The 57,394-nt window shown below is 49.1% G+C and carries 49 protein-coding genes and 2 pseudogenes; 30 read left to right on the top strand and 21 right to left on the bottom strand.

The genetic code is table 11. The features are described from left to right. A pseudogene (locus tag NDI52_RS24505) lies at window positions 1-158 on the top strand (IS256 family transposase); the annotation flags it as partial. Between the two features lie 4 nt (window positions 159-162). On the opposite strand, the gene NDI52_RS24510 reads toward NDI52_RS24505, so the two are convergent. Next, window positions 163-2,550, bottom strand: coding sequence for an NB-ARC domain-containing protein (locus NDI52_RS24510; RefSeq protein ID WP_348256530.1), 2,388 nt, complete (start codon window positions 2,548-2,550; stop codon window positions 163-165). Between the two features lie 176 nt (window positions 2,551-2,726). Between NDI52_RS24510 and NDI52_RS24515 the strand changes: the two genes are divergently transcribed. Beyond that, complete coding sequence (locus NDI52_RS24515; protein ID WP_190773758.1) at window positions 2,727-3,266, top strand: DUF3291 domain-containing protein; 540 nt, start codon at window positions 2,727-2,729, stop codon at window positions 3,264-3,266. On the opposite strand, the gene NDI52_RS24520 is transcribed toward NDI52_RS24515, so the two are convergent. Further along, complete coding sequence (locus NDI52_RS24520) at window positions 3,246-3,839, bottom strand: TetR/AcrR family transcriptional regulator (protein WP_190773757.1); 594 nt, start codon at window positions 3,837-3,839, stop codon at window positions 3,246-3,248. The two genes, NDI52_RS24515 and NDI52_RS24520, sit on opposite strands and share 21 nt — an antisense overlap. A gap of 156 nt (window positions 3,840-3,995) precedes the next feature. Here NDI52_RS24520 and NDI52_RS24525 point away from each other — a divergent pair, with 156 nt between their 5' ends. The 8 genes and pseudogenes from NDI52_RS24525 to NDI52_RS24560 all read left to right on the top strand — a co-directional run. Next, entirely contained in the window at window positions 3,996-4,517 is a 522-nt protein-coding gene (locus NDI52_RS24525; RefSeq protein WP_348256531.1) for an SRPBCC family protein, read from the top strand. Then, on the top strand, window positions 4,486-4,971 hold the full coding sequence (locus NDI52_RS24530; protein WP_348256538.1) for a hypothetical protein: 486 nt from the start codon (window positions 4,486-4,488) through the stop codon (window positions 4,969-4,971). The genes NDI52_RS24525 and NDI52_RS24530 overlap by 32 nt, the downstream gene beginning before the upstream one ends. 52 nt (window positions 4,972-5,023) lie before the next feature. Next, a complete protein-coding gene (locus NDI52_RS24535) occupies window positions 5,024-6,058 on the top strand; it encodes an NAD-dependent epimerase/dehydratase family protein (protein ID WP_348256532.1) in 1,035 nt (344 codons plus the stop codon). Further along, window positions 6,055-6,828, top strand: coding sequence for an NAD(P)H-binding protein (locus tag NDI52_RS24540; protein ID WP_348256533.1), 774 nt, complete (start codon window positions 6,055-6,057; stop codon window positions 6,826-6,828). Before NDI52_RS24535 ends, NDI52_RS24540 begins: the two co-directional genes overlap by 4 nt. 119 nt (window positions 6,829-6,947) lie before the next feature. After that, on the top strand, window positions 6,948-7,385 hold the full coding sequence (locus NDI52_RS24545) for a hypothetical protein (protein ID WP_348256534.1): 438 nt from the start codon (window positions 6,948-6,950) through the stop codon (window positions 7,383-7,385). 577 nt (window positions 7,386-7,962) lie between these two features. Continuing rightward, the gene (locus NDI52_RS24550) at window positions 7,963-8,694 is read left to right on the top strand and encodes a PHB depolymerase family esterase (RefSeq protein ID WP_348256535.1); all 732 of its coding nucleotides are present in this window, start codon (window positions 7,963-7,965) and stop codon (window positions 8,692-8,694) included. Window positions 8,695-8,937: 243 nt separating this feature from the next. Then, window positions 8,938-9,084, top strand: a complete 147-nt coding sequence (locus tag NDI52_RS24555; RefSeq protein ID WP_190775251.1) for a hypothetical protein — start codon at window positions 8,938-8,940, stop codon at window positions 9,082-9,084. 37 nt (window positions 9,085-9,121) lie between these two features. Further along, window positions 9,122-9,434 (top strand): annotated as a pseudogene (locus NDI52_RS24560) (hypothetical protein); the annotation flags it as partial. A 72-nt stretch (window positions 9,435-9,506) separates the two neighbouring features. Here NDI52_RS24560 and NDI52_RS24565 read toward each other — a convergent pair. The 6 genes from NDI52_RS24565 to NDI52_RS24590 all read right to left on the bottom strand — a co-directional run bounded on the left by NDI52_RS24565 (window position 9,507) and on the right by NDI52_RS24590 (window position 20,327). Beyond that, the gene (locus NDI52_RS24565; protein ID WP_348256536.1) at window positions 9,507-10,292 is read right to left on the bottom strand and encodes a hypothetical protein; all 786 of its coding nucleotides are present in this window, start codon (window positions 10,290-10,292) and stop codon (window positions 9,507-9,509) included. Beyond that, window positions 10,289-12,613 carry a CHASE2 domain-containing protein gene (locus NDI52_RS24570; RefSeq protein ID WP_190775253.1) on the bottom strand — a complete coding sequence of 775 codons (2,325 nt, stop codon included), beginning with the start codon at window positions 12,611-12,613 and terminating at the stop codon, window positions 10,289-10,291. Before NDI52_RS24570 ends, NDI52_RS24565 begins: the two co-directional genes overlap by 4 nt. A gap of 7 nt (window positions 12,614-12,620) precedes the next feature. Continuing rightward, window positions 12,621-13,772 (bottom strand): DUF1822 family protein, encoded by a 1,152-nt coding sequence (locus NDI52_RS24575; RefSeq protein ID WP_190775254.1) that lies wholly within the window; start codon window positions 13,770-13,772, stop codon window positions 12,621-12,623. 3 nt (window positions 13,773-13,775) lie between these two features. After that, window positions 13,776-15,278, bottom strand: coding sequence for a hypothetical protein (locus NDI52_RS24580; protein WP_190775255.1), 1,503 nt, complete (start codon window positions 15,276-15,278; stop codon window positions 13,776-13,778). Between the two features lie 157 nt (window positions 15,279-15,435). Continuing rightward, entirely contained in the window at window positions 15,436-18,918 is a 3,483-nt protein-coding gene (locus NDI52_RS24585) for a tetratricopeptide repeat protein (protein WP_190775256.1), read from the bottom strand. Window positions 18,919-19,289: 371 nt separating this feature from the next. Then, window positions 19,290-20,327 (bottom strand): hypothetical protein, encoded by a 1,038-nt coding sequence (locus tag NDI52_RS24590; protein WP_190774006.1) that lies wholly within the window; start codon window positions 20,325-20,327, stop codon window positions 19,290-19,292. Between the two features lie 203 nt (window positions 20,328-20,530). Between NDI52_RS24590 and NDI52_RS24595 the strand changes: the two genes are divergently transcribed. Next, window positions 20,531-20,728, top strand: coding sequence for a hypothetical protein (locus tag NDI52_RS24595; RefSeq protein WP_190774007.1), 198 nt, complete (start codon window positions 20,531-20,533; stop codon window positions 20,726-20,728). On the opposite strand, the gene NDI52_RS24600 is transcribed toward NDI52_RS24595, so the two are convergent. The 10 genes from NDI52_RS24600 to NDI52_RS24645 all read right to left on the bottom strand — a co-directional run bounded on the left by NDI52_RS24600 (window position 20,693) and on the right by NDI52_RS24645 (window position 33,968). Then, the gene (locus NDI52_RS24600) at window positions 20,693-23,068 is read right to left on the bottom strand and encodes an NHLP bacteriocin export ABC transporter permease/ATPase subunit (RefSeq protein ID WP_348256537.1); all 2,376 of its coding nucleotides are present in this window, start codon (window positions 23,066-23,068) and stop codon (window positions 20,693-20,695) included. The genes NDI52_RS24595 and NDI52_RS24600 overlap by 36 nt on opposite strands. Then, on the bottom strand, window positions 23,050-23,616 hold the full coding sequence (locus tag NDI52_RS24605) for a hypothetical protein (RefSeq protein WP_199330875.1): 567 nt from the start codon (window positions 23,614-23,616) through the stop codon (window positions 23,050-23,052). The genes NDI52_RS24600 and NDI52_RS24605 overlap by 19 nt, the downstream gene beginning before the upstream one ends. 2 nt (window positions 23,617-23,618) lie before the next feature. Next, a complete protein-coding gene (locus NDI52_RS24610) occupies window positions 23,619-25,763 on the bottom strand; it encodes an NHLP family bacteriocin export ABC transporter peptidase/permease/ATPase subunit (protein ID WP_347280203.1) in 2,145 nt (714 codons plus the stop codon). Window positions 25,764-25,936: 173 nt separating this feature from the next. After that, window positions 25,937-27,376 carry an NHLP bacteriocin system secretion protein gene (locus tag NDI52_RS24615; protein ID WP_190774008.1) on the bottom strand — a complete coding sequence of 480 codons (1,440 nt, stop codon included), beginning with the start codon at window positions 27,374-27,376 and terminating at the stop codon, window positions 25,937-25,939. Next, window positions 27,367-28,458: a cyclic nucleotide-binding domain-containing protein gene (locus NDI52_RS24620; protein WP_190774009.1), complete on the bottom strand. Its 1,092-nt coding sequence runs from the start codon at window positions 28,456-28,458 to the stop codon at window positions 27,367-27,369. Before NDI52_RS24620 ends, NDI52_RS24615 begins: the two co-directional genes overlap by 10 nt. Window positions 28,459-28,480: 22 nt before the next feature. Then, complete coding sequence (locus NDI52_RS24625) at window positions 28,481-28,780, bottom strand: hypothetical protein (protein ID WP_190774010.1); 300 nt, start codon at window positions 28,778-28,780, stop codon at window positions 28,481-28,483. A gap of 129 nt (window positions 28,781-28,909) precedes the next feature. Continuing rightward, a complete protein-coding gene (locus tag NDI52_RS24630) occupies window positions 28,910-29,197 on the bottom strand; it encodes a CTB family bacteriocin (RefSeq protein ID WP_190774011.1) in 288 nt (95 codons plus the stop codon). 251 nt (window positions 29,198-29,448) lie between these two features. Further along, complete coding sequence (locus NDI52_RS24635; protein ID WP_190774012.1) at window positions 29,449-31,770, bottom strand: caspase family protein; 2,322 nt, start codon at window positions 31,768-31,770, stop codon at window positions 29,449-29,451. 378 nt (window positions 31,771-32,148) lie between these two features. Then, a complete protein-coding gene (locus NDI52_RS24640) occupies window positions 32,149-33,120 on the bottom strand; it encodes a caspase domain-containing protein (RefSeq protein ID WP_190774013.1) in 972 nt (323 codons plus the stop codon). A gap of 14 nt (window positions 33,121-33,134) precedes the next feature. Beyond that, window positions 33,135-33,968 (bottom strand): hypothetical protein, encoded by an 834-nt coding sequence (locus tag NDI52_RS24645; RefSeq protein WP_190774014.1) that lies wholly within the window; start codon window positions 33,966-33,968, stop codon window positions 33,135-33,137. 558 nt (window positions 33,969-34,526) lie between these two features. Here NDI52_RS24645 and NDI52_RS24650 point away from each other — a divergent pair. The 6 genes from NDI52_RS24650 to NDI52_RS24675 all read left to right on the top strand — a co-directional run bounded on the left by NDI52_RS24650 (window position 34,527) and on the right by NDI52_RS24675 (window position 40,696). Then, window positions 34,527-34,682, top strand: a complete 156-nt coding sequence (locus tag NDI52_RS24650; RefSeq protein WP_190774015.1) for a hypothetical protein — start codon at window positions 34,527-34,529, stop codon at window positions 34,680-34,682. Window positions 34,683-34,687: 5 nt separating this feature from the next. Further along, window positions 34,688-34,822 carry a hypothetical protein gene (locus NDI52_RS24655; protein WP_277874364.1) on the top strand — a complete coding sequence of 45 codons (135 nt, stop codon included), beginning with the start codon at window positions 34,688-34,690 and terminating at the stop codon, window positions 34,820-34,822. A gap of 535 nt (window positions 34,823-35,357) precedes the next feature. Then, a complete protein-coding gene (locus NDI52_RS24660; RefSeq protein WP_190774016.1) occupies window positions 35,358-38,750 on the top strand; it encodes a tetratricopeptide repeat protein in 3,393 nt (1,130 codons plus the stop codon). Window positions 38,751-39,468: 718 nt separating this feature from the next. Further along, window positions 39,469-39,993 (top strand): hypothetical protein, encoded by a 525-nt coding sequence (locus NDI52_RS24665; RefSeq protein WP_190774017.1) that lies wholly within the window; start codon window positions 39,469-39,471, stop codon window positions 39,991-39,993. Window positions 39,994-40,229: 236 nt separating this feature from the next. Next, complete coding sequence (locus NDI52_RS24670) at window positions 40,230-40,349, top strand: IS1-like element transposase (RefSeq protein WP_242035648.1); 120 nt, start codon at window positions 40,230-40,232, stop codon at window positions 40,347-40,349. Further along, the gene (locus NDI52_RS24675) at window positions 40,343-40,696 is read left to right on the top strand and encodes an IS1 family transposase (protein WP_242045963.1); all 354 of its coding nucleotides are present in this window, start codon (window positions 40,343-40,345) and stop codon (window positions 40,694-40,696) included. The genes NDI52_RS24670 and NDI52_RS24675 overlap by 7 nt, the downstream gene beginning before the upstream one ends. Window positions 40,697-41,124: 428 nt before the next feature. Here NDI52_RS24675 and NDI52_RS24680 read toward each other — a convergent pair whose 3' ends face one another. Next, window positions 41,125-41,787: a class I SAM-dependent methyltransferase gene (locus NDI52_RS24680; protein WP_190773707.1), complete on the bottom strand. Its 663-nt coding sequence runs from the start codon at window positions 41,785-41,787 to the stop codon at window positions 41,125-41,127. Window positions 41,788-41,936: 149 nt separating this feature from the next. Beyond that, entirely contained in the window at window positions 41,937-42,548 is a 612-nt protein-coding gene (locus NDI52_RS24685) for a thioredoxin family protein (RefSeq protein WP_190773706.1), read from the bottom strand. A gap of 763 nt (window positions 42,549-43,311) precedes the next feature. Between NDI52_RS24685 and NDI52_RS24690 the strand changes: the two genes are divergently transcribed. The 6 genes from NDI52_RS24690 to NDI52_RS24715 all read left to right on the top strand — a co-directional run bounded on the left by NDI52_RS24690 (window position 43,312) and on the right by NDI52_RS24715 (window position 49,506). Beyond that, window positions 43,312-44,115, top strand: coding sequence for an ATP-binding cassette domain-containing protein (locus NDI52_RS24690; protein ID WP_190773705.1), 804 nt, complete (start codon window positions 43,312-43,314; stop codon window positions 44,113-44,115). A gap of 127 nt (window positions 44,116-44,242) precedes the next feature. Continuing rightward, window positions 44,243-45,829 (top strand): FAD-binding protein, encoded by a 1,587-nt coding sequence (locus NDI52_RS24695; RefSeq protein WP_242035646.1) that lies wholly within the window; start codon window positions 44,243-44,245, stop codon window positions 45,827-45,829. Further along, window positions 45,826-46,170 carry a 4Fe-4S binding protein gene (locus NDI52_RS24700; RefSeq protein WP_190773703.1) on the top strand — a complete coding sequence of 115 codons (345 nt, stop codon included), beginning with the start codon at window positions 45,826-45,828 and terminating at the stop codon, window positions 46,168-46,170. Before NDI52_RS24695 ends, NDI52_RS24700 begins: the two co-directional genes overlap by 4 nt. A 153-nt stretch (window positions 46,171-46,323) precedes the next feature. Further along, complete coding sequence (locus tag NDI52_RS24705; protein WP_190773702.1) at window positions 46,324-47,343, top strand: ABC transporter substrate-binding protein; 1,020 nt, start codon at window positions 46,324-46,326, stop codon at window positions 47,341-47,343. 81 nt (window positions 47,344-47,424) lie between these two features. Beyond that, window positions 47,425-48,231, top strand: coding sequence for an ABC transporter permease subunit (locus NDI52_RS24710; protein ID WP_190773701.1), 807 nt, complete (start codon window positions 47,425-47,427; stop codon window positions 48,229-48,231). Between the two features lie 3 nt (window positions 48,232-48,234). Next, window positions 48,235-49,506 (top strand): MFS transporter, encoded by a 1,272-nt coding sequence (locus NDI52_RS24715; protein WP_190773700.1) that lies wholly within the window; start codon window positions 48,235-48,237, stop codon window positions 49,504-49,506. Between the two features lie 214 nt (window positions 49,507-49,720). On the opposite strand, the gene NDI52_RS24720 is transcribed toward NDI52_RS24715, so the two are convergent. Next, window positions 49,721-50,038, bottom strand: coding sequence for a hypothetical protein (locus tag NDI52_RS24720; RefSeq protein WP_190773699.1), 318 nt, complete (start codon window positions 50,036-50,038; stop codon window positions 49,721-49,723). A gap of 167 nt (window positions 50,039-50,205) precedes the next feature. Between NDI52_RS24720 and NDI52_RS24725 the strand changes: the two genes are divergently transcribed. From NDI52_RS24725 to NDI52_RS24755, 7 genes are all read left to right on the top strand, one after another. Beyond that, window positions 50,206-50,739 carry an OsmC family protein gene (locus tag NDI52_RS24725; protein WP_190773698.1) on the top strand — a complete coding sequence of 178 codons (534 nt, stop codon included), beginning with the start codon at window positions 50,206-50,208 and terminating at the stop codon, window positions 50,737-50,739. Between the two features lie 5 nt (window positions 50,740-50,744). Beyond that, complete coding sequence (locus NDI52_RS24730) at window positions 50,745-51,911, top strand: acyl-CoA dehydrogenase family protein (RefSeq protein WP_190773697.1); 1,167 nt, start codon at window positions 50,745-50,747, stop codon at window positions 51,909-51,911. A 90-nt stretch (window positions 51,912-52,001) separates the two neighbouring features. Continuing rightward, window positions 52,002-52,865: an ABC transporter ATP-binding protein gene (locus NDI52_RS24735; RefSeq protein WP_190773696.1), complete on the top strand. Its 864-nt coding sequence runs from the start codon at window positions 52,002-52,004 to the stop codon at window positions 52,863-52,865. A 36-nt stretch (window positions 52,866-52,901) separates the two neighbouring features. Further along, on the top strand, window positions 52,902-54,170 hold the full coding sequence (locus NDI52_RS24740) for an ABC transporter substrate-binding protein (protein ID WP_190773695.1): 1,269 nt from the start codon (window positions 52,902-52,904) through the stop codon (window positions 54,168-54,170). A 6-nt stretch (window positions 54,171-54,176) separates the two neighbouring features. Beyond that, window positions 54,177-54,962 (top strand): ABC transporter permease, encoded by a 786-nt coding sequence (locus tag NDI52_RS24745; RefSeq protein WP_190773694.1) that lies wholly within the window; start codon window positions 54,177-54,179, stop codon window positions 54,960-54,962. Window positions 54,963-55,135: 173 nt separating this feature from the next. Further along, entirely contained in the window at window positions 55,136-55,735 is a 600-nt protein-coding gene (locus NDI52_RS24750; RefSeq protein WP_190773693.1) for a TetR/AcrR family transcriptional regulator, read from the top strand. Between the two features lie 103 nt (window positions 55,736-55,838). Further along, entirely contained in the window at window positions 55,839-56,510 is a 672-nt protein-coding gene (locus NDI52_RS24755) for a methyltransferase domain-containing protein (protein WP_190773692.1), read from the top strand. The last annotated feature ends 884 nt before the right edge of the window (window positions 56,511-57,394 follow it).

The raw sequence follows: 57,394 nt of genomic DNA on the forward strand, positions 1-57,394 counted from the left end.
TTAAAACCAAGGCTGTGTTTCCAGATGAGGAGTCTGTTTTCAAGCTGATGTATTTGGCAATGAACAACATTGCTAAGCGATGGAATCGACCGATAAAAAATTGGAAGGCAGCCTTGTCTCATTTTGCTATCCTATTTCCAGGACGCTTCAACTATTAAAAATCTAAAGGCTTACACAAAAATCTAAACACTCTCCAATTTGCCAGAGTTTTAGGGTGCCATTCGGGCTGCCACTGGTAAACCAGTTACCATCAGGATGGATATTGACGCTAAAAATTTGGTCTTCATGGTTAGCCAGGGTCTGCCGCAGTTCGTTGGTTTTGAGATTCCAAATTTTAATGGTGCGATCGCTACTGCCGCTGATCAGGTAGTCGCCTTTGGGGCTAAAGCAAATAGCTTGCACCTGATTGGTATGTCCGTCTTCGCCTGTAAAGCTGTGCAGACACGTTCCAGTTTCTATGTTCCATAATCGGATGGTCGTGTCGCCACTAGCGGAGGCTAATAGTGGTTGGGTGGGATGAAAGGCGACACAGTAAACCTGATCTTGGTGTCCAATCAGCGATCGGAGATGCTGACCTGTCGTTATATCCCAGAACTCGATCGAGTGGTCGGTTGTTCCGACAGCGATAATTGTGTCATCGGGACTCACTGCGATCGAATGAACTCGGCTATTGTAGGCTTTTATTGCCCAGATTGCCTGCCCGTCGTTAACACGCCAGCAGCGCAAATATCCACCCAATTCGCCGCTCACAAAAGAGCCGCCATCCGAACTGAATGCCACGGCAAGCACTGCTCCAAAGCTATCGGTGAGCTGCGATCGCTGCAAATCGGAATGGGCAAAATTAGCGTAGGGCAAGGGAACATTAGGCAAATAAGCGTGCCGAACCGATAACCCGGAACAGTCACACCCCCTCAAATCAATCCCTAGTGAACGAAGCAGATTAAGGATAGTGCCTGCCGCATAGCTCGGTTCTGGGATGAACTCCGTCCAATTAGTAACGGTTGGACGAAGCATTGCTAAACAATCTTTGAGATGTTGAGCAACGGCAAGTTGAGAGCTTAAATTTGACTGTAGTTCACGGGCGATCGCTTCTACAATTAACCGTTGCTGACTATCCCGGATGTAGTCTTTTACCGTTGTTTTAAGCAGTGGATAGCGATGTAGCAAAACAGGCGATCGTTCGTTCATTGCCAGGAGTTCGGCACTGATTTGTTCAATCAACCGTTCTGTTACATATTCCATGACTACGGGTTGTTGGGTATAGGCTCCTTGCTTCTTTTCGATCAAATTGCGCCAGTACAAACTTTCGAGGGCGTCCAGAATTTTGCTACGGGCTACAGAAGGCAACAGATCCGTATTCAGTTCGTTAATGGCAGTCCAATCACGATTGATGGCTAACCAGAACATGATTGTTTGTTCTAAATCGGACAAACGTTCAAATTGCTGATCGAGCAGCCGACGAATGCCATGAAACACCATCGTCTCTTCTTGTAGGAAGGTTTCGATTTCTCCATCAAATAAGTCCTGAATAGTGGCTGCAATAATTTTGATGGCTAATGGACTGTTACTGTAGCGATCGCACAGTTGCTTTTGTTGTTCGACAGTTCCTTTTAATCCCTTTGCTTGCAGTAGATACTGACTGGCTTCATCAGAACCTTTGAGTGATAAACAGCAAACTGGAAAACGATCTCCTTCTAAAGTGCTGAGTTCAATTGTTTTTTCACGGCTTGTCACAATTAAGCTACTTTGATGGGATGTTTCACCCATTAACTGAAAAAGTTCGCCATAACTTTCATAACCTTGTTGATAGATGCCTGCTTTTTTACTCAAAACCGACTCTAAGTTGTCTAAAACCAGTAAACAACGATGGTGCTGCAAATAGCGTAATAACGTTTGTAAGCTGGGTTGCGTTTCCTTGTGATCCGATAGAATTGCTAACCACTGGGTCAGAATTGTTTCAAGCGTTGGTGCATTTCGTAGCGATCGCCAAATGACATATTCAAACGGTCGCTCTTTAGCATCATCATTGATTACATCATGCAGCAATTTGGTGGCGAGAGCCGTTTTACCGACACCTCCCATCCCAAGAATTGCAATTAAGCGACGGGGTCGTTCATTTCGGATGTCAATCCATTCTCTCAGTTGTGACAATTCCGCCTGGCGACCATAGAACAGCGAGACATCCGGCGCTTCTCCCCAATCGATGTGGAGTTTTTGTTGTAGTGCTGATGGTTGTAGAAGCGCTGGATCTGAATTGAGGACTTGAGCATCTAAGCCATCGTTAGGATAGCGATAATCCTGCCGCTCCAGCATGATCTGAAATGCCTGGAAGAATGCCTCTAGAGTTGGTTTATCAACGGTGTTGTAAGCTTCTAATACTTTAGTGACAGTTTTTAGCGATATTCCAGTGCGTTCACTCAATTCCTCCAGGGTGTAGCGATCGCCGAAGTTATCAGTAAGCTCAGCCTGCCGTCGCGCAGCTTGCAACTTCCGCAGTCCTTGTGCGGTTAAAACAACACCCCGTTTACGAGAACTGTGCTTACGTTCCATATCCGCCCAACCCGCCTCACTCAAAGCTTCCCCGACAGAAAGCCAGCATCCTCCTACATTGTCTTAACTTACCGCTTAAATTACCAGCTAAGTTACTTTATTCTCTCTGGAATCCTCAGCGAGACCTCACGATACTAAAAACATCGCCTTTTTCAGTAATCCTATGGGAGCGAACGATGGCTGCACAAGAACTGAATGTATTGCCTTCACAGAACTACCATCTCGCCCAGATTAATGTTGCACTGATGAAAGCTCCTTTAGATGATCCAGGTATGACTGAGTTTGCAGCAGCACTGAATGAAGTTAATACCATTGCTGATCGCAGCCCTGGTTTTGTTTGGCGCTTACAAAGTTCATCGGGTAATGCAACCGATATCCAAGCCTATTCTGATCCAAAAATGCTGATTAACTTATCGGTTTGGCAAAGCGTCGAGCAGCTAAAGAACTATGTTTATAAGACCTTACACGGTGAATTCTTTATCCGTCGTCGCAACTGGTTTGAACGATATCAGGGTGAGCATCTTGCCCTCTGGTGGATTCCTGTTCATTGTTTGCCTACGATTGAGGAAGGAAAAGCAAAGCTAGAACAACTTGCTTTACACGGAGATTCACCCGAATGTTTCACCTTTGCCAAACCTTACCCGCCGCCTGTAACGGCACAACCCCTGAGCGATATCCGCTCTTTGGAGATGCGGTCAGCGATCGCCAAACAGTAATTCAATTAGAGCTTCTACTAAACGATCGAAGGTCATATCCAGGATATCCTTGCCTTGCAACATCTCCATCATTTGATAATAGTGGCTCAACGTTCCAGAAATAATCCAGGCAACGGCTTGTGGGTCTGAACTGCGGAGTTGGGGAGCCGATTGCAAAAGATTCGCTGAAACTTCCAAACCCGGTTTTTCAAAATGCTCAACATAGAACCGCGCTAGGTCAGGAAACCGCCCCGATTCTCCCACAATCAACCGATAAAAGTTCATTCGCATCGGGTCAAGATTTTCGGGGGTAATGCTCTTCGCCGCTAGCGATCGCAACTGTTCTACTGGATCGGGCGGTAATGAATTTGAGGCAAACACCTGTTGAAGATGCTGCTCAGCCGTGTATTGTACGATCGCTGCAAATAGCTTTTCCTTACTCTCGAAGTAGGTGTAGAGCGTTTCCTTTGACACCCCTGCAGTTGCCGCAATCCGGGCCATGCTGGTAGCCGCATAGCCATCCCGCAAAAATTCTTGTAAGGCTCCTTGCAAGATTTGCTCTGCTTTGGTGGATTGCCTGGTTTCTTTGGGCATGACACAACTGGAAGGAATCTATTCAATCGTACCGTACGGTCTAGTCTAATAACCACCCGGTTGGGGGACTTGCGACCGAACGAATCGGTCTACTATCGAATTAATCGAACCGAACGGTCTAGTTCGTTTTGTTGCTAACCATTGAGGGGATGTTGAATGCGAGTGCAGACCAACGTGCAAATTTCCATTGATGCACCCATTGAGCAAGTGTTTGATTGTTCGATTGATTGCCAAAACTTGCCGAAGTTCTTCACAGGTTATCGAGGTATTCCTGCCATTGTGAGTGCAATCACAACGGATGGCTTACCTCTGCATGAAGGCAGTACACGCATTGTGCAGAACAGTGACGGTTCTGAGATTGAGGAGGCGATTGTTTCACTTCAGCGTCCTACTCTTCAAGCTTATAAATTACTCAATGGATTTAAACCACCGTTTTCCTGGCTCGTACGTTCTGCTTCAGGTCAATGGTTGTATCAGCCGCACAGTACAGGAACGCAGATTACCTGGCAATTTGAATTTGAGATGCAAAATGCAATTGCCTACATTGTCTTTCTAGCGCTAATTAAGCATCCATTTCAAACTTCCCAAAGCATCTGCCTTATAAATCTCAAACAGACTATTGAACACTCTAATTGGAGAAATCATGATGATTCACCACATTTCAATCCCAGCAAATAATCCGCTCCATGTTGCTCAAGTCCTAGCGGAAGTTTTTGATGGAAAAGTGGGAATTTTTCCACCGAATCCCAACAGCTACATGGTGGTAGCAGGTGATGAGTACGGCACTCTGATTGAAATCTATCCGTCTGATAGCTTGGTTGTTCCCGGACAGGGCGATCGCCAAGCCGGGTTTCAGCAAAATGTTCATCCTGCAAGTTACAGTGCTGTTCATGCAGCAATTTCTGTCCCGACTAGCCTGGAACAGATTGAGCGCATTGCTACACGGGAAGGATGGCGAGTGTTGCCCTGTAATCGCGATGGGCTATTTGACGTGATTGAGTTCTGGGTGGAAAACCAACTGATGTTGGAGTTATTGACTCCAGCGATCGCTCACAAGTATCTAAATGCGATGCACCCCAAGAATTTAGAACAACTCATGCTGAATATAGCTCAAGTAGAAGTCAGAGTCTAAATGAACTTGAGGAGGACACTGATGATGACTGTAGAACGGGAAGGAGTATCTTATGACATCAAACGAACTGCATGTTGTCATTGGAGCCAGTGGTGGAACGGGGAGTGCGATCGTGCGAGAACTAGTTGCACGAGGAAAACAGGTTCGTGGTGTGAACCGCAGCGGTTATGCCGATTTTCCCTTCGATATTGAAATTCTCAAAGCCGACGCAACAGATTCAGTTCAAATGCGCGAAGTTTGCCAGGGAGCAACTGTAGTTTACAACTGCGTTAATCCGCCATTTCCTCAATGGAGGGAACTCTTTCCAGCCGTGATGGAGGCGACGATCGCAGGTGCTGCTTCTGCCAATGCCAAATTGGTGTTTGCAGATGACACCTGGATGTATGGCAAAGCGAACCAATCTATGACCGAAGACTTACCTTCCAGACCCGTTAGCAACAAAGGCGTATTGCGTGCCTGGTTAGCAGAAATGCTGCTTGCGGCTCATAACAAAGGCCAGGTGCAAGCCGTGATTGGTCGGGGTGGGGAGTTGTACGGTCCACGGGTTGAGTCAGTGCTGGGGCAAAACTTGTTTGAAGCCGCACTGTCAGGCAAGCGAGCAACGTGGTTTGGCAATCTAGATCTACCATTAACACCGCTATTCATTGATGACTTTGCCAAAGGACTGGTAACCCTGGCTGAGCATGACGGGGCGATCGGCCAGGTCTGGCATATTCCTACTGCAGAACCGATTACAGGCCGAGAGTTTGTTCACCTGATTTTTGAGGAAGTGGGAAGAGTCCCGAAAGTCACTGCCTGTAGCTCTAAAGTCGTGAAAGCACTGGGGCTGTTTTGGTCTTTAGCGCGGGAAGGGGCAGAAATAATTTACCAATTTGAACAACCCTTCATTATCGACAGTAACAAGTACCAAGCTGCCTTTGGAGAAGCTGCGACCACTCCCTACCGAGAAGGGATTCTGCAAACGATTAACTGGTATCGAACCCAATCCCAATCAAGTGAACCGCATCAATCACACTCTAACAAGACAAATTGGGTTAACGCAATCACACTTAGACCCTTACTTCCGCAGCGGGAGGTTTCAAAATGAACGCATCAAACATTTTGGTGACAGGAGGGACAGGTTCCCTTGGTTCTCTGGTGGTCAATCGCCTGCAAGCAAAAGATTGTAATGTTCAGGTTCTTAGCCGCAGTAAACGTCCCGGCACTGTGCAAGGCGATTTACTGACGGGTGAGGGCTTGGAGCAAGCCTTAGAAGGAATTGATGTTATTGTTCATTGTGCTTCAAGCCCCACCAATCCACGCAAAGTCGATGTCGAAGGAACACAACGTTTACTTCAGGCAGCAGAACAGGCAAGTGTTTCTCACATCGTTTATATCTCGATTGTTGGGGTCGATCGCAATCCCTTCTATCCCTACTATGGTATGAAACTTCAGACAGAACAAATCATCGAGCAAGCTGTGATTCCCTGGACAATCCTTAGAGCGACACAGTTCCACGAATTTGTATTAACGCTCATCCAATTGCTCGATCGCCTTCCTGTCATGCTTGTACCCAAAGGCTTTCTGCTCCAGCCTATTGAAGTGAGTGAAGTTGCCGATCGCCTGGTAGAACTGGCTCTTTCAAAGGCTGTTGGACGAGTGAGTGACATTGGTGGTTCTGAAATTTGGACAGCAGCAGATTTGGCTAGAGCGTATTTCAAAGTAACCGGACAGAAACGGAGCGTTGTAGAGGTTCCCATTCCTGGAAAAATCGCCCAAGCTTTTCGTTCAGGAACACAACTCTGTTCTGACCAAAAATACGGCAAAGTCGGCTGGCATGAATTCTTAAACCGGACCCTCTATCTAAAAATAAACTAATTAGAAACATTAGTTCGGACAGTTTTTCTGAAACCCTTGATTTTGCGTGCGCGAAGCGCACGCAAAATCAAGGGTTTCAGAAAAACTGTCCAGAGTATTGTTAGAAAGAAAGAGAGTTTATGAACAATACACTTAATCAACAGTTGGCACGTCAAAACTGGCTCCAGTTCAGCTTATGGCTCTTAGCGATCGTTCCTCTATCCATTGGCGTTTGGGCTTTTTTTGTCCCCTATCACTTCTATGAAATCTTTCCGCTCCCCGGTAGGAACTGGATCTCAATCTTAGGACCTTACAACGAACATTTAGTTCGGGACTATGGTGCAAATAATCTTGGCTTTGGAATACTGCTGGCAGCAGCAGCAGCACTACTTGAACGGCGATTAATTCAGGTTGCGTTGGTCAGTTGGCTTGCCTTCGCAGTACCACACTTGATCTTTCACCTGACGCAAACTCACCACTTCTCGTTATTTGATAATGCGACACAGCTTAGCTCCCTAGGGTTTGTGGTGTTGCTCCCAATCGTGTTGCTTTTCTTCGTGACAAAACAAAAGAGATGAGTTTCTAGAAATTCTTGATAATTTATGACAGTAATCAAACACAAGATGCTGAACAGATTGCACGATTATTTTACGAAATAGTGCGTGAAGGTAATATGCATGACTACTCAAGTAGCCAAGTTAAGAGGATGTTTGAAAAGGCGGTTGGTTGTGCCTCAAAGAAGTGTGGGTTGATAAACTAGTAGTCCACCACAAGGATTATGGGCTCTTCCCAGCTTTTGATGATCCTACGGCATGATGAAGACACCCCCCTTCGGATCTCAGAGACCGTGGAATTGCTTCGCCATTTTCTGGTAGAAATATTGACTTCGAACGACGACGAAGCCCGCATAAATCAGATGTAGAACTCTATCAAGATGCTATTGACTGTTTGGAACGAGATCGGGATCGATAAGCCATATCACATCACAATGATGAATCAATACTCTGGACAGTTTTTCTGAAACTCTTGGTTTTGCGTGCGCGAAGCGCACGCAAAACCAAGAGTTTCAGAAAAACTGTCCGAACTAATGGATGAATTAGACATCTGAAAAAATTAGGGTAGCATTTTAAGCTGAGTGTACTACGGAATACAATCATGAAAATCGAGACAGGCTTCCTAAATCGTATCCTTGTCTTCGATGACCAGGAGTATCGATACCAGGTGTATGTCCCACGCGAATTTCAAAGGTCTACTAAGTGGCCTGTTATTCTTGCTTTGCATGGAGGGGGTGAATATGGCAGCGATGGTATTCGCCAAACGGCTGTTGGTTTAGCCAGCGCTATTCGTCGGTTTCCTGATCGTGTACCAGCTATCGTTGTCTTTCCGCAAGCCCATGTCAATGGAGAACCAGGATGGCAAGGTACGGCGGGACTTGTAGCACTGGCAGCCTTAGATAAGGCGATCGCTGAGTTCTCTGGTGATTCTTCGCGAGTCTATCTCACAGGCTATTCCGCAGGTGGCAATGGGAGTTGGTATCTAGCTTCCCGCTATCCTACCCGATTTGCCGCTGTAGCAGTGGTCTGCGGCTTTATCTCGGAATTCCATGGTCAGAACAGCGGGATTTTCTATCCAAGCCTCGTATCGTTGTCAGAGGGAGATCCATTTGCGTCATTTGCCAAACAGGTAGCACATCTACCGATATGGATCTTCCATGGTGAAGTCGATCCAAAGGTATCAGTAGAGGAATCGCGTCGGATGTTTGCAGCTCTAAGGGCGCTTGACTCAGATGTCCAGTATACCGAGTTCCAAGGCGTTAAACACGATGCTTGGAACGCAGCATACGATGATGAAAAACTGCTTGAGTGGATGTTTAAGCAGAGGCGTTAGCTCTTAAATGGGAAGCACTGCGCTCTAACTGCTAGGTAGGGTGAGCATTAGAGTAATAGGTTGCCAGCGAGAGCGAAGCGGAGACAAACAAGTTCCTACGCCACAATTCGAGGAAGTTTTGATGTTCAATATATTGTCGCAGTATAGAAATAGAAACACCATCAGACGATGCAATGAAACACAACTAATGCCAAATACATCTTTCCAATAGATGCTTTTACGTGTACCGTAAAGTTGCTTCTAATGCGACGAGCAGCTCAGTTCTATCTAGAACAGAATTATTCAGACTCACTTTCCATTGCCAACGTTGATGCAGCCCTTACGGAAATGTTGTTTACGGGAGGACAGCTGAATGTGAAATTACTGGGGGATAATGTGGACAATGGATAGCTAAACTTTAGAAGTACGTTACCAAGTACAACAGGAATTGGGAAGAAAAGCTGGGCGAAAGACGCTTTTGTGTGCCGACCAAGCAACTGGGGAATTGGTAGTTGCCAAGTTACTAATACGCTGAGGCGGAAATCCATCACCTATGTTTTTGTGTAGGGTGCGAAGCACCCTACACAAAAACATAGGTTGCGAACTTAGGCCGCAGCCTACTAGCTTTTAGTCGTGATTTTGAGTGGGATAACCTCAAACTGTTTGAGCGGGAAGCTGAAGCTCTAAAAAGCTTGTCACATCCAGCGATTCCTCGCTACTTGGACTATTTTGAGGTAAATTCCTCCGAGCTAAAAGGATTTACCCCTTTATTTCTACAATGTTAGGGATGAGCGCTGAAACAGTTTTCTGAAACAGGACTTTAAAAAGAGCAATCAGGAGCGATCGCAGGTTTCTAGCACAGCTTCTTGATAACGTTGCAAGGCGGCATTGGGAGAAGCGGTGAAGGCAACCCGGAGAGCATCTGCCCAAAGCTGTTTCTCTGCGAAAAAGGATACGTAGTTAAGGGACCGTTGATCGACAGGTACTTGCTCAGCATCAAGAATGACATCTAGTGCGCCCAGTTCACCGGCAATCTGTTGCCGCTCAGCCCTGGTTAGCACTTGAATTGGAATGATGAACGCAGGAGCAACTTGCATATCATTGGTGGCTGTGCCCTGTACAGAACGAGAATTAGAGCCAACAGTATCTTCGTCAGGACTCTGGTAAATCCGCCATTCATATTGAACGCTGGGCTGTAGAGCGGGACCATCGTAACGTTGCAGATAGACATTTTCAGCCGGAGATTCCCAATCCGTTTTGTCCCAGATAACCTGACCTTCAGAATTAGCGATTTCAATACGGCTAACAGGACCACGCCAGAGGAACAGGGGGCGATCGCTCCATAAGGTTGTTACTCCTGGCAGTTGTACTGGAGCTAGAAGACAAACTCCATTGCCCAAACGATTACCAGGACGCCCACCCCCAGGAGTGGAAGGAACAGGCGGTTCATTATTGCGAGAGTTATCCCAAAAACTCCATCTATTCTGGCGCATCTCTCTGAATGGAGATTGGGCAAGCGCAGCAGGCATGGCTACAGGCATCAACAGAGCTGTGATTGAGAAGACGGCTAAAGACAACCTATTCCAGGGGCTAAAACGGTAGTGCATGGGAGGCCTCATGACTTTTTAGGAAAAAAGGAGGGTAGGACGAAAAGCCAGAAGGCGATCGCTGGCAGCGTTAGCGGTATGAGAAGGGCAACTGGGGACAGGTATAATTCCAGGCTCAAGAGGACAAAAAGGCCTGTACCTACGACCAGCCCTAAGCGCCTCCGTCGTTGAGCAGCCCGATCGCACCATAGTAGACTCACGCTCTTTCCTAAAAGCCCACCCAGTAGTACAAACCACAAGTCGGGTAGGGGCACGACGAATCGGTGGTTCAAATAATGATGCAGCATGTAGGCGTGATACTCACCCCCCGTTAAAACTTTATGAGGAGTGTTGTACCAGTATTGAAATGCCGCAGGGGCACGAAAATTGTCTTCCCGCACCTGATCAACCCCAGCGGAGGCATAGTTGGGCACAACCAAAACCGATTGCTGAAGATCCGCAGAAGTAAAGGATGTAGTTGATTTCAGTAAATCTTGAGCAGAGATGGCTGTATAAATTCTTTCAGGGGGTAAAGAGTAATCGACCAGGGGATGCAACCACATTTGCCCAAGGGAATAGCTAAGCCCAGATATAAGCCGTGGATAAAAACGAGAATGCTGTGTGGCTGCTGCGATCGCTTCTGATTGAGGTTGTTGATTATTGCAGATAGCATCAGTTTTTGCACGGCTCGCCGGAAGACAAACCCGTTGTAGAGACGCTAAAAGGAATGACAATGGCAACGGATCGGATCGCAGAAGTTCAGCATAATAAACGCCTCGCACGCCCATATTTCCGGATAGCGGTTCACTACCATTGAGAATCGTCGGGTTGGCATAACGCCATTTTCGGGTATTAGGGTCTAAGCTACTGCCTAAAACAATCTGGCTTCCTGCCTTGGCCGCGCTCTCCAAGGATTCGGCCAGGCGAGCATCCTCTGGAGTTTGAATATCAAGGAGATAATCTATCCCCAGTACGGGAGCCCCCGCGAGGCGATCGACAAGGGTGGCTAGAAAATCGCGGGGGACAGGCCGCAGCAACTTCCCCTGTAAGGATTCCTCATCAACCTGAACCAGCAAGACAGGGGGCGTTGCAGTAGAGGCATCACGCTGGGTCAAATCACGATAAATGGACTGGGTTAGCATGCGCCTTTCCAGGAGCCATTGCTGTACAGGCAGCTGCCAGCTCAGTAGACAGAGAAGAGCGATCGCCACCGCTTCATGACGCCGGGGCAAGAATTGACGAAGAACTCGCTTCCAGCTCGGGGGGTTGAGGCGAAATAGAGGAGTCTGGGGATGCCAGAAGAGTGACGGAACGTGAGACACCGATGGATAAGTCAGGCTGCGTTCTACCTTAAGATAACGACAGGCTGCCTGAAGGGATTCGTGTACGTCGTGATAGCCCGCTAGATGCTGTAGGAATTGCACCAGAAATTCTTCAGCAACTGCGTTGTTCACGGGCTCACGCATAACGGCGACCTGGCTGAATCCCATATCAATCAGGGACTCTGCCAGACTCAAACCTTTGCAGGAGTTGAACAGGGCAAACTGAAGACCATTCTGACGGGCGATCGCTAACTGGGGTGCAATATCTTGAACACTCATAAATGTGTTCGGAGCAATCCCCAGTTCTCCTCCCGTACTCTGGGTTTCGTTGCTATGTCCGGCGAAGAACAGCATGTCCCAACCCCGAGGATCTGCGATCGCCCGTTTAATCTCCGTCTCCAGAGCTTCAATAGACTTGCCAGGTTGCCAGCCTACAAAACAAAGGGCATCCGGTGGAAAGAGACCTGACAGAGCCTTCTTCTCAACCTGAAAATTAAGACCACTGTCGTCACCAATAATGACTAGAACCCGGAGGCGATCGCGACGGCGAGGAATCGGGGTATGGCGCAGGTTAGGAGTAACGCGACTAATCGGCAATCCTGCTTTGAGAAGTCGGCTCACTTCCCAGAGTTCCCAGGGAAAACGGGCTAGATCCAGAGGGGTACAGGAAATGGATAGGGTTTCGGGCGGTTTTCCAGAGGGGGTAACTTTGCTTGCCAACTCAGTAATCTGCATTGAGATGTCGTACAGGTCAGGATGGCGTAGCCAACGATGAAACTCTGTAACGAGACGAGCTTCAGCTTCTCCCAACCGGCTTTGCAAATCTACAGGAGGGGCATAACCTGCACCGCTGCCCATTACCCGCCCCCGCAGATGTGTGTTGTAGAAGCTAAGGTAAAGCCGTTGCCAGTCTTCATACAAACTCCAGAGCAAGCCGGAGAATGGGATCTGAGTTGTTAAGCGCTGATGGCTCCCCCAAGTCAATTCAAACAGGCAAGTTTCCCCAATTTTTTGAATCCGTAGTTCTGCCATGAATTGCTTAAGCCTCCCCCTTCTCAAAGCTAAACGGTGGGAACTGAATAGCTTCTTGATTCGGAAACTGTACCCGAATCGTAAACTGCTCATTTTGTAGCCCCCCAACTTGGGCATAGAGGTAGCCACCATCGGTGGGGTATTCCAATCGTTGCTCTACCAGGAGTCCTTGTCCCTCCCAAAGTTGCAGACTTGTATTCGCCGGAAGAGGAACACCGGATGGCGCTGCCAGAATAGTCATTAAACTCCACTCGGGTGTCTGACCGGGGGCGATTACCTCCCAACTAATGGCATACAGGTAAAACTCGCGATCACCCTCCCGTAAGACCTTACAGGCTGACCTCGCTTGGGCTGGAATCAACACACCTTGCTGTTCCACCAGGTTCGATACGAGAATGTTCAGTTGCTCATCAGGTGCCCGTGTTGGCCGCAATGGAGATGGCATAGCAACAGGAGGTAAAAGGATCCAGGCAAGATCCTGGGCCACCTGATCCAGTTGACCCCGTAACCAGAGGCCTGTGTTCATGACTTGCCGTACAGTGGGTAGCAGTAATGCTGGTGTACTGGATGCTGGTGTGACAGTTTCTAACGGAATAGCCGAGGGGTTTAGGAATTGCAGGTCAAGCAGGAGGCGATCGCTCGGTTCCTCAAACCAGCTTGTATCCAGCCAATACAACCCATCCATTACCAAAAGTTCAGATTGCTGCATCAACTGATCTTGCCGCAAATAGGGGCCGATCGTAACCTGCTCTTCCTCGTCCATTACCTCGACCAGTACGTAAAAGTGAGCAATGCCATTGGGATGGGTCAGTGCGGCTTCGGGTAAGGCCACTTCGCGAGATTCCAATGCATCCGTAATTAGCAGATTCACTCGAAACTGCCCAACCTGAAGCTGCTCCCAAATGCCCCCGGTAGAAGCTTTCCAGGAAACGTCCCTAGCCGCTCTAATAATCGGTAAATCTGGAGCCCGCATTTGGAACCATTCCTGAATTCCTTCTATAGCCAGGGCTTGTAAATAAAGCCGCCACTGTTCATCATGGGTTTGTCCCTGCTGGCTGGCTGCAATGGCGTGATCAATCTGTTCGGATGTTAACGATATAGCATCCGACCTGAGAAACTTACCGACAGGCGCAATATCATCAAATGTGTTGGTCATCATAATCTACTCTTTAGTATCCAGGTAGCGACAGAGGACATGGCTGAACGATGTTTTTAGGAAGTAGTGTGCTGTGGCTGCTTCCTTTTCTGCGGCTGAAATCATTTTGTCCACATCCGCTTCCAGGGCTTCTTGAAGAGCTGGAGCAACAGGGGCATTCATTGCTATATCCAGCTCTTTGTCAACTTTGTGAAGTTGCACTGAATCGTTATAGTCTAGGGCGAGTATACTTATGCGCTGACCTAATTTTGCCAACATCGTGCGCCGTACATCATCCCGCAGATCCTTCAGCTTTAATAGGCGAGAGACTTGAAATTGATGCTCAAGGTTGACCTGTGGAGCTATCTCGGACATAGACTGGCCTTTACAGTGAAATAGCTTCAGTCCCAGGAGATATTCACGATCACACGGTTGCTTCCGGCGCTTATAGCGAGCGGCCTGCGCTTCTACAACCTGGGCGATCGCCTCAGTCAAAGTCTCCTCAAAAACCTTCCGATATTCCTTCAGGAAAATGTGCTCTTCTGCTTCGGTTTCCGGCTGGATGATGCTCGATATGTGCCCATCGTCCAGCGGGATAGTCTGAGGGCGACGGGATTCGCGAATGATCTGGGCGATCGCCTGTAATTGCTCCAATAATTGTGCAGACGATGGACTGCTAATTCCCCGCTTCTGGAGATAATCTAGCATCCGCATCAACTGGTCTGATCCAGGAGGGCGGCAGCGGCCACGGGTGCCCTTTTCTTGAAGTTTTTGGAGGCGATCGTGGCGATAGATAGCGTGGTAACTCTCTAATAAATGCACGGCCTGTTCGATTTTTGGGGAGGGGAATTTGTTGAACCGCTGCAGAATTCGTCGCAATTGGTCTGAAGATGTGTTGTTGAGAATGGACCAGTCACTCTCTAACGTAATCCCACGTTCCTTCAAAAACTTTGAGAATTCCCCCTGGGAAACCACCATTTGACGGCACCAGGTACTCAGTTGGGCCTTTTCAGGATCGAAACTTTGCAAGATTTGAACGGCCAACGGGATATGTCTTACAGGCACCGTTGATGAATTTTCCGGTTCCCCCTTGTTCGCTTGATGCAAAGCTCGGGTTGATGGAGTACGCTTCGCGAACGGCGTCAATATGACGAGCTCTGCCACACCCACATCATCCAGCACCAGGGATAGCAAATCATGATGATCAAATTCCCCTACAGAGCCAAACTTTTGGGCCAGGTCATTACAAATCCAATCAATCTGAGTCGAAATAAAACACCGTAAGCAAGCTTCTGAAAGCCTTCCGACAAGAGTTTCTGGCTCCTGCTCAAGGTGTTTCTTCAGATGACGTTGAGAGGTCTTATCGTCGACCCGCTCGTCATCCGCGTAGTACCCCAGTTGTTGATGAAAAAAATCACGAGCAGGGGCCAAGGGTACGACTGCCCGCCCCTGCCCCGGATCTATTTTGACCCATCGCCAATACCTCCAGGCTACTCCCATCACTCCTCCCCTGGTTAATGTCCGTGCCATGCTGACAATGCCGCCGTCATTTTTACACACATACTCTTCGAGGTGAAGCACGTATGCAGGATATAGCTGTAGCTATTTTGCCCTAACAAGAATCAATAGATTGGGTTTTTTTTTGGTGTGCTTCACACAAAAAAACTCCCCAATCTACCGAAAGTAGCTACAGCCCGTTCCCGATGAGAATGAAGGGTGCCCAGTAATAGGGATGCGCTAAATCATGACTCTGGGATAGGGGCCACCCAGTTCGAAGATCAGTAATGGTCACATCGGCTCCCCGTTGACCTTCTAAGACAGTGGTATTTCGGGTAATAAGAGCAATCTGTGCCTGTTGCAGAGCCTCAGCTTTGCTATAACCGTTATTTAAAGCTGTGTAGAACGCATCCATTAATACTTGCGTGCCCCCGTCGTTGACGCTCCAGAGGGAAGCGATCGCCGCTCGTGCCCCGGCCTGTTGCATCAGATAGCCAAATCCGAGGATCTCTTCCCCATTTCCCAGGGTTTCTCCTACCCCCGTTTCACAGGCACTCAACACAATTAAATCCACATTTCGAAATCGTCCCTGCCATTGTTTGATTTCTTCGAGGGTGATGCGATCGCCATTACCAAACAAGATGAATGAATCATTGGGAGAGCCTTGTATAAACTCTGCATGGGTGGCCAGATGAACGATAGTATGGTCATCCATGATAGGAAGTGTTGCCGTAGGGTTAAATGCTGCATCTAACAATTGAGTCGTATCCGGAAAAGCTGAAGCCAAATTTTCCACTTCCCGACCAGCAAACGGCAACCCACTGAACGTTAGCTGACGTTCTCCCACCTGAAACGCGTAGGAACCTTCCCTGAATGCAGCGGCCAGAATGTGCGGTTGAACAGCAGGGACGAGATTCAAATTGGTGAGGCTGGCGGCGGTGATGTGATTGATCCGAAAACGTTCTACTAGCCACTGTTCGCCATCATGGAGAGCGGCTAACGGGACGTAGCGCAACACACCATCGGGGGCGTAGAGAATCGTTTCAGCACCAATGGCTTCCAGATCAGAAGCCATTGGCTGAATTAGCCATTGATAGAGTTGGTGGGCGATCGCCTTTGGATTACTCCTGGGGGATTCCAGGGTTTGACGAAATTCCACCACAGCTTGATTAAGTTCTGTACGGCTGATGTTGATAGAATAACGAGCGGGGGGAGCATTGGGTGTCACCAATACCATCTCAATCCGATCATCCAGAATGAGTGGATAAAGTAACACAGTATTTTGTTCAAGCGCTCTAAGGTTATCTTGAAGCGTCACCAACTCATTCAGCTCCGTTATCAAATCTTGCTGTCGAGCCTCATGGCTGAGTTGATCGATCAATGCCTGTACATTGTCGCTATAGATAAAGTCCTCAAACTGAGCAATCACATCTGCCTGCATCGCTTCCAGCTCAGTAATTCGCTGCATTTGTTCTGGTGTGCGAGTTTCCACCTGCCGCAATTGGGCTAATTCTTCACCGATGGCAACCGCCTGATTTGTAATTGCGTGCTGGCGATTGCGAATTTGAGTTTCTGGCTCCAGTAATTCAACTCCTGATCCAGTCTGAGCACCCCGTTCAACAGTCTGCAAGTATTCATCAAGTTCTTGTACCCTGAGTAAATCCAACACCCGCTGGGCTTCAAGAACGCGATCGGCCTGTAAAAGCAGATCCGCTAGTTTGCGATAGGTATGAGAAATACTATCGGTAAAGGATTGCTGCAATTCAGTAGACAGTTCACGAATATCACTGCGAATGGATTCCCGTCGATTAATCGATTGCTTTAGAAATACGATCGCCAGTTCCGGTTTACCCATGGCATCAAATAGATAGCCTATATTACTGAACGTAAGACCCTCGCTTGCACGATCGCCAATCTCTGTATGAATCGTTAAGGCTTGTTGATAGTAGTGGAGTGCCTGGGAGTAGTTTCTCATATCGCTATACACTGAACCGATATTGTTCAGAGTAGAGCCTTCACCAGGGCGATCGCCAATTTCCTGGCTAATGGCCAAAGCCCGCTGATAATAGTCAAGTGCTTGGGGATAGTTCTTCTGTTTCCGGTAAATAGCGCCAATATTGTTAAGCGTGGTGCTTTCTCCGTTACGATTACCAAGTTCAGTACGGATGGCTAAAGACTGCTGGTAGTAATCCAATGCTTGGGAATCGTTGTTTAGATTATCGTATACTAAACCGATGTTATTCAGAATAATGCCTTCGCGATCGCGATCGCCAATTTCCTGACTAATTGCTAAAGCTTGTTGGTAGTGATTGAGCGATTGCGGATAATCGCCTAAATGATAGTAGAGTGTGCCTATATTATTAATTGTGTTACTTTCACCTGAGTGATCGCCAATTTCCCTGATAATCGTTAACGCCCGTTCAAAATAAGTGAGTGCTTGCTGGTAATTGGCTAGATCGGTGTATACCAGCCCTATATTATTTAAGATAGTTCCTTCACCAGGGCGCTTTCCAATTTCGGTATGAATAGCTAAAGCCTGTTGGTAGTAGTCTAGAGCTTTAGAAGAATCCCCAAGGTTGCGATAAACGGAAGCAATATTGTTTAAGGTAATGCCCTCACCCGTGCGATTGCCAATTTCTCTGCTAATCACTAGGGCTTGCTGATAATAGTTAAGCGCTTGGGGATAGTTAGCTTGATAATCATATATCAAACCTATGTTACTGAGGGTAATACCCTGGCCTGCACGATCACCCATTTCCAGAGAAATCGCTAGGGATTGCTGATAGTAATTGAGCGCTTGGGGATAATCGCCCAGATTTGTGTAGACCATACCAATGTTACCAAGAAGAGTACCTTCGCCCGCCCGATACCCAATTTCGGTATGGATAGCCAAGGCTTGCTGATAATAATCAAGCGCCTCCGGGTAATTGCCAAGTTCACCGTAGATGAGGCCGATATTATTGAGAGTAATGCCCTGGCCCAAACGATCGCCTACTTCTTGCCGAATCGATAAGGATTGTTGATAGTAGTCAAGTGCCTGGGAATAGTTGCCAAGATCGCTATGGATCGCACCAATGTTACTCAAATAACTACCTTGATCTTCGCGATTACCAGTTTCTCGACTAATCGAAAGAGCTTGCTGGTAGTAGTTGAGAGCTTGGGAAGCGTCACCTAGATTGCTATGCACCCGCCCCATATTGTTGAGAATAGTACCCTCACTCGCGCGATCGCCAATTTCCCTTAGAATTGTCAATGCTTGCTCGTAGTAATCAAGCGCTTCAGTATACCGACCCTGGTCGTCATAGACCAAAGCGGTATTACTCAAAACAATCCCCTCGTTGAGGCGATCGCCCAGTTCTCGACTGACCGTTAAGGCTTGTCGGTAGTAATTCAAAGCTTGCTCATATTGCCCTAAATTGCTGGACATTAACCCCAAGCGAGTCAGGGTTCTTGCCTCTCCCTGTCGTCCTTCCTGTAGAGCGTTCGCACGAACCTCTAAACTCTGGTAAACCTCTAACGCCTCCAAGAATTTGTCAAACGCTTGCTGAAATTGGCTGTTACGCTGCAATTGAGTCGCCTCCCCAAAGAGGCGATCGCCCTCTGCCAACTGGGTTGTAGCGTCTACTGTTTCAGCAGGAACAGTATCCTGGGCGGAAGTGCAGTCAGGTAACATCAGTGTTCCTGTTATAGCCAACGGGAGAATCAGCAAAGGAGCAAGACTGTTTAGAAAATTACAAGAAAGGAAAGACATCGCACTTAGGCTTCAGAGAAAGACTCAACATATTCTAGAAGGTATCTAGCCTTTAGCAATTACCATCTATGCTAAATTGGTTAGGCATACCAAACTTCTGCTAATTCGCATTCAAGCACTTAGAAAAATTTTGAAAAACTCGTATCTTACACCAAAATTGAGTTCTTGAGTTTTAGTTTGAAAAAAATACAAAATATGAGAAAGTTAATTAATCAGCCCGCTGCTTACAAGTAATTTTTGAAAAGGTTGTTTTTGTGTTAAAAGGGCACAAAAACAACCTTTTCACATGGTTTTCAGGGCAATGGCTTCTGGTCGGTATTGACTGGCTGCTGCACGATGTAGAAGCAATTGCTGTGTTGATAACCATCAAGCAGGCTCCATTCACCTGTAAAGGGGGTAACACTGCGATCGCCAATTGAGCGCACCAGTACCTGATAATCCCCTGGCTTAAGAGTGTAGGTGGCAATGGGGCCTTTTTCAGGGCAAGACTGGGGAACTGTAGCTGTAAAGACCTGGCAATCTCTACAGCCTGGTAACTCTTCAAAACGGGTTTCGGGACCCGTGAAGACGATGCGCATCGGTTCTGGAGAATCATTGCGAATTTGAACTTTAGTCGTTCCGGCGGCAGCTCGACCATCTATCACTGGGGATGGCAAATCTCCAGCATTGTTGGCTCTGGCCTGATCGATCAAGGTTTTGGCTAAGGCGACTTCTACTGCCGACGCTTGCTCATGATTGGGGTAATCCGTCAGGAACCGTTGCAACTGATCAATCGCCTCATTGTAGCGACCTGCGGTCTGATAGACTTCACCGCAAGCATGGCGGAGAGCTGGCAGCATTTGATCGGGGCGTGGAAGCAAACTGTGACCGAGAGTAGAAGGAAGTGCATCGCAAAATTCAGCAGTAGCCAGAGTATCAGGGGTGGTTGCTTCTAATCGAGATGTTACCTGCTGACGGAGTGGAGGAATCAGTGCGCTGTTAGGGAAACGATCGAAAAATAGATTAGCTGCTACCACACCTTTTGTAAGCGATCGCCCCTCTAACTCTGGTAGTACAGCTTGATAACCGCTACATTCATTGATGCGTGATTCTGAGCGTGTCTTGTAATCTTGCCAGTCAACGGGCCGCCACCGTTCACTGAGGATTTTGTAGCTGGCGATCGCCTGTTCACACTGGGCGTCTTGATATGCTTGTTCGGCACGGTTCCAGGTAAAGGCATCGAAGGCAGAGGAAATCAAAGGAAAGCTAATCACCGTACTGATTATCCCAAGCCATAGCCTTGACACTCCAGTGCTAGTTGAAGTAGAAGCAGACGAACGAGAACGAACCATATTAATCCTCCCAGGGGCTCAAGTTCGAAATGGGGATTTACTGGCACGTATTTCTTTGAATGAGGAACCTATGCATATTCTTTCTTGCACTGGCAATTTGATCAAAAGTAAGGTTAAGTGCTGATGCTAAGAAGTGGTGCGGCGCTTTGCGCCGCACCACTTCTTAGCATCAGCACTTAACCCGACATGATAGGAGGGGAACATTGGCCAAAATGCCGCATCTTTCCCAAACCAAAACCCAAAAGTTTAACTTCGCCTGTGCGAAGACACGCAAAGTTAAGCTTCTGGTTTTTGATGCAAGGTCTAAGTTTAAACACTTGCAGGAATATTGTGGGCCATTGCCTGAAGTGGCGATCGCCCTATTTCTAAACCTGTTGCCGTTTGATCAATTGTTGGAATAAACCCTCTTCTGCTGCCAGTTGATCAAAATTGCCGACTTGAATCAAGCGGCCATCCTGAAGTACATAGATGCGATCGGCATTGCGAATGGTGCTGAGCCGATGGGCAACAACGATGCGCGTTACCTTCAGCCGATCTAGACTTTCACTCACGATCGCCTGCGTATGATTATCCAATGCACTGGTGGCTTCATCAAAGAGCAGAATGCGAGGACGCAGGGCCAGAGCACGAGCAATCAACAAGCGTTGTCGTTGTCCACCGGAGAGATTAGTACCCCCTTCGCTGACAACTGTGTGCATCCCCATCGGCATTGCCGTAATATCATCCGCAAGACCTGCCATCCGAGCCGCTTCCCAGGCTTCGTCCATGGTAATCATGGCGCTGCTGGCAATGTTTTCAAAAATGGAAGCGGACATCAAACGACTCTGTTGCAACACCACACCAAATTGACGTCGCACTGCATTGACATCCAGCCCCGCTAAATCCTGGCCATCATAGTAAATCGTACCCGATTCAGGAGTATCAAAACCTAACAGCAATCGAAATAGCGTTGATTTTCCACTGCCCGACGGTCCGACAAGCGCGATGAACTCCCCCGGTTCAGCTTTAATGCTGACATGATCCAACGTCGGTGCACCGTCCGGGCGATAGCGAAAGACAACCCGATCTACAGCCACTTGTCCCGATAGGCGACCCGGATCCGCTTTACTCCCATCTACTTCCGGTACAGCTTGCAGAATTGGCTGTGCCCGCTGCCAAATGGGGAGAACTTCTAATACATCGACAACGGTCGTACTCAGGCTTGTCGCGCCACTGATAAATGTGCCAAAAGCTGCATTAAAGGCCAAGAAGGTTCCCGTTGAAAAATTACCGTTGTTAGCCTGGGAGCTTTGTAGAAGAGCTGTTGCAACGGCAAACAGCACAGCAGGGGTGAGTCCTGAAAGCAAGCTATTGATCACAGCCAGGTTGTCTTCAATCCCCTGGGATGCCAGCATCAGCTTCAACTGGTGACGATACTGGCGACCCCAATAGGCAAAGGCTCGCGTTTCGGCACCGGCTACGCGAAATTTTGAGACGCCGTTGATAATTTGTACCATCATGCCAAAAAGCTTACCCTGTTGATCCAGTAGGGGACGCACTTTACGCAGAGTAAAGATACCTGAAATCAGAGTTACGGCAATGTTGATGAGAGCGACGACCGTTGCCACAAGGGCCAGAGGTACACTGTAGTAGAACAAAAGCGCCAAATTCAAAAAAGAAAACACACTGGAGAATAAACTTTTCAGCACGGTGTTGCCTAATTTTTGGCGGATTTGGCTGATAGCTGAAACCCTGGCACTCAAATCACCCACCGAATACTGTCTGAAAAATGATGCTTTCAGCTTGAGCAACCGATCCCACACGGCTGCTTGGGTAGAGGAGTCAGCAAAGGTTTCCAGCCGCATGATGGCGATTCCCTGGGTCAGTTGAAATAGGGTAGTGCCAAAGCTGGTTGCCAGTAAGCCGCAGGCGATTTGTAAAACCAGTTGCCGATCAGCATTGGGGATGGCCTGATCAATCAAAATGCCGGTAGCTTGGGGGGTGAGCATCCCTAACAGCGTGGCTGAAACTCCCATTAACAAAACCATAGCCAGTTCGCCCAAGTGCCCCCGCAGAGCGAATTGGAGCAGATGAATAGGCTTGAGCTGGGAAGGGAGCGGTCGATAGAAAGTGTAAGCGGTGGAAGAGAGTGTGGCGGCGATCGCCCCATCACACCGTTCCCGCGTTTGCTGGGTCGGGTCTAAGATCTCGTACTGCGTCGCGGATACAGGTAACAATGCCACGGGATGGTTATTCTCCAAGCGATAAGCCAGAAGAGGCCCACCATCTCGTTGCCACCAGTCATCCCGCAGGGTAACGCGGCGAATACGTACATGGGAGGCGCGGGCGATCGCTTCCACCGGGCTTCGCATCCGCCGGAGATCTTCCGACTGTGCAGGAGGGTGGATAGGAATTCCCAATGCCCGCCCAACAGCCCCAGCCGCAGTGAGCAGCACATCCTCATCATTGAGCCGCTGTTCACGCGTCTCTGGAGCATCGGCTTGAAAGATCGTCGCCAGACTGGTGAGGGTATTAGTTACAGCCTGGGTGTTCAGTCGCTCGCGTTCCTGAAAGCGTCGATATTCCCCCTGTAACTCCTGCTGCTCCAGTTGTTGAATAGCTTGCAGAACGAAGGTGTGGAAGTGTTGCAAACCCGTGAGTAACGTATCAAGATCAACAATTTCCTGGGTTGTGCAACGTTCTAGCTCTACAAGACTGGACGCCGTTAACCACAGATGGGCACTCAATGGAACACGCCCCATGGATGGAGTAAGTTCCAGGGCATCGCTCCCAAGCAGGTTAGCGTGTCCCTGGAAGAGTTGAACCCAGGCGATCGCCCCTTGAGATGATTGAAAAGTCTCTCCCGCATCCAATAGGCCACGTGTTCAATCGGAGTTTGCAGCGGAGGGGATGCCAGCCCGGCTACAGCGGCACCCAGGCGGTGTATCCAGGTTTCGAGTGGTTGTTGAATGGCGTGGGGAGTGGCGATCGCCCACTCACAAAATTCATCTTGAGACAGCGCCATCAGCTCGACTGCCTCCAGGGGCATGGCCAGTAGGCGGCAGGGAGTATCCCCTGTAGGGAGTGAGGCGGGAAATAGCAGCTCTCCAGCTTTGACTGTGAACAGAAACCGCCGCCGTCCTTTCAATAGGGCTTCTTGTAAGCTAATAGCAAAGATTGCTAAGGTGCCTGTCTGCACTTGCCAAATTCGATCTGGATCATCCAAAAATAATGGCTCGTTGCTTTTGAGAGAACGAATTCTATCATTCTCAAGTTGATGGATTTGAATATGACGCTCATCAGCCAGCATGATTACATTTCCTCCATCGATTCGCCTTCGCTACGAATCAGTTGTAAATAGGGGCCTTCCACCTGACGCAACTCATCATGGTTGCCCCGTTGCACTACCTGGCCCCGATTCAGCACAATAATTTCGTCACAGTCACGAATCGTACTGAGGCGGTGAGCCACAATGAGACAGGTGCAACCTCGGAGGCGCAGGTTATAGTCAATGCGTTTTTCGGTTTCGGTATCGAGGGCACTGGTCGCTTCATCCATAATCAGAATAGAAGGGTTATTGACCAGGGCACGGGCAATTTCCAGTCGTTGCCGTTGCCCACCACTGAGATTGGTCGCACCTTCCAGCAGGTCGGCGCTATAGCTCCCTGGCATCGACAGTACAACCTCGTGAATAGCAGCATCCTGGCAAGCTTCAATTAAATTGCTATCAGGAATGGTGGTATCCCAGAGAGTGAGATTGTCTCGAACGCTTCCGGCAAAGAGGAGTACATCCTGTTCCACCATTGCAATCGAGTTGACCAGGATGGGACGGGGGATAGTATGACGAGGATGGCCATCAAAGAGAATCTCTCCAGACCACGGTTCATACAATCCAGCCACTAATTTGGCGACCGTTGATTTGCCGGAGCCACTGCCACCGACTAGAGCCACCCGTTGTCCGGGCTTAAGAGAAAGGCTGAGGTTATGAATCAGCGGTGGAGCAGTACGGTTGTAGCCAAAGGTGAGATTTCTGAGTTCCAGGAAGCCATCTAGCTTGGGTTGTGTAATGGAAAGGGATTGAACAGCAGATGGTTCTGATGACTTGAGCAGGGGATCGATAGGATTTTGCAACACATCATCCAGGCGATTAAGCGTTCCATCCAATTCTTGGAGGTCACCTCCCAGCCGTATGAGTTGATTAACCGGCTGCATAAACTGCTGGATCAGTGATTGAAAGGCCACTAGCATACCAATGCTAAGGGCACCATTCATCACACGAAAGCCGCCGATCACCAGCAGCAACATGGTGGTCAATCCAGTAAGCAATCCAGGTAATGTACCCAGACGCTGATTGAGCCGATCCATATCTTGTCGGGCTTGCAGAGATTTGGCATAGTAGCCTGCCCAACGATTAAAGAAGTCCGATTCGAGGCCGGAAGCTTTGAGGGTTTCCATGCTCTGGAGGCCTGCGATCGCCACCCCACTCACCTTGCCCTGCTCCTGCATCAAACGGGTATTAATATCAGCCCGCTGACGTGCCACCCAGCGCAATGCGAATAAGTTGACGGCCACAAAGGCCACACCAACCAACGTCAGGACGGGGTCATACACAAGCATCACGAGCCCGTAAAAGACCACCATGACCCCAGAAATAGCGGTTGTTGCCAGTTGGCCGGAAAGCAGATTGGCGAGGCGATCGTTGAGTTTAATTCGACTGCTGATTTCTCCAGCAAAACGTTGATCGTAAAAGCTAACGGGTAAATGCAGGATATGCCACAAAAAACGGCTAGACATTCCCATCGCCAGTTTAATTTTGACCTGCCGTAGAATCTGGAGTTGGAGTCGGGTCAGCAGCCCTGTCACCCCAGCTGTGGCTAACATGGCCATAATTAAAGGGCGCAACCAATGGTCGCGTTCTTGAATCAGAATTTGATCAACAAAAATCTGGGAAAAGGTTGGAACAGCTAATCCTGGAAACACCAGGAGAAAACCGACGATGAGACAGAAGGCAAGGGATGCCGTAGAGCCGCGGAGGCGATCGCGCAAAGCCTCTACCACATTCCGCTTCTGTCCACCCTGCTCAAATGCTTGGCCGGGTTCAAATGTTAGAACGACACCGGTAAACGATTCGCTAAACTCCGCTAACGAAACCGTCCGTGGTCCAGTTGCTGGGTCATTCAAGTAAACTCGTTGCCGATGAAACCCCTCCACGACCAAGAAGTGATTAAAATTCCAGAAGATAATGTAGGGGCAGGGCAATTGCTGGAGAGCTGCAAGGGGTGCTTTGAAGCCTTTTGCTTCTAGATGATAGTGACGGGCTGCATTCAGTAAATTGGACGCCTTACTACCATCACGGGAGATGCCGCAGGCTTGCCGCAATTCAGCCAAATCAACAACGCGCCCGTGATACCCCAAAATCATGCCCAAGGATGCTGCTCCGCACTCCACCGCCTCCATCTGTAAAAGGGTGGGTGTCCGCCGAATATCGGGACGCTTGATCAAATCTTGAATTCCTTCAATCACGGGCTGAAGTGCAGCTTTGGTAGACCGAAAGCGGGGGTGATTTAACAAAGCCCGCCATTCTAGTTGCAACTTTGAAGGAAATAAGACTCGGAGACGGGTCATTGTCATTAGCCTAACCCCACCCAAGATTTCAAAATAGGTAATACAAAGGATAAAGGTGTACGTTCATCCACCGTAATCCTTACACTGGTTGTCATCCCCGACGTAATATCTTGCTCAGGCCCTGCCGCTGAGGCTGACCAGCGAAACTCGCCGTTTCCCCTTGTTTCTAGCTTGGCATAGACGGCAAGATGAGGCCCTTCCCCCATGACGCCTGGCAAGATGTCAGGGTTGCCGACCAAGCTTGCCGCTCCCTGCTGAGTCACAGGATAATCAGACACATCCACAACGGTTCCCCATATGCCACCATGTTCCTCGCGTTTGACAATGCTGGGAGTGGTTTGAAGTGCCATGCCCGGTTTGACTTTCATCCCTTCGCTCACGGGCAAGAAGGCAATGCTCATGAGGGCATCATTTGGGTTATAGGCAGCGATGATGCCGACACTCATACCAGATTCAAGTTGCTGACCAGGTTGGGCCGAGAGTTCCAGAATTTGACCATCGTGGGTACTGACAATTTGGCTACTGCGTTGGAGTTCTAACTCTAGTTGGGCAATGGTTCGCTCCGTTTCTTGAATCTCTTTCTGTCGGCTGGTTGTGGTGACTAAATCTTGTTCTGCTTGGGTAGCCTGGCGTGTGTCTAATTCCTGTAACTGCGCCTGTAAATCTGCAACTTGGTTGACGTTTCGTAGATATTCCCGCTGAGCTTCAGCTTCTTTTACATCCAGTTCTTTCAGTTGAGATTCAACTTGATTCAACTGTTGTTGAATTTCCTGATATTCTCGTTCAGCACCCAATGCATCATCTCTGGATAACGCCCCTTCCTGGGTGAGTTCCTGTCGCAGATTCCATCGTTCACGATAGGTAGGAATGAGGGCTTGCAGAGTGTCTAACTGCTGATTCAGGGCTTGTCGTTCCCGTTGAATAGATTCCTGTGCTTTTTCTTGCAGAATAGGGGTCAGGTTTTGTTCAGTTTGAAGCCGCTGCCGGAGAGTTTGGCGCTGTTGGGCGATCGCAGTCTGCTCTAAACTACCGCGCTGGCTCTGAGCCGAACGAGCCGCTTGATCCTGCAATTGCAACTGGGTTAGCTTAGTGCGGGCTAACTGAAGTTCATTCTGCAATTCTGATTGATCAATAATGGCAATCACCTGTCCCTTCTTGACGGTATCGCCGACCTTCACATTGAACGCCAAAATGCGCCCAGCGCTGGATGCTTGCAAAGCACTCACTTCGCTGGGGTAGGTGAGAATTCCTTGCCCTGACACCGTCATAGGAATGCGTCCTAAAACGCTCCAGGCAAGTCCTGCGGATACCAGGGCCGCCAGGGCTGCCAGGGAAAGCCAGCGTTTGGGATTGACCACCTGCACCAGCAAATCAAGCTGTTCTGGCGAAGCCGATTGATCCAATGCTTCTTTGCGAAAAAGCTGTTGACGCTGCCCTACGACCATTGCAGTAACCTCCGGCTATTCAGTTGTGATTGAAGACGGGTCAGCATCCAATCAAACCGAGCTTCTGCCAGCGCAATCTGATTCATCAGCTGGTGACCCAATTGGCTCGGTTTTGCCCCTGGTGTAGGCGACATATGGTGCTGGATCAACTCGTGTTGTTTGTTGGATAGGAGCATGACCAGCACTCGGTAGAGACGGGATGCAAAATCCGGGTCGTGCATCAGCTTAGCCATGAGCCGCCAACGAGGAATGGAGAGAATCTGGGATTCGCGGAGGGCGATCGCATCAAATAAAGCAGGCTGCGGATCTAAACAGAGTAATTCCCCCACCAAATTTCCCCGGGATAAGCGCGAGAATTCCTGACCTTTGTCCTCGCCTTGGATGCTGAAGAAAGGCGACGGTGCCTGCTTGAAGGAATAGGCATACAATGCCACTGCCCCATCCAGCACTATATGCAGGTTGTCCATAGGCCGCCCTACCCGTACCAGGGGTGTTCCAGCTTCCACATGCTGCACCTGTCCCACTGCAATCAACCAGTCAATATCTCCATCCTGAAGTTCAGCAAATACGGTTGATGCGTCCTTTAAATGCACGGGAGTGGTATTGTGTTCTACCTCGGGCTGTGCCATGAGCTGCTTGAGTCGTTGGTAGAGAAGTAGTGCGATCGCCCGATACAGGTGGGCAGCAAAAGTCGTATCTTCCTGAAGCTTTTGTTCGAGGGGCGATCGCGCAATCTCCAGCAAAATGCAAGGCGTTAACGCTTTCACCAGACCACTCGGAAACGGGTACAAACCAGAAATGTGGCCTATCAGCTCCCCGCCAAATAAAGGAATATATCCGCATTGTGAATCAGTATTTTCTGTGGAGTCTGAGAGAGCTTTTATGCTTGATGGACAAAAGCCCAATGTACCTTCCATTAACAAGTAAAGTTGATCTGCTAATGGGTTGGAATGGGGCAGAGTTATACCTTCTTCAAGCCTGCGTTGGGAAGCGTTATGGATGATCCAATCAATATCTTGATTGCTAATCTCCTGAAAGAGAATTGCTGTCATGTCTTCCTCACAGTAAATCGTGGTTGCCATGGAGTAGAACACATCTGGAGATTTAATCTCGTTGGCTAAATAGCCGAGATAAGCCAGCAAAAGCGTCTAAAACATCCTCCATCGATTCGAAGCCTGGAATGTAGAATTGGAAGGTTGTAATAGACAGGCTGGATGATTTGATGATGGATGAACCTGAGGAATTTGATTGAAACGAAACATTCTCACCCTCAATGGCCGTAAAAGTAAAGACTGCATCAATGCCACCTGATATTTCTGCTAGTTCTTGTTCTGATAATTCAACAGGAGCTAAATCTAAGGAATACTCATCCACGCTCATCATCGAATCCTCTACAGCAAGCATCAGGGAGAGAAATGGGTGTTTAGAGAAGTAAAGGAGGATCTGCGCATCAACCCTGTAGACTCAAACACCCATCCCTCATAGAACGTACTTGAGCTGGCCCCGATCAATGCTTAGAGAGGCCAGGTTTCATCAGCTAATGCCAATGTTTTGAAATGCACCGCTCTTGATTTGCTGGAAGTCAACGCTCGAAAACGTGCCACTCCCATTTGGTCCAGCAAAGGTTGCCTGATCAACAGAGAGATTCGTTTGCTCGAAGAAGCTGCCAGAATTTTGGGTGAAGTTTTCAATGTCACCAAAGTTCAGCGACATACCACCTGATACGTTATCCAGGTCATCCTCCGAGAGCTGTTGAAGGGAATTCATTTCAGACAGTTCATTAGATACCAGAGTGTTTTGTTGGTATTTGAGTTCTTCCATGGTTCGTTCTTCCTTCTCTAAGAAAAGAGTGAATGTGTAGTAGAGCGTTACCGTAATCGCCCTACACTTCGATATAGTTTTATAGTCTTGAGTGTATGCAGAAATGTGGGTGATATGCTTAATGAAATCTATTTTTAGACTCGCACTTGCGCAGTTCTAATATCACGTTGGATTCGATGCTAATGATAAAAAGTGGTGCGACGCAAAGCGTCCCACCACTTTTTATCATTAGCATTTAACCTTACTTGTTATTAAGAACGCACCTCCAGCAAGGTTGAGAAGGTAGCGATGGTGCGACTACTGATGGCGCGATCGGCGGCACGAGTGGAGGTCACATCAACCGTAGCATCACCGCTGCGGGATAACTCATCCACATCCCCCAGCAGATTATCAATCAGGGAAAGCGGATCTGCATCACCGGTGAATACGGCACCTCGATCACGCCCTTGGCCTCGGGCAATATTTTGCAATGCTCGTAGCGCATTACGAAGGGGACTAGTGCTAACCAGCGTAATTATCTCCAAAAAGCCCGTTCCCCGCAGGGTTACCGTCACATTGTCCTCCGCACGAGGAATCACTAAGGTCTCACCCTTGTCAATGCGTGCAGCCTCTTCTGGTGCATCCCAACGGGCAGGGTGAAGTACAATCACATCCCCCTGGCTATTGATTAGCAAACAACTGATATACAGGGCTCTGATTTCGTCATTTTTGACCTGTAATTGAATGACATCGCCACCCACAAACGGTTCAAAGGAGGTTGGTAACGCATTGCGGCTGTCCACCGTTTCACGGTTCATTAGGGGAATTCGAGGGGCATCGGGGCGAGCAGGTACGAAGGCTTCTCCTGAAACCTTGAGGTCAGAACCTGTCGCAGCGATCGCCCGCAAGACCTTAGCGGCTAGCAGAGACTTGAAGCGAGGGGATAACCGATTGATTGCCGCTGTAATAGGTTCACCATTAGCTCCATCGGTACGCGAGATAAAGGTCAGGGTAGGTGTAAAGAGAGCTACAACTCCAGATGGTGGCAACTCAGCTTGATCAACCGGAGCAACGCGTTGACGCAGATCATTGTTCACACGGGCAAGAATGCAGTCCACGGCATTTTGGGAATCGACGGGAATGGCCCGGATGCGACGGACTTCCTGGCCCTCAGCGGAACGAGTCTGGAGGGTCGCTTGGAGGATGGCGATCGCCGTCTGTATTTCCCCCCCTAGTGAGGCATCTAACCCCACGACGAGCTCAGGATTGGCCGGTAAACCGACAATCTGTTCTTGCAGGAACATACCTGGTTGCACCTGAGATAATTCCCCGGAAACCAGTTCCCCACGTCCTACAAGCGGACTTGATGTCGTGGTTGTTTGCTGAAGGGCGATCGGTTTTCCATCGTTATCTGTTACAACTTCCCCTGAGCTGTTCAACACAGTAAACACTGTATTTTCAGCGTACAAGGTTTGCGTGGCCATGCCGCCTAGCCAGAACTCAATTTGACCATCGCTGATGTTCGTAATTACCCCATCTGCCGCTGGAGTTTGCCATTGAGGAATGAAGTAGAACGGTTGCTGTTCGTAATTACTCTCGGGTTTCACCTCGAGCACTGGCTCCTGAGGTTTACCCCAAGTTGCAGCTTCAGCCCGTGTACTACGGCGCAGATTCGCTTGCAAGGTGGTAAAGCTTTGGGGAGTTGGAAGTTGCCATAGATAGCGGGTTAGTAGATAAGTGAATGCTCCTGCATTGAAGGTGCCAAACACAGCATCGACTGCTTCCTGATTGCAGCTAGCCGATCCCAGCGCGACGCCACGGGCAATGCCCTGACTACGTCGTTGCTGAAAGTCTTCCAAGCTAAGACCCTGTTCTGCCATCAACCGTTCTTGCAGGTCTGCTTCTTCCGGACTAGCAATAAGCGTGTTTCCATGGCGGGTTAATCGTGAACCTACAGCCCGTACCGTAATATTGCCTCGTGTACCTGCACCGGAATAGCAGCTATCTAGCACAGTCGTGAGGTTATCCGTTTGAATAGAATTCATTAATAGAAAGAGTGTCCGCCCCATAATGTCAGGCACCACAATTTCGGCCCCTAATTGATTGAGATTCATGGGGTCATTGGGCACCAAAGTTCCATTCAAACCAGGAATTTGTCCCTCACCACAGACTGCAATCTGAATGGGGTTGGGATCTCGTACTTTGCCACCATGACCAGAGTAGTGGAATACGACAACATCTCCGGGCCGTGCCTGACGGATGAGGTGTTCTTGAAAAGCTCTCAAGATGTTCTGTCGCGATGGTTTAAGAGTATCATCACTCTGATTGTCGGAGACGATAACAATATCTGCTGGATTAAACCCAAATCGGTGCACTAAGAGTTGATATTGCAACTCCACATCCGTTAAACATCCACGCAGGCTGCCGACAGGAGTTGCATATTGATTAATGCCTACCAGTAGGGCCAGTTTTCGAGGGGTGGACTGAGCTAGAACACGACCGTATTGGTCAGCCTGCCGCAGGAAGTTCGTTTGGCTTAAACCAATTGTGGCCAGCGTAGAGCCTGCAAATTGGAGAAAATGGCGACGTTTCATAGCGGACATGAAAGAATAAATTTTACTGTAAGAACAATCAAGAACATCTACAGAAAAGCAGCACCCCGGAGTTCTATACCACCTTACTCAAATTTATTGTGAGAACAAGGGAGGATATGCATTGATAAGGGCAATTAGATAATCATTAATATCTATCAGAGCTTGGAAAAGAACAAGGAACAGGGAGCCGTAGGGAATGACGATGACGCGATCGCCTAGAGCGTGAGGAAGGTCGGAATCAGTTTTATAAGGAGACGATGGAGCACTTTCAAAGCTGGCTGCTGCCAGTAATTCCGTCGACGGTGGTGGCTCAGCTTAGGTGATAGCAAGGGTAGCCCAAACTTGTAACACGTCTAGGGGTTATTCCAACATTACGCACTACGGTGATGGCAAGCCTTCACATACACTTCCTGCGCAGGGCAACCGACGAGGAGTCACGTTCGTGATAGGAGCTAGTGGGGCGCTAATTGGAGAAGCAGGAGTAACTTGGGATTGCCCTGGTTCAGGAAGAAAAGCAAAATTACCGATGAGCGATGAAGCTGTCCAGGGAACTTGTTCACCATTAGTTTGATCTCGAACTTCAGCCCTAACTACGTTAAAGAGTTGCTCAAGTTGTTGACCTGGTGTTCTAATATGCCTTAATAGCGCACCGGTAAAAGTTCCATTACGACCTGCACCATCGTCAGCAACATCCCCCGGAGCTGTTGCATAGGCAATAAAGATACCCTCTGCAGTGCTAGTCGTAATTGCAGTCAGTCCTTGCTGGCTAGAGCGCCAGCGTCGAGCAAGTGGGTTATCTCGACAAGCATCTAGAATGAGAATATTGGCATCGTTTTCTGCAGCTTCCATGCGACCTATAACTTGGCCCACAGCCAGTGCTTCATAACGCAGATCTTGCTCTACCTCTATTTGGGCATTTACAGGAATTAAATAGTTTTCCCCAGCCGACTGAACACCATGTCCCGCATAGTAGAAAATTCCAACGCTACCTTGGCGAATAGCTGACGAAAACTCATTCAAGCTTTCTTCCATCTCACGTAAGGTAGCATCGGTTACTAATATGGTCTCAAAACCTAGCCCTCGGAGGGCTCTTTCCATATCTTGTGCATCATTTAATGGATTACGAAGCTGCCCTCCTATGCGATAGTTAGCATTACCAATGATTAAAGCAACTCGGCGTCCAGTAGAATAACGGTCAGTATTGGTATTTCCAAACTCAATATTGACATCTGCTGTATTTGGGGCTCTTTCATTAGCCCTTACTGGTAGGGATAACTTAAGAATTGCTACTGAGAACGTACTAATGGCTAGACCCAGTAAAAAACTATGCAAATACCGACTCAGCATCATGTTGATCTACTATATCAGCTGCTAACGGGAGTACAAGATGGATTATAGCTATACACACGAGACCACCTCTCCACGGTATTTTCCCCAATAGGAATCGTGACGGGCGAGAGATTTCTCAAAGTGATACGAATGGGTATATCTTGAGCTGGAGCATTACTCAGAGCCCTTGCAACATCGGCATCAATTACAAACAAGTGCCTTGCCATTACCCAAACGCCAGGAAGGTTAACGGATACCCGTTCATTATTCTGGTTATTTACTGTCGTGGAGTAGACATACGGGAACGAGGCAGATCTATCAACAACACCAGGAGCATCTTCTACAGCATTCAACGTTATTCTTTGTCCGTTAATCATCATGTCGAGCCGGGTTGGGGTAATCAAGTTAACATTGTTTACTTGATCAGGTGTAGTCGCAATTTGTAGAATTAGCTCTACTGAGCATCCGTCGTTGTTACTACTCCAAGCTGAAACTAATACAGCTCGCCCTGGTCTTGGCGCAGCGAAAGGAGACCGAATCCCCAGGATAGGTTGCGAGTCTTCGCCGTGTCGATCTAAAACTACTCGACCGACAACGGTCGAATCTATGCTATCTCGCTGAATCTCAAGAACTTTACTAAAACGCCATCCATCTGCTGCCCACGGTATTCCATTGATGGTTACAAGGTTATCACCATTGATCACGCCTTCTGTGACTTGAGCGTTAACCGGGGAGATTGCACAGGATATTAGAGATACAATAGCAGCTGCGTAAGATAACTTTGATTTGGTTATTTGAATGAAGCTAGTCGTGAATTGCATCATGGTTACAAAATGATAGGCGATTAAATTGTTTCCAAAGTATTGCAATGCAAACGGACGCTAAAAACCTTAGGAAGGCATCGGTATTCTTTAAGTTAAGATGTACACTAACGAAAGCAGAAGTAGGCTTAAGCAATTAGATAAGAATGATCTTAGCTTGTTACCTATTAGCTTCTTAACTGATGTTCAGTAAACCATTATTTTTAGCTGTGGTGCACCAATAGTCCCTACAATTTTGAAAAGCTGGACAAAAATGATAAAGAAGTTACATTTCTACTGTTCTTTTCAAAGAGAGCTATAAGTAACACCTAATACAAGAATAGAGCTTAAGGGCAATTGTGTAACTTCTCGATAAAAAATCGGGCTAAACATGAGATCAGAGGGGCCAGAAAAGAGCGTAGGTTCTACCTCTATATAGTGAGAAAAAAATAATAATCTATGCAAGAGAAGAAGATAGATTTTTCAATATGATAACCATAGGAGTAATAGGGCGTATAGGGAGTGAAAAATAGCTATTCTGAATGAGAATCGCTCTTCTCCTCCCATGCCCACTGCATCCTTCAATCTATATGTCAACAGACCCGATTGCTGGAAGGAACGTATTCCATGAAACGTTGGCCCCCTGGTCTGATACTGGTGGGAATAATAGCTGGACATCCCGGTCTGATTGCTAGCCTCGACGGGGTTAGTTTTCCCGCAGCAACTCTGTTGGCATTGGCCATTGGTTCTACTAATTTGCAGGGTCAATCGCACGCTTTATAGCAGTTATGGTAGCCGTTTTGGCTCCAGTAGTTTCTGGAGTAGTGGTTTTGATGAAAGGGGTCGATTCAGATTTGGAGCGCGATCGCCTCCTAAACATCATCAAAAACACCGCTAGTTACGATACATTGGCGATGAGTTAGGGCGATCGCCATCGCAATCGCCTGCAACAAGAAGTTGGCCTTACCCAAATGCCGGATCGGCTGTCCGGTATCTTTCCCCTACTCATATCATGTCGTGTTAAATGCACACAACAAAAAGCAAGGTGACGCTTTGCGTCACCTTGCTTTTTGTTGTGTGCATTTAACCTTACTTGTTATCAACCCGATTTTTGCGGAAGAGTATTTCTTGGGTGCGGATCTGGTCAATGCTATAGCAACAGTACCAGAAGCCTAGCGTGAAATTCTAACTGTTCTAAAACAATACTCTGGACAGTTTTTCTGAAACCCTTGATTTTGCGTGCGCGAAGCGCACGCAAAATCAAGGGTTTCAGAAAAACTGTCCGAACTAATGCTAAAAAGAACTTGAAAAGAATACAGAGAGACGGTCGCACGACTATTACTCCTTGTTCTCGTCGATAAGCGATTCGCTTCGTCCATCCATCTACTCATCCACCCCTTGCATACTTTCCTCTTCCCCAAGAACATGTAGAAGAAATGCTCTAGCCAGTGCCTTCCCATGTGCCTCCGGAACCCTTCCCTGGACTTCCCGACCCTACCGCTGATCGCCTTTGTTGTATCCGTTCTCCCATCGATTCTGGCGTCTTCCCCAGAAGTAGCCTGGGCTCAGGAGGCTAGTAGTTTTCAATCCCAGATTCTAACGGGACAACTGGATACCAATGACCCAACCTCACCGGGTGGCCGTTACTACGATGTTCATACCTTTTCCGGTAACGCAGGGCAGGCTATTGCAATCGAGATGAAAAGTGGGGAGTTTGATACCCGTCTCACGTTGCTCGATAGAGAAAGAAATCTAATTGCAGAGAACGATGATCGGGATGGAACAAATTCTCGCATTGTTGTGGTGTTGCCCTCTGCTGGAACCTATACCCTTGTTGCCAGTTCCTACAGTGTTGGCGCGTTAGGCTCCTATACGCTGCATCTACAGGAGTCCTCTGCTCAGGCTGTGGAATTAGAAGCACAGTTAGCAACGGCCAGTCGCCTAAATCAACAAGTAATTCAGCTTTATAGGGAGGGGCGTTATGAGGAAGCCTTACCCCTGGCTCAGCAAGCGTTGGCCCTACGGGAAACAGCGCTGGGAAGCAACCATCCTGGTGTGGGTACTAGCCTCAATAATTTGGCATTGTTGTATCAGGAACAGGGGAACTACAGGACCGCTGAACTCCTCTATCAGCGATCGCTTTCTATCCGGGAAAGTGCCCTGGGAGACAATCATCCGGATGTGGCCCAAAGCCTCAATAATCTAGCATTGTTGTATCGTCTTCAGGGGAACTATGGGGCTGCCGAACCTCTCTATCAACGATCGCTCTCCATTTATGAAGCCACCCTCGGAGACAATCATCCGGATGTGGCTCAAAGCCTCAATAATTTGGCATCGTTGTACCAGGCAGAAAGTAACTATGGGGCTGCCGAACTTCTCTATCAACGATCGCTCTCCATTCGTGAAAGCACCTTGGGAGAAAACCATCCCGATGTAGCCGTTAGCCTCAATAATCTGGCATCACTGTATCAAGACCAAGGGAACTATAGGGCCACTGAACCCCTCTATCAGCGATCGCTCTCCATCCTTGAAAGTACCTTGGGGGAAAATCATCCCGATGTGGCCATTAGCCTCAATAATTTGGCGGAGTTATATCGTCTCCAGGGGAACTACGAGGCTGCCGAACCTCTCTATCAGCGATCGCTCTCTATTCGAGAAAGTGCCCTGGGAGAAAATCATCCGGATGTCGCCACTAGCCTCAATAATCTGGCATTGATATACCAGGCACAGGGGAACTACAGGGCCGCCGAACCCCTGTATCAGCGATCGCTCTCCATTTATGAGACTGCCCTGGGAGAAAACCATCCCGATGTGGGCAGTAGCCTCAATAATCTGGCCTCGTTGTATCGAGTGCAGGGGAACTATAGGGTTGCTGAACCTCTCTATCAACGATCGCTTTCCATCCGAGAAAGTGCCCTGGGAGAAAATCATCCGGATGTCGCCACCACCCTCAATAATCTGGCACTGTTGTATCGAGCGCAGGGGAACTATCGGATCGCTGAACCCCTGTATCAGCGATCACTCTCCATTTATGAAAGCGCACTGGGAGAAAACCATCCCAATGTAGCCCTAAGCCTCAGTAATTTGAGTGTCCTATCCTGGAGCCAGGAAGATATAACCGCTGCTCTAATGTGGATGAATCGCTCCGCTGAAATTGAGGAGACAAATCTTGCTCTGATGTTAGCGATCGGTTCTGAAGCCCGTAAGCAAGCTTACTTAAACACCCTGGCAGGGACAGCAAATAGAGCTATTTCCCTACATATGCAGGCAGCCGAAGAGCAACCGGAAGCGGCACGCCTAGCATTGACAACCCTGTTACGCCGTAAGGGGCGAGTGCTAGAGGCTACCAGTGATACTTTTCTGGCCCTACGACAACAGTTAACCCCAGAAAACCAGGCATTGTTGGAGGAACTACGGTTGGTGGAGACTCAGCGGGCCAGTGCAGTGTTTGAAGACACGGTAGTCGATGCAGAAAGGCTGAGAACGCTTGAGAACCGTGCCGAGGAATTGCAGAATCTTTTAGCCCAGCGCAGTGCAGAATTCCGTGCCGAAACGCAACCTGCTACCATTGCAGCCGTCCAACAACAAATCCCCGCGGATGCGGCTCTTGTAGAACTGGTGCGCTACCAGCCCTACAACCCCACAGCCTCACAGCAGGAGCAGTGGGGAGCACCGCGCTATGCTGCCTATGTGTTGCAGCAAGGCGGCGAACCCCGCTGGGTCGATTTGGGGGAAGCAACTCCTATCGACGCACAAGTCTTCGCTTTCCGAGAGGCTCTTCGCAGTAGCCAATCGGATGTGCAGAGAGTGGCTCGTTCCCTGGATGCCCAATTAATGCAGCCAATTCGGGCATTAGTGGGCGATGCCACCCATCTCCTGATATCACCAGATGGACAACTCAGCCTCATCCCCTTTGCCGCCCTGATGGATGAGAATAATCAGTACCTTGTGAAACGCTACACCTTCACCTATCTTTCTTCAGGCCGTGAGTTACTGCGAACAAGACGGCACACTACTCCTCGTCAAGGGGCCGTGTTAGTAGCCAACCCTGATTTTGGCCAAGCCCAGTTTCCTGTAGCCGCGAGGGTAGAAGGTGATCGCCCCGCTACCGGCTCTACCCGTTCCGTTGACTTCAACACCCTCACAGGTTTCGCTCCTCTCCCTGGCACCCAGCAGGAGGCAGAAGCGATCGTCCCCCTCCTACCCAATCTCACCCTCCTGGAAGGTTCCCAGGCTACAGAAGAGCGGCTCAAAGAAGTGCAAGGCCCCAGCCTTTTACACATTGCCACCCACGGCTTCTTCTTGCAGGATCAAGAATGCCTCGCAGCTTCGAATGTTCGTAGCCTAGGCGATGCCACCGCTGTCATTGAGTCTACTGGCGACAGTACCCCTTGTATTCCTACCCCACGTACTGTGGAGAATCCGTTGCTGCGCTCGGGGTTAGTGTTGGCGGGGGTAAATGGGCGATCGCAGCGCCAGGGCAACCGTGAGGATGGTGTACTCACCGCGCAGGAAGTGGCTCAACTTGACCTGTACGGAACCCAATTGGTGGTGCTGTCTGCTTGTGAAACAGGACTTGGAAACGTCGTCAACGGCGAAGGCGTCTATGGCTTACGAAGAGCCTTTGGGTTGGCGGGAGCGGAAAGCCAACTGATGAGTCTGTGGAAAGTGGATGACACAGGCACCAGTCAGTTGATGAGCCGATACTACCAGCGCTTAATGGCTGGAGAAGGTCGCAGTGCTGCTCTTCGAGACGTGCAACTAGAACTTCTTAACACGGGGGCGTACAGTCATCCCTATTACTGGGCAAGCTTCATCTTCTCTGGTGAATGGCAACCCTTAGAAGAGTAACTAATAAGAGATTCAGGACTTACGCAAGCCCGCTATCCATAGTGTATTTGTGTTGTGGGTGGGGTGCTTCGCACCCCACCCACAACACAAATGCGTAAGTCCTGAGATTGCAAATCGCTAAAAAACTTATGGAGCAAGCCTTTAGAAAATCACAAAATCATATATTTCATATCCATCAACCATTCCTTGAAGCATTCTTAAAACTGCCTGACCCGTTATTAGCCATCCGGGAGGAGGGTTAAGGTAGGTTTCAAATACAAACCGAAAGCATGGGTACTGTTTGCAGATAAACCCCAAGGGTTACGCACCCGACCTGTAACTAAGGAGATTTCTGAGAAACAATATCCCCATTATTTGGAAAAAAGGCGCGGCGAAGCCGCGCCTTTTTTCCAAATAATGGGGAAGTTCTTATCTGGAAATCTCCTAAGTGCAGTGGAATAACGGAGATTAATGAGCTGATTTGAGAGGCTGGCTATTGCTAAGCCTAAACGTTAGCTTGCTTTACCCTTGGTGAAAATGTACGTTTCCGCCTTAAAACATAGTGCGATCGCAGCAGTAGAGCTTTCAAAACTGACAACATTTATACCGTTTTGTTTAGGCCTGTCTCCTTCATAAGGGAGAACGAAGTCAGGGAATTTGCGCTTAGGCTGGGAAGTTAAGGATAGCTTGTCACGCTTCTAATTTACAAGCGTCCAACACTCAAAAAAGGAGTTGTTTTATGAGTAACGAGTTAGATAAAGAGCATAGGGAACATGACGCTAACCGCGATCCGCTCTCTGGTGAACCGGGTGCCCATCCCGTTGGTACGGGAGTTGGAGCAGCAGGTGCTGGAGCAGCGGGTGCTGCCATTGGCGGTGCGATCGGTGGTCCAGTTGGAGCAGTTGTAGGGGCTGTAGTTGGTTCTGTAAGCGGTGGTTTAGCTGGTAAGCGAGTCGCTGAAAGTGTAAATCCAACGGTTGAAGACAACTACTGGCGTGAGAACTACACGACCCGTTCTTATGTAGAACCTGGTTCCACCTACGAAGACTATCAACCAGCCTACCGCACTGGATATGAAGGTTACTCGCGGTATGGCACAACGGGTAAAACCTACGACGAGCTTGAGCCAGACCTACGGCAAGACTACGAACGCAATCACAGTGGTGCGCGCTTGGGCTGGGAGAAGGCGAAGCATGCTTCTCGTGATGCATGGGATCGAGTTGAACGAGCGGTTCCTGGTGATGCAGACCACGATGGCAAGTAGACTTCTTGTTAGGTAGCGATAGCAACTCAAGGGCTGGAGGATAGACCTTCAGCCCTTTGTTATGCCATCCTAGATGGCCTCTGCATGCGGGGGAGCAGACGTGGTCAAACATCCAAAATCAGCCGAAGGCAAACAGCGTTATTAAGTGTCGTCACCAAGACTGTACATTAAGCACCTTCATTCGGCATTATTCCTATAAAGGATATCTTCCTGGAGTCAAGCAGCAAGTGGCGGATATGGCTGTCAATGGCAGTGGCATCCGTGACACGGCTCGGGTACTGGGCATTAGTCCCACCACTGTCATTGAGGAATTAAAAAATCTCGTCATCTGGTTCCCGTTAACGAAGCATTGTTAGAGCAGTTGCCTCACCCCCAGCAACGTGAAATCATCCTGCAGCAGGTGGATGAAGCCGAAATAGACGAGATGTGGAGCTTTGTGGGAAGAAAGAAGCAGGAACGCTGGTTATGGCATGCGATCGATCATCAAACGGGTAAAATCCTAGCTTACGTCTTGGCTCCTCATATCGATGTTGCATTGAAAGAATTAATGGTGCTGCTTGCTCCTTTTGGTATTCGTCGCTTTTATACTGACCGATGGGGAGCCTATGCCAGAATTCTTGATGAGGACCAACATGAAGTGGGTAAGCACTATACCCAAAAGATTGAACGCAAGCATCTCAATGTACGAACTCGGATTAAATGATTAGCGCGGAAAACGATTTGTTTTTCCACGTCTGAATGGTTACACGATATCGTCATCGGTTATTCATACACCGTTACGAATTTGGTCGTGCTGTTTAGCACCATCCACAGGTCTAGAACACTACCCTCATTTTTAGCCACGGACTTAGGAGATTTCCAGTAATGAAATTACCCCCCAGAATGTTGGTGCTTTGCCCGCGAAGCGGGCAAAGCACCAACATTCTGGGTAAATTCTTATGCAGAAACCTCCTTAACCTCCAAGACAGTATCTGTACTTAGGGTCTTGGGATGATTTTGCAACTTATCCCACGCTTTTTTGAGGCACAACCCATGCCACTCAGGATCTCGACAACGTTGTTCAAGCCCTGCAGGGCTGCAGGGCTGCAGTTGTCACCATCAAAAATCTGGATGAATGAGTTTTGTCATCCCCTACTGCTTAAATGCCAGCGTTAACCCATCACCAATTGGAACCAAGCTCAAGAAGATGCGATCGTCCTCTTGCAATTGCTGATTAAACTCTCGCAAGATAACCGTTTGTTGATCTTGAATATCGGGTTGTGCGACTCGGCCTGACCAAAGCACATTATCGATCGCAATCAAACCACCCGGTCGGATTAGTTGTAGTAGCTTTTCATAGTAGTAACTGTAATTATCTTTATCCGCATCAATGAAAGCAAAATCGAATGTATTTGCTTCACCATTTGCAAGTAACTGGTCCAAGGTTTCTAGGGCAGGAGCGAGGCGTAGATTAATCTTGTGGTCGACTCCGGCGGCTTGCCAGTAGCGGCGAGCTACCTGGGTAAACTCTTCACTAACATCACAGGCGATTAGTTGCCCTTTGGGAGGTAGTGCTAATGCAATTCGCAATGCACTGTATCCGGTAAATACCCCAAGTTCTAAAGCTTTTTTAGCTCCGAGTAGTTGCACTAACAAAGCCATAAATTGGCCCTGTTCAGGGGCAATTTGCATATTAGCTTTAGGATGTCGTGCAGTTTCCTCCCGAAGCTGAAACAGAATTTCGGGCTCCCGTAGCGAAACAGAGAGAAGGTAATCGTAAAGTTGATTGTCGAGAGAAATTGTTTTATTCGCCATACCATTACCTCTGAAATGTTTGGAAGATAAATCCGTTTCAGGATGCCGTTAAAAAAGCGGGTATAGTGGCACACTAATACCCGCGCCCATCAAACACAATACGCGATGCTGCTATACCACAACGGATGCAACGATGTTAAGCTACCAGCCTAAGAGGCCGTGCCCACAGGGATAGCTTCACTGTTGTAGTAAGACGGTTCATTCCCCACTTTCCATTTGATGTTGCAGCCAATGCTGGGCTTTTGTTCTGACAGGACTGCTTGATCCGCGAGAATGGCATCAATGGCGTTTCTCAAGTCCTGACCTGTAACAGAAACTTCATTACTGGGGCGGCTATCGTCGAATTGGCCACGGTAAACGAGTTTGCGATCGCCATCAAACAGGAAGAAATCCGGTGTACAGGCGGCGTTGTAGGCCTTAGCAATTTCTTGAGTTTCGTCAAATACAAAGGGAAAGTTAAAGGATGCAGCTTCGGCAAACGCCTTAACTTTATCCGGAGCATCATCGGGATAATGGGTGGGATCATTAGAGCTGATAGCAACAATTCCCAAGCTCTGCTTAGCGTAATCTTGTCCAAGCTTTGCTAAGCCCTGTTGAATATGTTTAACAAAGGGACAGTGGGGGCTGGCAAAGATCACAAGAAGTGCTTTCCGATCGGAGAAATCTGTTAAGGAAATTTCCTTTCCAGATACAACATCTGGAAGCTGAAAATTGGGAGCGATCGTCCCTAAAGCCAACATTGTAGAAGCTGTTTTCGGCATAGAAACCTTTTAACTGGACACAATGGGTTTGAGAGGAAATTGCAGCATGAATACTCTGCAATAAAGGCTGAGGTAGTAGTAAAAATCCCTTTTAAGGAAAAAGATTGCTTCTTGTATTCAGGATCACAGAGGCAAGTAACCTGATACCAAAATGCTACCGAACAATAAATAACCATAGACATCAAGTAAAAACTTGTATCCCGAGTCACATGAATCAATAAATATGAAAAAGTAATTAAATACTTCAATGTTGACCAAGCCACATTTCAAGAATTGAAAGAGTTCTCCGATTGATAGAACCTTGGGTTTGAAAGGCATTTAGTTCAGGTGATAAAAACTATTTCGGATAACCTTCTCTCTCATAATTTGTAGTTATTCGTATACTGAGTCACACCTAAAAACTAGATATAAATGAAAACTACTTGTATTGGTAAAACTTGAGAAGAGTGGTTGAGTTTTTAGAGAAATAGAGTATAGTTTGGCTTAATCCCGGAGAGGAAGGTGAATATTTTTCATATTCTTCTTGTTGGGTTAAAATCGGATTTTTGTTGAAGTGAAGCTGTCGCTATTCTTGTTATTTCTTTCAGATCTAACCAGGCTTACAGGAAGACCTTTTCAGCCACACTTACCTGAAGAGTTGTGAATGATGGCAAGAGTTGCTTGTGCCGACCTTAACCAGCCTTGGACTGCAATATTTTATTTTCGCAAAGTTGTGACCTGCACAACAATTTTATGAAGCTATTTAGATCAAGGAGATTCATTTATGGCCTGGAATCATAACAGTAGCTATTTGCAAATTCACAATTTAACAAAACGCTATGACAACAACGCTGTTTTGAAGGGCGTTAATTTAGAGGTGATGCCTGGGGAATTTGTTGCGATCGTTGGACGTAGTGGTTGTGGCAAAAGTACATTGCTGCGTTTGCTGGCGGGTCTGGAGAAGCCAAGCCAGGGGCAAATTCTAGTTAATGGACAGCCTGTCAATGACCTGAACGGAGCAACACGGGTAATGTTCCAGAATGCTCGACTTCTGCCATGGAAACGGGTGTTGGATAATGTGGGCATGGGCCTACTGCATCATCGTCGAGATTGGCGAAAGCGGGCGGAGTATGTTCTGCATCAAGTGGGCCTGGGGGAAAAAGTTCGAGAGTATCCTGCGTTCCTATCCGGTGGGCAGCGCCAACGGGTTGCCCTGGCCCGAGCTCTGGCCAGTAATCCATCGCTGCTACTGCTCGATGAGCCGTTGAGTGCTCTCGATGCCCTGACTCGGCTTGAAATGCAGCGGCTTGTAGAAGAGCTGTGGCAAGCCCAGCAATTCACAACATTGCTAGTGACCCACGATATTCAAGAGGCTGTTTTATTGGGCGATCGCATCGTCCTCATCGATCAGGGCCAGATTGCTCTGGAGGTTGTGGTCTCACTGCCACGCCCCCGAGACCCCGGGCATCCAGAGTTTACAGCAACGGTTCAGCAGATTCTCAAGCGTGTCATGAGCCGTACTGAGGAAACTCTGGTAACGAACGATTTAACCCTCGGCCCTTTGGCAGAAGTTCTGCTAGGCACATGATTTTGAGTGCACGAAGATATTTCTTCTGAATCTACAAAGCCATGTTTTCGGCGTTACAGCATGTTTGATTTTAGTCTCGATAGTTATGGCAAATATTTCTTCAAACCCTTCACGTTGTGTCACAAGTATGCCATTGCGGACTGATGTATTAGTCATTGGAGGTGGGCCTGCGGGAGCATGGGCAGCCTGGAGCGCAGCATCTCAAGGGGCCAACGTCATTCTGGTGGAGAAGGGATATTGTGGTACCAGTGGAGCAACCGCTTCAACTGGTAGTACTGTCTGGTATGTCCCACCGATTGAGGAAAAGCGCCAGGCTGTGATTGAAAAGCGATTGCTCCTCAGTGGCGAACTGGCTGATCGCTCCTGGATGTACCGTGTTTTAGAACAAACTCATCAAGGTGTTCATAACCTGGAAACCTGGGGGTATCCCTTTCCCCTGGATGACCAAGGGCAGGTCTATCGGCGATCGCTTCAAGGCCCTGAATACATGCGTCTCATGCGCCGTCAGGTCATTCGAGCCGGGGTAAAAATTTTTGACCACAGCCCTGCCCTGGAACTTCTTGTCACGACGGATGGAACCGTTGCTGGAGCCGCAGGGATTCACCGTCAGAGCGGTGAACGTTGGACGGTGCTGGCAGGGGCCGTGGTGATTGCCTCTGGAGGCTGTGCATTTCTGAGCAAGGCTTTGGGATGTAATGTGCTCACTGGGGATGGTTACCTGATGGCTGCGGAGGCGGGAAGCGAACTCTCTGGAATGGAGTTTTCCAATGTTTATGGCATTGTGGCTCAAGGGGCTTCGGTTACCAAAAACGCTTTCTTTCGCTGGGCAACATTTACGACGGAGGATGGCTCGCTAATCGAAGGGGCTAACGCCGGTAAAGGCCGCCCATTGATTGCCCGAACGTTGTTGAAGCAGCCCGTCTATGCCCAACTGGAGGCCGATGAGCGCACGAAAGCAGCAATGCGGCGGGCACAACCCAACTTCTTCCTCCCCTTCGATCGCACCAGTATTGATCCATTTAGCCAACGCTTTCCTATTACGCTACGCCTGGAAGGCACTGTACGGGGAACGGGGGGCTTGCGCATTGTGGATGAATCTTGCGCTACATCGGTGCCGGGTTTGTATGCTGCGGGAGATGCAGCCAGCCGAGAAATTATCTGCGGTGGAACCTCAGGAGGCGGCAGCTTAAATGCGGCGTGGGCGATTTCATCGGGTACCTGGTCAGGGGCGGCGGCGGCGCGATTTGCACAAAGTTTGGGGGCACGGCTGGGCGATCGCCCCATCTTCCACCTCAACGGAGCCGGGCTCACCTCCTCAAGTTATAAAGAAGCATTGCTTCCCAATCAGGTCGTCAGCGGAGTACAGGATGAAGTCTTTCCCTACGATCGCAACCTGTTCCGTAGCGAGCAATCCCTCAAAAATTCCATTAGTCGCCTGGATAACCTGTGGCAAACCCTGAACCAGGGGCTAGCCTTCTCCCCCGACCAGGCGCTTCGAGCACGGGAAGCGGTCGCGATGACAGCCACTGCTCGATGGATGTATAACACGGCCTTGCAACGCAAGGAAAGCCGAGGGATGCACAAACGCGAAGACTATCCAGACCTGGATCAAACGCAGAACCATCGCTTGATCAGTTGGGGACTCGATCGCGTTTGGGTAGAACCGAACGGGCGATCGCAATCATCCCTTGTAAAGGAGGCTGTAGCACTGTGATTGAACTTGTTATTCAATCCCGTTGCATCGGGTGTGACCTGTGCGTCAAAGTTTGTCCCACAAATGTTTTTGAGGCGGTGGAGGGGGCGGCTCCGGCGATCGCTCGTCAGCAGGATTGTCAAACCTGTTTTATGTGCGAGGTGTATTGTCCTGTGGATGCTCTTTATGTGGCACCGGACGCGGATCAGCCCTCTAGGATGGATGAGGGGGCGATCGTGGAGTCTGGTTTTGTGGGTAGCTATCGAGAGGCCGTTGGTTGGGGCAAAGGGCGTACTCCTGGAGCGGCGATCGATGAGTCCTACTATACTCACCGTTTTATGGAAGCACTGAACAATCGTTAATCCTTTGCGGTTAAGGGTTACCAGTTAAATAGCTTGTGGGGTGGGTATCTTGCCTGCCTGGAATTTGGGCGGGCAAGATACCCACCCCACAAAGATTACTTACTCTGTAGGTGCTGTTTTTTTGCTTTGTAGTTCATTTACAGATTTGGCGTTATGGCATACACAATTTCTTCTTCTCGGCGTTTTACTTCCTGGTTCGCAGCAAGTCTTTCCCTTTCCTTAACGTTGTTAACAAGTTGTACAACTCCGTCAACCAATAGTTCTAATACAGCATCAACGACGCAAGCATCTTCGACTGAAGCTGTTACCCTGCGTATTGGTTTCACCGCAGCCGATGGAGGCAAATTACCCATTGGCCCCATTGGTTGGGCCGAGCACAAAGGCTACTTGGATGATGCCCTTGCAGATGTGGGTATAAGCGACGTTCAATTCGCTGGTTTTGATAGTGGCCCAGCGGTCAACGAAGCCGTTGCAGCGAGCGAACTAGACATATCGATGAACGGAGATACCCCAGCGATCGTAGGTAAAACCAATGGTTTAAGAACTCGTCTGGTCAATCTTAATCAAGTCGGTATTAACGTCTATTTGATCAGTAAAAAAGATGGGCCAACCTCCCTGGAGCAATTGAAGGGGAAAACAGTGGGTGTCCGGGTGGGCGCAATTCCGCACCGCTATTTAGTTGGTGTTCTGGAAAAGACAGGCTTAAGTGATGTAAAACTGGTCAATCTCAACAATAGTGAGGGAGAAGCCGCCTTGGCTCGGGGGGATATTGATGCCTACGCGGCGACCTCTGCTCTTGCCTTTCGTCTCAAATCCCAGGGGTATACCGTCATTGATGAAGCTGCCAATCATGCAGATCTAACCGGCTCCAATATCACCAGCATTACTGAAGAGTTTTTGAAAGAACATCCGGATTTCGTCCAGAAATGGTACGAGGTGATTCAAAAAGCTACCGATGAGATTAAGTCAAACCCTCAAGCCTATTACCAATTTGTCAGTGAGATTAACGACCAACCTCTCGATGTGTCTGAATTCACCTCACCCACTGACCTTTACCCATCTGAACCGTTACCAGCCGATGGACTTGAACGACTCCGCAAAACCCAACAGTTTCTCGTTGATGAAAAAATCGTGAAGTCTCAATTCCCCTTTGATGAGTGGGTATATCGCTAAGTCGATAGTCGAAATGATTCTTGTTCATGTCCATAGCGCATGAACAAGAATCACCTTGTATTCGCACTTTTGGAATGAAAAATGGCCCAACAACGTTCCTGGAAAGGAAAGCTGTGGCAGCGTTCTAAACCCTGGGTTATGCCTGTGGCGCTGCTACTAATCTGGCAACTTCTGGCACAACTGGGATGGTTACGAGTTGAATTGATGCCTCCACCATCCAGCGTTTTGAGTGCAACAGTTGAATTAATTGAAAGTGGTGAGTTGCTGCATCACATGGCTGTTAGCTCAGCCCGAGCGGTTGCTGGCTTCATTGTGGGAGGTGGCTTTGGCTTTTTGTTAGGGCTACTGAATGGGCTCTCTCGCAGCGCCGAAGAATATCTCGATGCATCTATGCAAATGCTTCGCAATATTCCCAACCTGGCGATGGTCCCCCTGGCTATTCTCTGGTTTGGAATTCATGAGGAATCTAAGCTATTTCTAGTGGCGATTGGTGTCTTTTTCCCGATTTACATGAATACATTTCATGGAGTTCGCAGTGTTGACCCAGAACTTATTGAAATGTCAAAGGTTTATGGTCTGCGTTCCTGGAATTTGTTCTGGCATGTAATCTTGCCGGGTGCAATGTCATCTATTCTGATTGGATTTCGCCATTCCTTAGGCATTACCTGGGTCACCATTATAGTGGCTGAGACGATCGCCGCTGACTCTGGCATTGGCTACCTGGCAACCCAGGGTCGCGAGTTTCTGCGTACGGACATCGTGATGCTATGCGTCATTCTGTATGCTCTGCTCGGTAAACTTGCTGATTCCGCCGCTCGGATGTTGGAGCAGTCCTGGTTGCGCTGGCACCCAGGGTATCAAAATCCTCGTCTGAACGAAGCCGGTTAATTCATGCCACTGCTACAACATCGCAAGCGAGGCCTGAACCTGTCTGCCTTTCAGTCCCGCAACTATCGTTTATTTTTTCTAGGACAGGGCCTGTCTATGACGGGCACCTTCATGACTCAAATCGCTACGGTTTGGATCATTTACGACCTGACCCATTCGGCCCTTTTACTGGGAATAACCGGCTTTCTGGGGCAGCTCCCGACCTTCCTGCTTGCCCCCTTTTCTGGTGTTCTGGCCGATCGCTGGAACCGCCATCGTCTTCTGATCTTGATCCAGCTTCTAGGCCTGGTCAACTCAGCCCTTCTCACCCTACTTAACTACTCCAATCACCTTTCCCCGATCGCTCTCATTCTCCTCAGCACTGTAGCAGGGCTCATGCGGGGATTAGATGTGCCCGTTCGGCAAGCGTTTGTGATTGAGATGGTCGATCGCCGGGAAGATTTGACCAGTGCGATCGCCCTCAACTCTGCCTTGATCAATGCCGCTCGTTTGGTTGGGCCTGCCATTGCGGGTGTGTTGATTGCAGCAGTTGGTGCAGGTAGTTGCTTTCTGCTGGATACCCTCAGTTATGGCGTTGTAATTGCGGCTCTGATGCTGATGCAGGTGAAGGAACAGCGATCGCAGGAAGGGCAATCGGCAAATATGTGGCAACGGCTCCGGGAAGGTTGGAACTATGCTTACCATTTCCTTCCGATTCGCTCTCTATTGCTGCTGCTGGCAACAATGAGCCTACTCGGCATGTCTTACCTGACGCTTTTGCCCATTGTTGCGGTGGATATTTTAGGCGGTGGCTCCGAAACCCTTGGATTTCTCACAGCTGCATCGGGGGTCGGTGCGTTGACAGCTGCTATTTACCTGAGTTCTCGCCATACGGTTGTGGGACTGGTCAGACTGATCGCCTGCTGTCCTGCGTTGCTCGGTGTAAGCCTGATTGTTTTTTCTCAATCTCGTATACTTTGGTTTTCTCTGCTTCTGATGGGCGTTGCAGGGTTTAGCTCAATTTTACAAGCGGCCTCAACCAACACTGTTATCCAGACGATTGTTGATGACAGTAAACGGGGGCGAGTCATGAGCTTTTATGCCATGTCCTTTATGGGAATGGCTCCCTTTGGCCATCTTTTGCTGGGAAGCTTAGCCAGTTTGATTGGAACACCCAACACACTTATTCTAGGCGGATGCTGCTGCGTTATTAGCTCGCTCATATTTGCCAAACAATTACCCCATCTGCGACAGATCGTTTATCCCATTTATGTCAATTTAGGAATTTTGTCCTAACGATGCCAGTAATTCTCATTTTGGAATCAGGCCCGAAAATTGCCCATCGAAGGTGGGCAGTTCTCGGCTTTGAAACCCATGATGAGAATTGCTGTAATGATGGAGCATCTCCATCCCCTGTTGCCTGGAACTGGTGCCAGAAATGATTACCGCTGAGCCAGAGAAAATAGAGCAACTCCAGCCACCGCAACTATTAGAGGTTGGCCTATCAGGTTCAGGAACAGCAGCACAGCCCCATAGATGCTTGACTAGGAGTGCAGTTCTGCCCTGCTATCTGGGCTTGCTGTATTGCCCGCCGCTGGTACTCAGGCAGCACCGCATTGTAAGCCCAAAAATTGAATGTTCTGAATCTTGGCGAGCTGCTGGTTCTTTTTGCAAAGATGACAATGCGATCGCGCAGCATTACCCAACCACGCCAACGCGAGAATTTTTCAAGCTCAATCGAATTTAAATTCAATTTGAATTTAAATTCACTTGAAATTGATTTAGATATGTGCGACTCTTCTACATGTGCTGCTTCTTGCTCGGCCAAGGTGCTCAGATAGCCTTAATTCAGGCATGAAATCAGTTCATTGCTTAGATTCGATTGCTAGCTGCTGCTCTTTGGTTAGAGCATGAGCGGGCTTAAAGATGTCCTGTTGTACACAGGCTTTTTTCTGACGCTCCTACTAAATAGAACGTTCTAGTTGAATAAAAACCATGCCTGAATCAACGGTAGAAACTCAAACACTTCGCCCTGTAAGCCTGGATGGGCTGCATCAACTGGCGGAAAAAGCGAAAAGCAATCCCCATCAGATTGCTACGGTCAAGGCTAAAACGGTTTGCGAAGGGCAGTTTCGCAACCTCAACTACGTGCGAAATTTGCCAGCTCACGTAATTGATGAGCCTCCCACGCTGCTGGGACAGGATACCGCCCCCAATCCTTCAGAGGCAGTATTAGCAGCCCTTGGGTCCTGCCTATCGGTAGGCATTCACGCCAACGCCATTATTCGCGGGATTCACCTCACCAAGCTGGAGCTGCACCTGGAGGGAGACATTAATATCACTGGGGTTTGGGGTATTGGTGACCTGTCCGAGAAGCGCCTGGGATTTAGCGATATTCGGGTCAAGGTCGATCTGGAGGGCGACGCCAGCCGAGAAGAACTTGATGCGCTGGTGGCTCATGCCAATGCCTGGTCACCCGTGGCCAATACGCTGCGATTGCCAGTCAATGTCGAAGTTTCCCTGGCTTGAACCTGATGGATACTAATGCCCTACTGGAAAAGGTTGCTCCCCTAGCTTCTAAGGTACGGACGCCTGAGCCTTTCTCTCTAGAAACTGTCAAAGCAACCGTGGCGCAAACCCTGGCTCCTGCAGCCGCCACCATTGATGCCCAGGGTATTTATCCCCGCGAGTTTATGCAGCAGTTGGGACACTTAGGGGGCTTTGGGCAAACAGTGACCCCTGCGTTTGGTGGCCAGGGGCAGGGGTTTCGCTCAGCCATACAGGTGATTGAGACGGTTTCTCAAGCCTGTCTTTGCACAGGGTTTATCACCTGGTGCCATATCGCCTGCGTTTGGTACACGCAGAATAGCGAGAACCTGGCTCTTAAACAAGCGCTTTTACCTGCGATCGCCACTGGCACACAGTTTGCGGCCACGGGGTTATCGAACCCGATGAAGCACTTTGCTGCCATCGAAAAAATCGCGCTGGTGGCGGAGCGCCGCGCCGGGGGATATGTAATTAATGGCCTGCTACCCTGGGTGTCAAACCTGGGGCCGGGGCACGTCTTTGCCGTAGCCGCTCAAATTGCCGGAACTGAGGACTACTTAATGGCTGTTGTGAGCGATCGCATTCCCGGCCTCACCCTCAAACCAACGGCGCATTTCATTGCTCTAGAAGGAAGCAACACCTTTAGCTGCCAGTTTCGCGATGTCTTTGTGGCTGATGAATGGGTACTGGCGGCCCCCTGTGCCGATTACATTGAGCGGATCAAGTCGGGCTTTGTACTGGCTCAGGTGGGGATGGGTCTGGGGTTGGTTCAGGCCTGTGTCGAGAGTATGGAGCGATCGAATCGCCGCTATGGTCATGTGAATGGCTATCTGGATGATTCTTATGATGCGATCGCCCCTGATCTGGAGAGGCTGCGGGCACAAACTTATGCACTGGCGGATCACCTCAATGGTGATTCAGCCCCATCGTCGCCAGGGTTCTTTCGCCAGGTGGTTCAGGCCCGAGCCGATGCGTCGGTGCTGTCTTTGAGAGCTGCTCAAGCCGCGATGCTCCATGCCGGGGCCAGAAGCTACTTGCTCGATAGCCCAGAAGCCCGACGGCTACGGGAAGCTAATTTTGTGGCCATTGTCACACCAGCGCTCAAGCATTTGAAAAAACTGCTGAAGACCCTACCCGACGCGCCAACGGCTTGAGCAGCAGGCTTGTTGCAAACGTCTGTAATTTTGCTGTCCAGCCCAATCGCCCCGATTTCCTAATAAGAACTTTTTTCAAGGGAGGTGGCTATGACCACTGAACCGCGCTCGTTCTTCTCGCATACGGCTGCAATTTCTCCTCTGCCCACTCAGTCCTATGCCTCTGAGGCATCCCCTGCTTTGATGGTGCGGGGCTTAGGCAAGCAGTACGTCACGCCCAAGAGGCGGCTCACCGTTTTTGATGGGATTGATCTGGATGTTCAACCGGGAGAACTGGTTTGTCTGCTAGGCCCTAGTGGTTGCGGCAAGTCGTCTCTGCTGCTGACCATTGCCGGATTGCAATCGGCGGATCGGGGGGATGTGTGGGTTGAGGGGCAGGCGATTCGCTCTCCTCATCCCAGTATTGGCCTGATGTTTCAGGAGGCGGCGTTGCTGCCCTGGCTAACGGTGCAGCAAAACATAGCGGTGGGGCTTCAGCTCCGGCATATGCCGCGTCTGTCTCGACCCGCGTTGCGCAGCCGCATTGATCAAGCGCTCCTGAGTGTGGGGTTGCAGGATTTTCGCTACAGCTACCCGCACCAGTTGTCTGGCGGTATGGCTCAGCGAGTGGCGATCGCCCGCACCATTGCCCGCCAACCCCGGCTGCTGCTCATGGATGAGCCCTTTAGCGCGCTCGATGCGATTACCCGCCTGGAGATGCAGCAGCTCTTGCTCAACATCATTGCTCAGCAGCACTGTGCCGTTTTGCTCGTCACTCACGACATTGATGAGGCGCTTTTGCTGAGCGATCGCATTTTGCTTATGGGCCGCAATCCCGGACATATTTATCAATCCTGGCGAGTGACGGCGGCTCAGCCGCGACTACGCCACACCCAAGATCTGATGACTCTGCGCGCTGAGATCTTGGCAGCTCTCTCTGATGTCATGGCTGAGCCTGCTGCTATGACGGTTTAACCTCCACAATCCTGACAAAATTTCTTTGCAAGTATCATGCTCAATTCCCTGTGCGCCTGCTGCGGCATTAATCGCCGCGACTTTCTCAAACTGGCCTCACTTTTTTCCGGCTCAGCCGTCCTCAGTGCGGCTGTAGGCGGCTGCAACTCTCAGCCGACCGCTTCTGTCGGAACCACTGCAGGTGGCCAGCCCAACACATCCGGCGGATTGGATCAGCCGGTTAAGATTGGTTATTTGCCCATTCTTGATGCCTCCCCCCTGCTCATTGCCCATGCCCAAAAGCTGTACGAAGCGGAAGGGCTGGCCGCCGAGCAGCCCGTATTGTTTCGATCTTGGGCAGCCATCGTGGAAGCCTTTTTAGCGCGTCAGGTTAATGTGGTGCATCTGCTTAGCCCGGTTACGGTATGGCTGCGCTATGGTCGCCAGTTGCCCGGCAAAATTGTCGCCTGGAACCATACCGATGGCTCAGCCCTGACGGTACAGCCCGAAATTAACCAGGTTGAAGACCTGGGGGGACAAACTGTTGCCGTTCCCTTCTGGTACTCGATCCACAACGTAGTGCTACAACAATTGCTCACTCAAGCCGGGTTAACGGTGGTACGCAAGGCTGAGAACGAAACCATTGCCCCCAATGAAGTGAACCTGGTGGTGCTGCCGCCGCCCGAAATGGTTTCTGCCCTGGCTAACAAGAGCATTGCGGGCTACATCGTTGCCGAACCCTTTAATGCGGCTGGGGAAACCTCTAAAGCTGGTAAGGTACTCCGCTTTACGGGCGATGTTTGGCGAAATCACGCCTGCTGCGTCGTCTTTTTGCACGAAGACGACATTACGCAGCGGCCCCAATGGACTCAGGGCGTCGTCAATGCCATTGTCAAAAGCCAGCACTGGATGCGCGATCACCGTTCCGAGGCGGCCCAAATTCTCGCTAAGGAAAACGGTTCCTACACGCCTCACCCCGAAGCTGTGCTGCAAAAGGTGCTAACCGGCTTCGACTCAGCCGCCTATGCCAAGCAAGGAGCCATCCAGCATCCAGAATGGGCCGCTCAGCGAATTGATTTTCAACCCTTCCCCTTCCCCTCCTATACCGAGGAACTGGTGCGTCTGCTTCAGCAAACCCAGGTTGAAGGCGAAACGGCTTTTCTAAAGCAGCTCAACCCTACGGAAGTCGCCCGAGATCTGGTTGATGATTCCTTCGTGAAGCAGGCTCTACAGCAGGTAGGCGGCCCACAAGCCTTTGGCATACCGGAATCTTTGCTACGAGAAGAAACCTTCAAAGCCCAGCGCAGCCTGTCCTTCCTCGGTTAATATCCCATGCCTGACTCCCTCACCCGCCCATCTCAGCAAAGGTTGCGGCTCGCCATTCCGCTTCCCCTTTGGGGTGTCCTGGCGAGTGTGCTGCTGTGGTGGCTCGCCACGACGCCTGTGCTGCATTCTAGCCTCGTACTGCATGACTTTTCGCCTGAACGAGCCTTTGCAGCGACACTGCAACTGTTAACGTCAGGGGCGATCGCCCCTCACATCTGGGCCAGTCTGCGACGAGTATTTGTGGGCCTTGCCACAGCGACCATTCTGGGAATTCCTCTAGGGTTACTGGTAGGGCTGTCGCGCCCGATAGAGCAGTCGACCTCTGTGCTGTTTCAGTTTGTTCGCATGATTTCGCCCCTTTCCTGGATGCCCATTGCGGTAATGGCGTTTGGCATTGGGGATATGCCGGTCTACTTTTTGCTCACCATTGCCGCTATCTGGCCGCTGATGTTGAGCACAGCAGCAGGTGTAGCCGCGGTCGATCGCCGCTGGCTGCTGCTATCGCGCAGCCTGTGCGCTACGCGAGGGGAGACGGTGCGCAAGATTATTGTGCCGGCGATCGCCCCTCACATCCTGACGGGCCTGCGCCTTGCCATCGGGATTATCTGGATCGTGCTGGTGCCTGCCGAAATGCTGGGAGTCAGGGCTGGGCTGGGATATTACATTTTGGATACGCGCGATCGCCTGGCCTACTCCGAATTAGTGGCTGTAATTTTAATCATTGGCCTGATTGGCTACCTGCTGGACACGGGCTTTCGTGCAGCGAGCCGAGCATGGCATCATGAAGGTTGAATCATCACCCTATCATCAGTCCGTTTAGCATTATATTTGTTGCCAAGAACTGGTGTTGCAAACACCAAACTTTGCAACATGGGGGTTTGGGGACTTCGCCCCCAAGAAGGGATTTCACCCCTTCACCCCTTACAAAACTTTCGTTTTGCTGTACTAGGAATTGAGAACCAGGCATGGTTAATCGCAAACGCACACGCGAAGACATTCTGGAGGCCATGCTTGGGAGCGTTCACCAGAAAGGACTCAACAGCATCGGGCTGACTGAACTCTTGAAAGTCAGCGGAGCCTCGTCGGGCAGTTTCTATCACTACTTTGCTTCTAAAGATGAGCTGGGCCATGCGCTGATCGACTTTGATTGGCACCGTCTTAAAAACACTCTCATCGATCCTGCCACCGATCACTCTGATGACCCTATTGCACAGATTCTCTGGATGATTGATGTCTTGGAAGGTAAGCATTTGCAATCCAACGGCTGCTTTGGGTGCTTCCTCGGCAACCTGGTGGTGGATTTAGCCGAGTACAACCCTTCATTTCGAGAGCATTTGATTGCCGTGTTTGATCAGTGGCAGCAGGCGTTCGCCAGTCGGTTAACCCTAGGCAAATCTCAGTTAAAAGCTGAGGTCGTACCCGAAACTCTGGCAGAAGAAATGCTTACAGTCATCCAGGGAGTGTTATTGCTGGGGCGGTTGTATCAGCAGCCCAATCGACTGAAAGCCGGATTTAATCAAGTACGTCAGCTTTTCTATAGCGCACTGCAACAGCCTCCTGTTTAGTGGCGTTGCCAATCCAAGTATATTTTTATGGTGTGAAACCTTCGGCTTTACGTCACAAAAACATATCCCATTAAGTCATAGACCTGTTTAGCAGCCCGTCAATATGGAAACTTTGGTTCAGCAGCAGTATGACAAGCTAGCAGCTATTTATGACAGGCGTTGGAAGTCCTACATCACTCGCACGCTAACGTTTCTTGAAGCATGGACACAGATAGAACCACAGGAATCCGTTTTAGATGTTGCTTGTGGGACTGGAGAGTTTGAGCGGCGAGTTCTAAAGAAAAATCCAGACCACATCATATTGGGAGTTGACTTTTCTGAGAACATGCTGGCTTTGGCTCGTAAGAAGTGCCAGGACTATCGTAATGTCCGGTTTGAGGCTGCCTCTGCGACAGCGATTCCTGCACCTGCTCAAGCCTATGATGTCGTGGTTTGTGCGAATGCTTTTCACTACTTTGAGCAGCCAGAGCAGGCATTACAGGAGATGGGGCGAGTTCTAAAACCCGAAGGCCGGCTTGTCATCCTAGATTGGTGCCGAGATTTCTGGGCCTGCCAACTCTGCGACTGGTTGCTCAAGTTGATTGACCCCGCTCATCAGCGCTGTTACACCCAAGCTGAACTAAACTCGATGCTGGAGTCAGCCGATTTTCATATCCAACAGAGCCGAAGAATACGATTTGGCTTAGTTTGGGGGTTAATGGTTGCAACTGCTGTTCCTCAAGTCATTATGTCGCAAATATCGGTCGTTTATCCTACTAAGGAGATTTCCAGATAAGAACTTCCCCATTATTTGGGAAAAAGGCGCGGCTTCGCCGCGCCTTTTTCCTAAATAATGGGGATATTGTTTCTCAGGAACCTCCTCAGTTCGCATCACCTTAACAGAGACGGAATTGGGGACGAAGAAGGTTAGGACTTTTGCAGATGCCTGCTAGAGGCACTCGGATCTGCTGTTCTAAAAGAAATCACTATCCTTCGGCTGGACCTATGGAAAAACCCGCTCTGAAAATCAGAACGGGTTAGCGTATGGAGAATCAAACCATGAATTCTTGTCGGCTCGACACAGGACTTTAGTTGATCCTTGCGTGTCGGAAAACTTTCGTCTGGGGAGACTATGCTTATAGTCGCATTCCCTAATCTTTGTCTATACCGCAGGTTCACCCGAATCTATCGCTGTGGCCGATGGGTTGAATCCGTATACTCTCGGATGAGCGATCACAGCCACAAGCCGAATCCTTAGTTTCGGTGTGGACAACAAAAAGATAGAGGCGAGACATTTGGTAGGTATTTGAAGAGATAGGGGATTAGAGAGCAGGGAAAACGGTAGAAGCTATCCCCTAAACGCTTCAACTGGTTCTACAAAGCTTCATAGTCGCTCTTATAGACTGTTAGGTAGCAGTGTGTTGTTGAATCTTCAGATTTATGATGAAAGAGGACTCAATTATTGTGCACGACCACCGGACGGTTCAGTTGCAGTGACCCGAACCTTCAGCAAATTCCCCGCAATCAAGGAATGCGCCGTTGCTTTGTCCCTGCACCCCAACACAAACTAGTACTCAGCGGCTTAAGTTTGCCTATGATTAGAGGGTTGCACTGCTCCCTAAGATTATGCCTGGACTCCGCCCTCCAGTTTTGACCCTTAGCCCCAGCGACCAAGCAGCT

Source organism: Leptolyngbya sp. PL-A3, assembly GCF_039962325.1.
Lineage (GTDB): Bacteria > Cyanobacteriota > Cyanobacteriia > Elainellales > Elainellaceae > Vacuolonema.

Coding starts and splice junctions, on each gene's coding strand:
- NDI52_RS24510 (WP_348256530.1), bottom strand. CDS start 2,550: ATGGAACGTAAGCACAGTTCTCGTAAACGGGGTGTTGTTTTAACCGCA.
- NDI52_RS24515 (WP_190773758.1), top strand. CDS start 2,727: ATGGCTGCACAAGAACTGAATGTATTGCCTTCACAGAACTACCATCTC.
- NDI52_RS24520 (WP_190773757.1), bottom strand. CDS start 3,839: ATGCCCAAAGAAACCAGGCAATCCACCAAAGCAGAGCAAATCTTGCAA.
- NDI52_RS24525 (WP_348256531.1), top strand. CDS start 3,996: ATGCGAGTGCAGACCAACGTGCAAATTTCCATTGATGCACCCATTGAG.
- NDI52_RS24530 (WP_348256538.1), top strand. CDS start 4,486: ATGATTCACCACATTTCAATCCCAGCAAATAATCCGCTCCATGTTGCT.
- NDI52_RS24535 (WP_348256532.1), top strand. CDS start 5,024: ATGACATCAAACGAACTGCATGTTGTCATTGGAGCCAGTGGTGGAACG.
- NDI52_RS24540 (WP_348256533.1), top strand. CDS start 6,055: ATGAACGCATCAAACATTTTGGTGACAGGAGGGACAGGTTCCCTTGGT.
- NDI52_RS24545 (WP_348256534.1), top strand. CDS start 6,948: ATGAACAATACACTTAATCAACAGTTGGCACGTCAAAACTGGCTCCAG.
- NDI52_RS24550 (WP_348256535.1), top strand. CDS start 7,963: ATGAAAATCGAGACAGGCTTCCTAAATCGTATCCTTGTCTTCGATGAC.
- NDI52_RS24555 (WP_190775251.1), top strand. CDS start 8,938: ATGCGACGAGCAGCTCAGTTCTATCTAGAACAGAATTATTCAGACTCA.
- NDI52_RS24565 (WP_348256536.1), bottom strand. CDS start 10,292: ATGAGGCCTCCCATGCACTACCGTTTTAGCCCCTGGAATAGGTTGTCT.
- NDI52_RS24570 (WP_190775253.1), bottom strand. CDS start 12,613: ATGGCAGAACTACGGATTCAAAAAATTGGGGAAACTTGCCTGTTTGAA.
- NDI52_RS24575 (WP_190775254.1), bottom strand. CDS start 13,772: ATGATGACCAACACATTTGATGATATTGCGCCTGTCGGTAAGTTTCTC.
- NDI52_RS24580 (WP_190775255.1), bottom strand. CDS start 15,278: ATGGCACGGACATTAACCAGGGGAGGAGTGATGGGAGTAGCCTGGAGG.
- NDI52_RS24585 (WP_190775256.1), bottom strand. CDS start 18,918: ATGTTACCTGACTGCACTTCCGCCCAGGATACTGTTCCTGCTGAAACA.
- NDI52_RS24590 (WP_190774006.1), bottom strand. CDS start 20,327: ATGGTTCGTTCTCGTTCGTCTGCTTCTACTTCAACTAGCACTGGAGTG.
- NDI52_RS24600 (WP_348256537.1), bottom strand. CDS start 23,068: ATGGGGCGTGTTCCATTGAGTGCCCATCTGTGGTTAACGGCGTCCAGT.
- NDI52_RS24605 (WP_199330875.1), bottom strand. CDS start 23,616: ATGCTGGCTGATGAGCGTCATATTCAAATCCATCAACTTGAGAATGAT.
- NDI52_RS24610 (WP_347280203.1), bottom strand. CDS start 25,763: ATGGAGGCGGTGGAGTGCGGAGCAGCATCCTTGGGCATGATTTTGGGG.
- NDI52_RS24615 (WP_190774008.1), bottom strand. CDS start 27,376: ATGGTCGTAGGGCAGCGTCAACAGCTTTTTCGCAAAGAAGCATTGGAT.
- NDI52_RS24620 (WP_190774009.1), bottom strand. CDS start 28,458: ATGGCAACCACGATTTACTGTGAGGAAGACATGACAGCAATTCTCTTT.
- NDI52_RS24625 (WP_190774010.1), bottom strand. CDS start 28,780: ATGCTTGCTGTAGAGGATTCGATGATGAGCGTGGATGAGTATTCCTTA.
- NDI52_RS24630 (WP_190774011.1), bottom strand. CDS start 29,197: ATGGAAGAACTCAAATACCAACAAAACACTCTGGTATCTAATGAACTG.
- NDI52_RS24635 (WP_190774012.1), bottom strand. CDS start 31,770: ATGAAACGTCGCCATTTTCTCCAATTTGCAGGCTCTACGCTGGCCACA.
- NDI52_RS24640 (WP_190774013.1), bottom strand. CDS start 33,120: ATGATGCTGAGTCGGTATTTGCATAGTTTTTTACTGGGTCTAGCCATT.
- NDI52_RS24650 (WP_190774015.1), top strand. CDS start 34,527: ATGAAACGTTGGCCCCCTGGTCTGATACTGGTGGGAATAATAGCTGGA.
- NDI52_RS24655 (WP_277874364.1), top strand. CDS start 34,688: ATGGTAGCCGTTTTGGCTCCAGTAGTTTCTGGAGTAGTGGTTTTGATG.
- NDI52_RS24660 (WP_190774016.1), top strand. CDS start 35,358: ATGTGCCTCCGGAACCCTTCCCTGGACTTCCCGACCCTACCGCTGATC.
- NDI52_RS24665 (WP_190774017.1), top strand. CDS start 39,469: ATGAGTAACGAGTTAGATAAAGAGCATAGGGAACATGACGCTAACCGC.
- NDI52_RS24670 (WP_242035648.1), top strand. CDS start 40,230: ATGGCTGTCAATGGCAGTGGCATCCGTGACACGGCTCGGGTACTGGGC.
- NDI52_RS24680 (WP_190773707.1), bottom strand. CDS start 41,787: ATGGCGAATAAAACAATTTCTCTCGACAATCAACTTTACGATTACCTT.
- NDI52_RS24685 (WP_190773706.1), bottom strand. CDS start 42,548: ATGCCGAAAACAGCTTCTACAATGTTGGCTTTAGGGACGATCGCTCCC.
- NDI52_RS24690 (WP_190773705.1), top strand. CDS start 43,312: ATGGCCTGGAATCATAACAGTAGCTATTTGCAAATTCACAATTTAACA.
- NDI52_RS24695 (WP_242035646.1), top strand. CDS start 44,243: ATGCCATTGCGGACTGATGTATTAGTCATTGGAGGTGGGCCTGCGGGA.
- NDI52_RS24705 (WP_190773702.1), top strand. CDS start 46,324: ATGGCATACACAATTTCTTCTTCTCGGCGTTTTACTTCCTGGTTCGCA.
- NDI52_RS24710 (WP_190773701.1), top strand. CDS start 47,425: ATGGCCCAACAACGTTCCTGGAAAGGAAAGCTGTGGCAGCGTTCTAAA.
- NDI52_RS24715 (WP_190773700.1), top strand. CDS start 48,235: ATGCCACTGCTACAACATCGCAAGCGAGGCCTGAACCTGTCTGCCTTT.
- NDI52_RS24725 (WP_190773698.1), top strand. CDS start 50,206: ATGCCTGAATCAACGGTAGAAACTCAAACACTTCGCCCTGTAAGCCTG.
- NDI52_RS24730 (WP_190773697.1), top strand. CDS start 50,745: ATGGATACTAATGCCCTACTGGAAAAGGTTGCTCCCCTAGCTTCTAAG.
- NDI52_RS24735 (WP_190773696.1), top strand. CDS start 52,002: ATGACCACTGAACCGCGCTCGTTCTTCTCGCATACGGCTGCAATTTCT.
- NDI52_RS24740 (WP_190773695.1), top strand. CDS start 52,902: ATGCTCAATTCCCTGTGCGCCTGCTGCGGCATTAATCGCCGCGACTTT.
- NDI52_RS24745 (WP_190773694.1), top strand. CDS start 54,177: ATGCCTGACTCCCTCACCCGCCCATCTCAGCAAAGGTTGCGGCTCGCC.
- NDI52_RS24750 (WP_190773693.1), top strand. CDS start 55,136: ATGGTTAATCGCAAACGCACACGCGAAGACATTCTGGAGGCCATGCTT.
- NDI52_RS24755 (WP_190773692.1), top strand. CDS start 55,839: ATGGAAACTTTGGTTCAGCAGCAGTATGACAAGCTAGCAGCTATTTAT.